General features: G+C 62.9%; 54 protein-coding genes (2 of these 54 cut by a window edge). 42 read left to right on the forward strand and 12 right to left on the reverse strand.

What is annotated here, in order from left to right:
- The 6 genes from AC07O2_RS12170 to AC07O2_RS12195 form a co-directional block, all read left to right on the forward strand.
- Positions 1–1446 carry the 3' portion of an ABC transporter permease gene (locus AC07O2_RS12170; RefSeq protein ID WP_495076004.1) on the forward strand. Its footprint begins 759 nt before the window's first position, so only the last 1446 of its 2205 coding nucleotides appear in the window; its start codon lies off the left edge, out of view; its stop codon occupies positions 1444–1446.
- A gap of 54 nt (positions 1447–1500) precedes the next feature.
- On the forward strand, positions 1501–2547 hold the full coding sequence (locus AC07O2_RS12175; protein WP_495076005.1) for an ABC transporter ATP-binding protein: 1047 nt from the start codon (positions 1501–1503) through the stop codon (positions 2545–2547).
- Between the two features lie 25 nt (positions 2548–2572).
- On the forward strand, positions 2573–3571 hold the full coding sequence (phnD, locus tag AC07O2_RS12180; protein WP_495076006.1) for a phosphate/phosphite/phosphonate ABC transporter substrate-binding protein: 999 nt from the start codon (positions 2573–2575) through the stop codon (positions 3569–3571).
- A gap of 25 nt (positions 3572–3596) precedes the next feature.
- Positions 3597–5201, forward strand: a complete 1605-nt coding sequence (locus tag AC07O2_RS12185; protein ID WP_495076007.1) for a methyl-accepting chemotaxis protein — start codon at positions 3597–3599, stop codon at positions 5199–5201.
- Between the two features lie 197 nt (positions 5202–5398).
- A complete protein-coding gene (locus AC07O2_RS12190) occupies positions 5399–6055 on the forward strand; it encodes a dihydrofolate reductase family protein (RefSeq protein WP_495076008.1) in 657 nt (218 codons plus the stop codon).
- 199 nt (positions 6056–6254) lie between these two features.
- Complete coding sequence (locus tag AC07O2_RS12195; protein WP_495076009.1) at positions 6255–6476, forward strand: hypothetical protein; 222 nt, start codon at positions 6255–6257, stop codon at positions 6474–6476.
- A gap of 67 nt (positions 6477–6543) precedes the next feature.
- On the opposite strand, the gene AC07O2_RS12200 is transcribed toward AC07O2_RS12195, so the two are convergent.
- The 3 genes from AC07O2_RS12200 to AC07O2_RS12210 form a co-directional block, all read right to left on the reverse strand.
- Positions 6544–6960: a hypothetical protein gene (locus AC07O2_RS12200; RefSeq protein ID WP_495076010.1), complete on the reverse strand. Its 417-nt coding sequence runs from the start codon at positions 6958–6960 to the stop codon at positions 6544–6546.
- Positions 6961–7327: 367 nt separating this feature from the next.
- Positions 7328–8479 (reverse strand): branched-chain amino acid ABC transporter substrate-binding protein, encoded by a 1152-nt coding sequence (locus AC07O2_RS12205; RefSeq protein WP_495076011.1) that lies wholly within the window; start codon positions 8477–8479, stop codon positions 7328–7330.
- A 291-nt stretch (positions 8480–8770) separates the two neighbouring features.
- Complete coding sequence (locus tag AC07O2_RS12210) at positions 8771–10066, reverse strand: ABC transporter substrate-binding protein (RefSeq protein ID WP_495076012.1); 1296 nt, start codon at positions 10064–10066, stop codon at positions 8771–8773.
- A 142-nt stretch (positions 10067–10208) separates the two neighbouring features.
- Between AC07O2_RS12210 and AC07O2_RS12215 the strand changes: the two genes are divergently transcribed.
- Genes AC07O2_RS12215 through AC07O2_RS12230 form a run of 4 tightly spaced genes read left to right on the forward strand, consistent with a single transcriptional unit; the run spans position 10209 to position 13744 of the window.
- Positions 10209–10832, forward strand: coding sequence for a paraquat-inducible protein A (locus AC07O2_RS12215; protein WP_495076013.1), 624 nt, complete (start codon positions 10209–10211; stop codon positions 10830–10832).
- On the forward strand, positions 10829–11524 hold the full coding sequence (locus AC07O2_RS12220) for a paraquat-inducible protein A (protein WP_495076014.1): 696 nt from the start codon (positions 10829–10831) through the stop codon (positions 11522–11524). Before AC07O2_RS12215 ends, AC07O2_RS12220 begins: the two co-directional genes overlap by 4 nt.
- Entirely contained in the window at positions 11502–13133 is a 1632-nt protein-coding gene (locus tag AC07O2_RS12225; RefSeq protein WP_495076015.1) for a PqiB family protein, read from the forward strand. The genes AC07O2_RS12220 and AC07O2_RS12225 overlap by 23 nt, the downstream gene beginning before the upstream one ends.
- Positions 13130–13744, forward strand: coding sequence for a PqiC family protein (locus AC07O2_RS12230; protein WP_495076016.1), 615 nt, complete (start codon positions 13130–13132; stop codon positions 13742–13744). The genes AC07O2_RS12225 and AC07O2_RS12230 overlap by 4 nt, the downstream gene beginning before the upstream one ends.
- A gap of 73 nt (positions 13745–13817) precedes the next feature.
- Here AC07O2_RS12230 and AC07O2_RS12235 read toward each other — a convergent pair whose 3' ends face one another.
- On the reverse strand, positions 13818–14762 hold the full coding sequence (locus AC07O2_RS12235) for a LysR family transcriptional regulator (RefSeq protein ID WP_495076017.1): 945 nt from the start codon (positions 14760–14762) through the stop codon (positions 13818–13820).
- Positions 14763–14889: 127 nt separating this feature from the next.
- Here AC07O2_RS12235 and AC07O2_RS12240 point away from each other — a divergent pair, with 127 nt between their 5' ends.
- The 7 genes from AC07O2_RS12240 to AC07O2_RS12270 all read left to right on the forward strand — a co-directional run bounded on the left by AC07O2_RS12240 (position 14890) and on the right by AC07O2_RS12270 (position 22991).
- Complete coding sequence (locus tag AC07O2_RS12240; RefSeq protein ID WP_495076018.1) at positions 14890–16422, forward strand: ABC transporter substrate-binding protein; 1533 nt, start codon at positions 14890–14892, stop codon at positions 16420–16422.
- Positions 16423–16494: 72 nt separating this feature from the next.
- Positions 16495–17412, forward strand: coding sequence for an ABC transporter permease (locus tag AC07O2_RS12245; RefSeq protein ID WP_495076019.1), 918 nt, complete (start codon positions 16495–16497; stop codon positions 17410–17412).
- A gap of 18 nt (positions 17413–17430) precedes the next feature.
- Positions 17431–18345, forward strand: coding sequence for an ABC transporter permease (locus AC07O2_RS12250; protein ID WP_495076020.1), 915 nt, complete (start codon positions 17431–17433; stop codon positions 18343–18345).
- Positions 18346–18537: 192 nt separating this feature from the next.
- Positions 18538–19533, forward strand: coding sequence for an ABC transporter ATP-binding protein (locus tag AC07O2_RS12255; protein ID WP_495076021.1), 996 nt, complete (start codon positions 18538–18540; stop codon positions 19531–19533).
- Positions 19533–20387, forward strand: a complete 855-nt coding sequence (locus tag AC07O2_RS12260; protein ID WP_495076022.1) for an ATP-binding cassette domain-containing protein — start codon at positions 19533–19535, stop codon at positions 20385–20387. Before AC07O2_RS12255 ends, AC07O2_RS12260 begins: the two co-directional genes overlap by 1 nt.
- Before the next feature lie 37 nt (positions 20388–20424).
- A complete protein-coding gene (locus AC07O2_RS12265) occupies positions 20425–21828 on the forward strand; it encodes a M20 family metallopeptidase (RefSeq protein WP_495076023.1) in 1404 nt (467 codons plus the stop codon).
- The gene (locus AC07O2_RS12270) at positions 21825–22991 is read left to right on the forward strand and encodes a M20 family metallopeptidase (RefSeq protein ID WP_495076024.1); all 1167 of its coding nucleotides are present in this window, start codon (positions 21825–21827) and stop codon (positions 22989–22991) included. Before AC07O2_RS12265 ends, AC07O2_RS12270 begins: the two co-directional genes overlap by 4 nt.
- A gap of 77 nt (positions 22992–23068) precedes the next feature.
- On the opposite strand, the gene AC07O2_RS12275 is transcribed toward AC07O2_RS12270, so the two are convergent.
- Positions 23069–24298, reverse strand: a complete 1230-nt coding sequence (locus AC07O2_RS12275) for an MFS transporter (protein WP_495076025.1) — start codon at positions 24296–24298, stop codon at positions 23069–23071.
- Positions 24299–24490: 192 nt separating this feature from the next.
- Here AC07O2_RS12275 and AC07O2_RS12280 point away from each other — a divergent pair, with 192 nt between their 5' ends.
- Positions 24491–24994 carry an outer membrane lipoprotein gene (locus AC07O2_RS12280; protein WP_495076026.1) on the forward strand — a complete coding sequence of 168 codons (504 nt, stop codon included), beginning with the start codon at positions 24491–24493 and terminating at the stop codon, positions 24992–24994.
- 43 nt (positions 24995–25037) lie between these two features.
- On the opposite strand, the gene AC07O2_RS12285 is transcribed toward AC07O2_RS12280, so the two are convergent.
- Positions 25038–26606, reverse strand: coding sequence for an aminotransferase class V-fold PLP-dependent enzyme (locus tag AC07O2_RS12285; protein WP_495076027.1), 1569 nt, complete (start codon positions 26604–26606; stop codon positions 25038–25040).
- 123 nt (positions 26607–26729) lie between these two features.
- Here AC07O2_RS12285 and AC07O2_RS12290 point away from each other — a divergent pair, with 123 nt between their 5' ends.
- Complete coding sequence (locus tag AC07O2_RS12290; protein ID WP_495076028.1) at positions 26730–27218, forward strand: Lrp/AsnC family transcriptional regulator; 489 nt, start codon at positions 26730–26732, stop codon at positions 27216–27218.
- Positions 27219–27233: 15 nt separating this feature from the next.
- Positions 27234–28160, forward strand: coding sequence for a ribosome biogenesis GTPase YlqF (gene ylqF, locus AC07O2_RS12295; RefSeq protein WP_495076029.1), 927 nt, complete (start codon positions 27234–27236; stop codon positions 28158–28160).
- A 146-nt stretch (positions 28161–28306) separates the two neighbouring features.
- Here ylqF and AC07O2_RS12300 read toward each other — a convergent pair whose 3' ends face one another.
- Positions 28307–29458 carry a porin gene (locus tag AC07O2_RS12300; protein ID WP_495076030.1) on the reverse strand — a complete coding sequence of 384 codons (1152 nt, stop codon included), beginning with the start codon at positions 29456–29458 and terminating at the stop codon, positions 28307–28309.
- Positions 29459–29867: 409 nt separating this feature from the next.
- Between AC07O2_RS12300 and AC07O2_RS12305 the strand changes: the two genes are divergently transcribed.
- On the forward strand, positions 29868–31133 hold the full coding sequence (locus AC07O2_RS12305; protein ID WP_495076031.1) for a porin: 1266 nt from the start codon (positions 29868–29870) through the stop codon (positions 31131–31133).
- A gap of 103 nt (positions 31134–31236) precedes the next feature.
- A complete protein-coding gene (gene coq7 / locus AC07O2_RS12310; RefSeq protein ID WP_495076032.1) occupies positions 31237–31881 on the forward strand; it encodes a 2-polyprenyl-3-methyl-6-methoxy-1,4-benzoquinone monooxygenase in 645 nt (214 codons plus the stop codon).
- Between the two features lie 3 nt (positions 31882–31884).
- Here the strand turns inward: coq7 and AC07O2_RS12315 are convergent, their stop codons facing one another.
- Positions 31885–32337, reverse strand: coding sequence for an OsmC family protein (locus AC07O2_RS12315; protein WP_495076033.1), 453 nt, complete (start codon positions 32335–32337; stop codon positions 31885–31887).
- A 300-nt stretch (positions 32338–32637) separates the two neighbouring features.
- Between AC07O2_RS12315 and ilvA the strand changes: the two genes are divergently transcribed.
- Genes ilvA through AC07O2_RS12330 form a run of 3 tightly spaced genes read left to right on the forward strand, consistent with a single transcriptional unit; the run spans position 32638 to position 35587 of the window.
- On the forward strand, positions 32638–34251 hold the full coding sequence (gene ilvA / locus AC07O2_RS12320; protein ID WP_495076034.1) for a threonine ammonia-lyase, biosynthetic: 1614 nt from the start codon (positions 32638–32640) through the stop codon (positions 34249–34251).
- A gap of 5 nt (positions 34252–34256) precedes the next feature.
- On the forward strand, positions 34257–35057 hold the full coding sequence (locus AC07O2_RS12325; RefSeq protein WP_495076035.1) for an adenosylcobinamide-GDP ribazoletransferase: 801 nt from the start codon (positions 34257–34259) through the stop codon (positions 35055–35057).
- Positions 35054–35587, forward strand: a complete 534-nt coding sequence (locus AC07O2_RS12330; protein ID WP_495076036.1) for a histidine phosphatase family protein — start codon at positions 35054–35056, stop codon at positions 35585–35587. Before AC07O2_RS12325 ends, AC07O2_RS12330 begins: the two co-directional genes overlap by 4 nt.
- Here AC07O2_RS12330 and AC07O2_RS12335 read toward each other — a convergent pair.
- Entirely contained in the window at positions 35577–35999 is a 423-nt protein-coding gene (locus tag AC07O2_RS12335; RefSeq protein ID WP_495076037.1) for a type II secretion system protein N, read from the reverse strand. The genes AC07O2_RS12330 and AC07O2_RS12335 overlap by 11 nt on opposite strands.
- A 49-nt stretch (positions 36000–36048) precedes the next feature.
- On the opposite strand from AC07O2_RS12335, the gene gspG reads away from it, so the two are divergent.
- The 15 genes from gspG to AC07O2_RS12410 all read left to right on the forward strand — a co-directional run bounded on the left by gspG (position 36049) and on the right by AC07O2_RS12410 (position 50179).
- Positions 36049–36516, forward strand: coding sequence for a type II secretion system major pseudopilin GspG (gene gspG, locus AC07O2_RS12340; protein ID WP_495076038.1), 468 nt, complete (start codon positions 36049–36051; stop codon positions 36514–36516).
- Positions 36491–36949 carry a prepilin-type N-terminal cleavage/methylation domain-containing protein gene (locus AC07O2_RS12345; RefSeq protein WP_495076039.1) on the forward strand — a complete coding sequence of 153 codons (459 nt, stop codon included), beginning with the start codon at positions 36491–36493 and terminating at the stop codon, positions 36947–36949. The genes gspG and AC07O2_RS12345 overlap by 26 nt, the downstream gene beginning before the upstream one ends.
- Positions 36946–37320: a type II secretion system minor pseudopilin GspI gene (gene gspI / locus AC07O2_RS12350; protein WP_495076040.1), complete on the forward strand. Its 375-nt coding sequence runs from the start codon at positions 36946–36948 to the stop codon at positions 37318–37320. The genes AC07O2_RS12345 and gspI overlap by 4 nt, the downstream gene beginning before the upstream one ends.
- The gene (locus tag AC07O2_RS12355) at positions 37320–38003 is read left to right on the forward strand and encodes a PulJ/GspJ family protein (protein ID WP_495076041.1); all 684 of its coding nucleotides are present in this window, start codon (positions 37320–37322) and stop codon (positions 38001–38003) included. The genes gspI and AC07O2_RS12355 overlap by 1 nt, the downstream gene beginning before the upstream one ends.
- Positions 38004–38119: 116 nt before the next feature.
- A complete protein-coding gene (gene gspK, locus AC07O2_RS12360; protein WP_495076042.1) occupies positions 38120–39046 on the forward strand; it encodes a type II secretion system minor pseudopilin GspK in 927 nt (308 codons plus the stop codon).
- A 118-nt stretch (positions 39047–39164) separates the two neighbouring features.
- Positions 39165–40400 carry a type II secretion system protein GspL gene (gene gspL, locus AC07O2_RS12365; protein ID WP_495076043.1) on the forward strand — a complete coding sequence of 412 codons (1236 nt, stop codon included), beginning with the start codon at positions 39165–39167 and terminating at the stop codon, positions 40398–40400.
- Positions 40397–40912, forward strand: coding sequence for a type II secretion system protein M (locus AC07O2_RS12370; RefSeq protein ID WP_495076044.1), 516 nt, complete (start codon positions 40397–40399; stop codon positions 40910–40912). The genes gspL and AC07O2_RS12370 overlap by 4 nt, the downstream gene beginning before the upstream one ends.
- A 3-nt stretch (positions 40913–40915) precedes the next feature.
- Positions 40916–41713: a type II secretion system protein N gene (gspN, locus tag AC07O2_RS12375; RefSeq protein ID WP_495076045.1), complete on the forward strand. Its 798-nt coding sequence runs from the start codon at positions 40916–40918 to the stop codon at positions 41711–41713.
- A gap of 4 nt (positions 41714–41717) precedes the next feature.
- Complete coding sequence (gspD, locus tag AC07O2_RS12380) at positions 41718–43961, forward strand: type II secretion system secretin GspD (protein ID WP_495076046.1); 2244 nt, start codon at positions 41718–41720, stop codon at positions 43959–43961.
- Positions 43962–43964: 3 nt separating this feature from the next.
- Positions 43965–45353, forward strand: coding sequence for a GspE/PulE family protein (locus AC07O2_RS12385; protein ID WP_495076047.1), 1389 nt, complete (start codon positions 43965–43967; stop codon positions 45351–45353).
- A 65-nt stretch (positions 45354–45418) separates the two neighbouring features.
- Complete coding sequence (locus AC07O2_RS12390; protein ID WP_490590630.1) at positions 45419–45643, forward strand: AbrB/MazE/SpoVT family DNA-binding domain-containing protein; 225 nt, start codon at positions 45419–45421, stop codon at positions 45641–45643.
- The gene (locus tag AC07O2_RS12395) at positions 45640–46023 is read left to right on the forward strand and encodes a type II toxin-antitoxin system death-on-curing family toxin (protein ID WP_495076048.1); all 384 of its coding nucleotides are present in this window, start codon (positions 45640–45642) and stop codon (positions 46021–46023) included. The genes AC07O2_RS12390 and AC07O2_RS12395 overlap by 4 nt, the downstream gene beginning before the upstream one ends.
- Before the next feature lie 9 nt (positions 46024–46032).
- Complete coding sequence (gene gspF, locus AC07O2_RS12400) at positions 46033–47265, forward strand: type II secretion system inner membrane protein GspF (protein WP_495076049.1); 1233 nt, start codon at positions 46033–46035, stop codon at positions 47263–47265.
- Positions 47266–47431: 166 nt separating this feature from the next.
- A complete protein-coding gene (locus AC07O2_RS12405) occupies positions 47432–48334 on the forward strand; it encodes a 5'-nucleotidase (RefSeq protein ID WP_495076050.1) in 903 nt (300 codons plus the stop codon).
- A gap of 69 nt (positions 48335–48403) precedes the next feature.
- Positions 48404–50179 carry an ABC transporter ATP-binding protein/permease gene (locus AC07O2_RS12410; protein WP_495076051.1) on the forward strand — a complete coding sequence of 592 codons (1776 nt, stop codon included), beginning with the start codon at positions 48404–48406 and terminating at the stop codon, positions 50177–50179.
- Positions 50180–50224: 45 nt separating this feature from the next.
- Here the strand turns inward: AC07O2_RS12410 and AC07O2_RS12415 are convergent, their stop codons facing one another.
- The 3 genes from AC07O2_RS12415 to AC07O2_RS12425 all read right to left on the reverse strand — a co-directional run bounded on the left by AC07O2_RS12415 (position 50225) and on the right by AC07O2_RS12425 (position 53841).
- Positions 50225–50926, reverse strand: a complete 702-nt coding sequence (locus tag AC07O2_RS12415) for a hypothetical protein (RefSeq protein WP_495076052.1) — start codon at positions 50924–50926, stop codon at positions 50225–50227.
- Positions 50927–51070: 144 nt separating this feature from the next.
- The gene (locus tag AC07O2_RS12420; protein WP_495076053.1) at positions 51071–51550 is read right to left on the reverse strand and encodes a cyanophycin metabolism-associated DUF1854 family protein; all 480 of its coding nucleotides are present in this window, start codon (positions 51548–51550) and stop codon (positions 51071–51073) included.
- On the reverse strand, positions 51547–53841 hold the full coding sequence (locus AC07O2_RS12425) for a cyanophycin metabolism-associated ABC transporter (protein WP_495076054.1): 2295 nt from the start codon (positions 53839–53841) through the stop codon (positions 51547–51549). Before AC07O2_RS12425 ends, AC07O2_RS12420 begins: the two co-directional genes overlap by 4 nt.
- 160 nt (positions 53842–54001) lie before the next feature.
- Here AC07O2_RS12425 and AC07O2_RS12430 point away from each other — a divergent pair, with 160 nt between their 5' ends.
- Positions 54002–56242 (forward strand): cyanophycin synthetase, encoded by a 2241-nt coding sequence (locus tag AC07O2_RS12430; RefSeq protein WP_495076055.1) that lies wholly within the window; start codon positions 54002–54004, stop codon positions 56240–56242.
- Positions 56242–56542 carry the beginning of a cyanophycin synthetase gene (gene cphA / locus AC07O2_RS12435; RefSeq protein ID WP_495076056.1) on the forward strand. It continues 2267 nt past the right edge of the window, so only the first 301 of its 2568 coding nucleotides appear in the window; its start codon is at positions 56242–56244; the stop codon falls past the right edge of the window. The genes AC07O2_RS12430 and cphA overlap by 1 nt, the downstream gene beginning before the upstream one ends.

The raw sequence follows: 56542 nt of genomic DNA on the forward strand, positions 1-56542 counted from the left end.
CGCGGCACCGACAAGCGCATCCAGAAACCGCTGGGCGCTCTGGCCATGCTGCCCATCATCACGCCACCCTTTGTGGTGGGGCTGGGTTTAATACTGCTGTTTGGCCGTGCGGGCATCGTCAACCAGTTGCTGGAATGGTCGATGGGCGTCGTGCCTTCGCGCTGGTTCTACGGTGTGTTTGGCGTGTGGCTGGCCCAGTTGTTCGCCTTCACCCCGATTGCCTACATGATCATGCGCGGCGTGGTGCAAGGCATCAGCCCGTCGCTGGAAGAAGCCGCGCAAACACTGCGCGCCAGCCGCATGAAGACCTTCACCACCGTGACCCTGCCGCTGCTGGCGCCGGGCCTGGCGAATGCCTTTCTGGTGGGCTTCATTGAAAGCATTGCCGACTTCGGCAACCCCATCCTGCTGGGTGGCGACTATGCGGTGCTGTCCACCGACATCTTCTTTGCCATCGTCGGCGCCTCATTGGACCAGGGCATGGCAGCCGCACTGGCACTGGTGCTGACGGTGTTTGCATTGACCGTGTTCTTCGTCCAGCGGCGCATTCTGGGCAGCACCAGCTTCACCACGGTGTCGGGCAAAGGCGATGCGGGCGTGCCCATGGAGTTGCCCACCCTGGTACGCCGCGTCTGCACCTGGGTGGCCGGCCCCTGGCTGGCCTTCACGGTGGTGGTGTATCTGTTCGCCTTTGCGGGCGGCTTCGTCAAGATCTGGGGGCGCGACTACAGCCTGACCCTGATGCATTTCAAGACCGCATTCGATGTGCAGATGGGCGAACATGGCCTGGTCTGGGCCGGCACGGCCTGGAGCTCGCTGTTCACCACCATCACGCTGGCCGCCATCGCCGCACCGATCTGCGCCAGCATCGGCTTGCTGATTGCCTGGCTGCTGGCCCGCACCGAGTTCCGGGGCAAGGGCTTGTTTGAGTTCTCTGCACTGCTGACCTTTGCGATCCCCGGCACGGTGCTGGGCGTCAGCTACATCCTGGCCTTCAACGTGCCGCCGGTCGAGCTCACCGGCACCGGCCTGGTGATCGTGCTGTGCTTTGTGTTCCGCAACCTGCCGGTGGGCGTGCGGGCTGGCACCGCGTCCTTCAAGCAGTTGGACAAGTCGCTGGACGAAGCCTCGGTGATGCTGCGCGCCAGCAGCATGACCACGCTGCGCCGGGTAGTGCTGCCGCTGCTGAAGCCGGCCCTGGTGGCCGCGCTGGTCTACAGCTTTGTGCGCTCCATGACCACCGTGTCGGCCGTCATCTTCCTGGTCACAGCCGAGTACGAACTGGCCACCACCTACATCATTGGCCGGGTCGGCAACGGCGACTACGGGGTCGCGCTGGCCTACTGCACGGTGCTGATTCTGCTGATGTCCCTGGTCACGGCCTTGATCCAGTTTTTTGTCGGTGAACGCAAGCTCGGCCGCCGCCGCGTGGGCGCCAACAAGTAGCCCATGGCTACCGCCCCCCTCCATACCCACCCAACACACCAAGGAATATTCCACATGACCCAAGCAGGCATTGAATTCAAGAACGTAGGCAAACGCTATGGCGGCGAGCGCTCGCCACTGGTCGTCAAAGGCATCAGCTTCACGGTACCCAAGGGCACGTTGACCACGATACTGGGCCCCTCCGGCTGCGGTAAAACCACCACGCTGCGCATGATCGCCGGCCTCGAAACGCCCAGCTCCGGCCAGATCTTCATCGACGGCCGCGACGTGACCCATCTCGGCCCGGCCGAGCGCAACGTCAGCATGGTGTTCCAGAGCTATGCGCTGTTCCCGCACATGAGCGTGCTGGAGAACGTGGGCTACGGCCTGAGCGTGAGCGGCATCAAACCCGCCGAAATTCTGGAGCGTGCCCACGCAGCCATGTCCGCCGTGGGGCTCAATGGCTACGACGACCGCCTGCCCAGCGAGCTGTCGGGTGGGCAACAGCAACGGGTGGCGGTAGCCCGGGCCCTGGTGCTCGAGCCCTCGGTGCTGCTGTTTGACGAACCTTTATCCAACCTGGACGCCCGGCTGCGGCGCTCCATGCGGGAAGAAATCCGCGGACTGCAGCAGCGCCTGGGCCTGACCGTGGCCTATGTGACGCACGACCAGAGCGAGGCCCTGGCGGTCAGCGACCAGATCATCGTCATGGACCAGGGCCTGGTGGCGCAGGCGGGTACGCCTTCGGACCTGTACGAACGCCCCTGCAGCGAATTCGTTGCCGGCTTCATGGGCGAAGCCATGCTGTTCCCAGGCCAGGCGTTTACAGATGGCAGCGTGCAAGTAGGCGCGTTGCGCCTGAACGCGCTCCACCCGGTGAAGCCGGGGCCCATCAAAGCCGCCATACGGCCTGAAGCCTGGACGGTTGGACTGCCCAGCGACGGCGGGCTGGCAGGCGTGATCGCCAAGAAAGCCTATCTGGGCAGCATCTACGAGCTGACGGTGGACACCGGCCTGGGCCCTATCTTTGTGGTTTCGTCGGACATCGTGTCGGACTGGAAGCTGGGTGATGCCGTGTCCCTGAGTCTGCCCGCCCGCGGCATCTCGGTCGTACCCGCCTGACGGCGCCAGCACACATCGGCTGAACATGCTTTATCCACGCCGGCGCACCATCGCGGCTTTGGCCGCCTGCCTATCTGCACTGCTGTTGCCGGTACCGGCGCAGTCCAAACCGTCTACGGGCTTGGTGTTTGGCCTGATATCGCCCAGGGCCTCGGACGAAACGCGAGCGCATTGGGAGCCGTTCGTGAAACGCCTGGGCCTGGCCGTCCAGCAAGCGATACAGCTCAAGATTTACGAAAGCCAGAGCGATATCGTCCAGGCCTTCATTGCCGGCGAAATCGACATTGCCTGGATGGGCAATTTCCCGGCGCTGGAGATCGTGGAAAGTGGTGTGGGCGAAATATTTGCCCAAATGGTCACGCAAGACGAAAGCGTTGGCTACAAGTCCATCTTGGTGGCGCAACGCGATAGCCCCGTGCAGACGCTGGAACAGGTGCTGCAGCAGGCCAAAAACCTGCGATTCGGTGACGGCGATGCCAAAAGCACCTCCGGCTATCTGGTGCCGCTGTACTTCGCGTTCCATAAAAGCGGAATCAACAACCCCAAGGCAATCTTCCGCTCCGTGGAAGTCGGCAGCCACCAGCAAAACCTGAAGAAAGTGGCCCAAGGGGAGGTCGATGTAGCCACGGCCAACAACGAGGAGCTGGCCTTTTTCCAACGCGACTTTCCAGCCTTGGCGCGCAAGCTGAAGCTTGTCTGGGAATCCCCGCTCATACCGCAGTCTCCCCTGCTCTGGAAAAGCCATCTGCCGCCGGACTTGAAGAAAGCCATCCAGAAATTCGTGATCGGCTTTGGCGCCAACCCTGCGGAGAAACAGATCCTGCTGGCCGTCAATGGTTTGTCCAGATTCAGGCTCTCCAGCAACCGGCAACTGGTACCCATCGCGGACCTGGAAATGTTCAAGACCCGCCAGGCCATTGAAAACGACAAGACACAGTCCAACGGTGAGCGCCAACAGCGCATCAACGCGGCCATTGAACGCGGCTCCCACCTGGAACTCCGCCTCAAACAGATCAACCCCTAGGCTCTGCCAACCAGGAAACACCGCGATGTCCTCTGCACACACCTCTTACTCCTCGATTGCGCGCCGCCTGGGGCTTGGCTTTGCGGCCGTTCTGGCACTTTTACTGACGGTCGCGGTGGTCAGCGGGCTGGGCATGCAGAGCATGGCCCAGCAGCTGGACCGCATCACCGAAGTGAACGCCAACAAGATCCGGCTGGCCCGGGACTTGATGGACAACATCAACGCCCTAGCCTTGCACGTGCGCAATGTCACCTTGTTCACCGACATGCAGCAGATCGACTCCGAAGTCAAACAAGTCGCCGAGGCCAAGTCGCGTTATGAGCAGACGCAGTCACACTTGGTCGCCGCCATGGCCACAGACGGGGAAAAAGCCGCCCTGCAAGAAGTTGTGCAGATCAGCCAGCAAGCACTCCCCTTGATCGACCAGGCCGTGAACCAAGGCAGCAGCGGCGACAGCACGGCGGCAGTCACCACCCTGACCAGCAAGGTGCAGCAAGAAGAAACGCTGTGGCGCCAAAAGGTGGCCCTGCTGGTGGATTTGCAGGACCAACTCTCTCTGGACGCATCCAGTCTGGCAAAAACCCATCAACGCCATACGCTGATCACCATGCTGGCCCTGGTAGTGGTGTCGCTGGCTCTGGGCGGCGTGATTTCTTGGCGCATCACGCTCAGCGTGACAGCGCCTATCCAACGTGCAGTAGTGGTAGCCGAGCGGATTGCCCAATGCGATCTGACATCCTCCATCGATGTCAGCAGCGCAGACGAAACGGGGCGCTTGCTGGAGGCCATTCGTTTGATGCAAGACCGCATGAAGTCGCTGGTGAGTGAAATTTCGCACTCCGCAGACTCCATTCAAAACGCAAGTTCGGAGGTGGCCATCGGCACCCAGGATTTAAGCATCCGGACCGAGCAGACCTCCAGCAACCTGCAGCATGCCGCCGCGTCCATGGCCGAGCTGACCGACACAGTACGCCTGAGCGTGGACGCTGCCCACAGCGCCAATCAGTTGGCAAGCTCCGCGGCTACGCTGGCTGCTCGGGGCGGGTCGGCGGTGCTGCGCGTGGTCTCCACCATGGACGACATCCAAGCCAGCTCCCGCAAGATATCCGACATCACCAGCGTGATTGACGGCATAGCGTTCCAAACGAATATCCTGGCGCTCAATGCGGCTGTGGAGGCGGCCCGCGCTGGCGAACAAGGGCGGGGGTTTGCCGTGGTCGCCAGCGAGGTACGCAATCTTGCGGGACGCGCGGCGGAAGCAGCCAAAGAGATCAAGGGGCTCATTGCCGCTTCGGTGGAGAAGGTGCAAACGGGCACCACTCTGGTGGGCGACGCGGGTCACGCCATGCAGGACATCGTTGATTCCGTGCAGCGCGTCTCTCACATGATTGGCGAAATTTCAGCCTCGTCCAGCGCACAATCCGCGGGTATTGAACTCGTCAATGGAGCGGTAGCTCAGCTGGACCAGATGACGCAGCAAAACGCCGCGCTGGTAGAACAGTCCGCAGCGGCGGCCGAGTCCCTGCAAGAGCAGGCCCGCCACCTGACACGCATGGTGGGGCAGTTTCATCTTGGCGGCGAGTCCCATGCCCACCGCCCTGTACTGGCTCGTCTGGCGGCACCGGGTTGAAGCGCGCAATCGCAAATGCTATTTAATTAATAGCTGCCAGCGCAGCTAATATCTGCGCTAGAGCCATTTTTCTCATATGTCGTGCTCTGGCAGATGTGAAAGGAGCCGACGCGTTTCTTCGGGGTAGTCTTGGCTTTTGTGGCGATTACCGTAGTATCGAACCACATGGATGCCAAGCATCCCAACGGAGACAAACGATGACACGTGTTCGCGTTGAAGGCGTCACTATCTCGCTAGACGGATACGGCGCTGGTCCGCAGCAGGACATCCACAACCCACTGGGGTTGGGCGGAACCGAACTGCACCAATGGCTGCTCCCTACCCGCACATTCCAGCGCGCCCTGTTCGGCAATGACGACGGCACGACCGGGGTGGACGAGGACTTCGCCGCCCGTGGCTTTCAAAACGTGGGGGCCTGGATTCTGGGACGGAATATGTTCGGCCCCATCCGTGGCGCCTGGCCGGACAACGACTGGAAGGGCTGGTGGGGAGACAGCCCGCCATACCACGTGCCCGTCTTCATCCTGACCCACCATGCGCGCGCGTCCATCACGATGCAAGGCGGCACGACCTTCCACTTCGTCACCGGCGGCATCCACGAAGCGCTCACCCGCGCACGCGAGGCGGCTGCCGGCAAGGACGTGCGGATCGGCGGTGGGCCAGACACCATTCGTCAGTATCTGCGTGAGGGCCTGATCGACGAACTGCACATCGCCATAACGCCGGTCCTGCTCGGCCGTGGCGAAGCGCTGTTCGCAGGTCTGGACTTGCGGAGCCTGGGGTACGTATGCGTTGAATCCGTGGCGTCGGAGAAAGCCACGCATGTCGTGCTGCGGCGCTTAAGCACTCACTGAAAGCGATGTCTCTGACAAGCCGCAGTTTTGGCTCGCACGTCGGTACCAGTTTTTCGAAATTTGCATTGCCGCTTTCGAGATTGGCGAAGGACGGGAATGGGCGTGGAAACCTGCTTCTACCAGGGAAAGGGGATGCTGGTCTTAACCACTTCGGCACATAGCCTAAAGTTACGCTTCCACCCAAAAAACATCCCGAATAATGATTCACCTCACCGATAAACAAGCATATCTCGCGATGTTCGCATTTCTGGAACAACAGTTTCGCACGACGGGCTCAGGCGATATTGGTGGACTTTTAGGAGCACTGAGCTTACTTCCCGACGGTATCCCTGTCGATACGGCCCACATATCTGAATGGAATATGGCTGTTGCTGCTGCTTTGGCTGGCGATGTGAATGCGACCTTTACCGCAAAAACATAGCTTCGCGAGTACCTAATTGAACATGGCAATGACGGCCCCTGGCCGCATTTTGCCTTTCATATCAAAACTAAAAGATCAAATCAACGTAAGTGGCTCCAAAAACGACGGAGCCAAGATTTGTTGCCTTCGCACGCAATCGAATTTGCTCCGGGAGATTCTCAGCAACAGCTGGTCGAACCGGTATCGCTTGTAGTTCATAGCGCTCAACGGCTTCGCGCTTGGTGCGATGTACATCCCGCCAATCGTATGAAAATAATCCGCGCTTAGCGAAAGCAATGAAGTCGGCAGGTCGAGGCACGTCAACCAGTAGCGTGCACTCGGAGATTTCTTCCAGCGATTGCAACATCTCCTCTGCATCTGGAGCTGACGGTAGAGCGCTAATGGGGATTGGCCCTTCACCACCCGTAGTGAAAACTGCTATTTGCCCGATTGAATCAACAGCCAACCAAGAAGCGTCCACGCCCTGAAATTCACCAGAAGTCATCCCGTCTCTTTCCAAATTCAGATACTAAATTTCCGCTATTTGCCGACTACAGCCGCCTCTCGCAAGGATTGATGCACTCATGGGCTGAGTGTATTTAACCTCAGCCATGGCGACAGTGTCATCACCTGGATGTTGAAATTCACCTGCGTCAAACGCTTGGTAAACCGCAAACCAGACATCCGAACCGACCAGCTCGAACATTGGAGACGTTGGAGTACATGCGATGCAGAAAAGTGCATTTGTTTTGAGACAGTGCGCCAAAAATGTCGTCGAAGTTACTCAGGTAAAACTCCAGGTTTTCATTTGAGTGGCCGCTTCTGGGCGGGTCCAGCCATCGTATAAGGCGGCTTGGGACTTGTACCTTAGTTCAACGAATAACCTCAAGTAACTCCCTGCCATTTAATCCATATGTGTAGATTGAAATCATGCCGTTCACCAGATCACCCTTTTCATCGAACGAAATTGGGCCGGTAACACCGGGATAGGCGACCGTTTTTGCAAGCTGCCGAATATAGACTTCAGGGTCAACTGACTGCGCACGGAGCATTGCATCAACCAGAACATTGACTGCATCAAAGGAATGTCTGGCAAATTGCAGGGGTTTGGCACTGTATTTTTTGAAAAAATCAGCATTGAACTGATCGAGCTTCGATTGCATATCTGGGAGTACGCCACCGGCTTCTGCGCAAACGGTCTTGCGCTGTGAGGCGGTGCCTTGCGAAAGCTTCATCAACTCAACGGAACACAGCGCGTCTGGGCCAGCGAAGGCGGCGGTAATTCCGGCTTGCTTCATCTCGATCAGGAGCTTTCCGGCAACGCCGTCAAACCCTCCAAAAAATATTAAATCCGGATTCGATGCAGCTAATTTGGAGATCAAGTCAGCATGATCCGTTGCTTTGGTGTCCACAGATGCACGGCTTACTATGAGTCCCCCAGCACGCAGCACTCCTGCGGAATAAGGTGTTGTAATAATTTTGCTGTAATCGTCACCTGCATCCAGAATTGTGATCCGATGCAGGCCCAAAGTTTTGACGGTGTATTGACCGAATCCCTCCATGACATGGTCGTCATCAGCGATCACACGGAACGTCGTTTTCAAACCTCGCCGGGTGAAGGTTGGATTGGTTCCGGAAGGAGTAATTTGCGGGATGCCAGCGGCTGCATAGATGTCTGATGCTTTGATGGACATACCCGAGTTCAGATGCCCGACCACTCCAGCGACCTTCGCATCAACCAAGCGTTTTGCGACTTCAACAGCAGTGCTTGGGTTGGCATGGTCGTCCTCGCGCACAAGTTCAAAGTGCACGTTTTCGTCCCCAACGCGTAGAGCTCTTGCATTCAATTCGTCGACTGCCAGTTGGGCGCCACGCTCACTGTCCAAGGCCGCAGGAGCGAGTCCTGATCTTGAAGAAATTGGAGCTGCATGGCCAATTCGCACCAAGCGTTCAGGATCGGCATTTGTGGCCTGCGCTGATATGGAGCTTAGAAGGAAGATTGAAGTGAATAGGACAATTTTCATATGCAGAAATACATGTTGGCAGTTTTGGTCGATCAATTAAGACAGATGGCTAGAGCAATAGGCCTGAAGGACAATGGAAACATCCACATACTGCACTCGCCGTGAGTTCGGCACGTTGACCGCTGCAATACTCATGTGCAACGCCTAAATCCATCGCTTGCCTCCTTCCGTGAAAGTCTGGTTCCGGCCGAGGCTGTGTGAAAACAGAAATCGTATCAGCGCATTCCGGCGGCTTGGCTGACACTGGTTCGGGTCAGTCCCCAAACTGCATGACAGCCAAACCACTGCCACTTATTTCTCCGCCTGCTTCACCGACTCCGCCATGTCGATAGAGATCTTGTTCAAGGCCTCGTCCACGCTCATTTCACCCACGATGGCCTGGGTTACCCGGGTCACGGTGGGCAGCATGATGGCGCGGTTGTACTTGTAGCCCTGGAACTGGTAGGCAGCTGGGGACAAGCGAGGCACCTCGCTGGTGAACACACCCAGCGCCGCCTTCACCGCGGGCGAGGCGGTGTAGCTCACACCTTTTTGGGCCAGGCCAGCGTGGGCCGGGATGTTCTCGCTCTTGGTGGTGAACTCAGCGTAGTTGGCCTCCTGGGCCAGAAAGTCCAAGAACTGGCCCACTTCCTTGGGCGACTTGGTGCCCTTGATGGCCACAAAAGCCGGCCCGCCGGGGATGCCGGTGCAGGCCGCCACACCACAGGGGTTGGGCACGGCCACCCAGTCAAAGCTCTTGCCGATCTGCGCCTCCATGCGGCGGATCTGCCAGGAACCCGACAGGTACACCACGATGCGGCCGTTCTTGAATTCCTCGAACGCGTCGCGGTAGGTCGAGCCGCCGGCGCCGCCCCACACCTCCTTGGGCATGGTGCCGTCCTTGTGCCAGGCAACAAACTTCTGCACCATGCTCTTGTAGCCATCGTCCAGGGCCAGCTGGCCCTTGGCATCGAAAATCTTGGCGCCGTTGCTGATGGCCGCGCCCGCAAAGCGGTGGCCAGAGCGGTCCCAGGCCATGGCGGCCGGGGTTTCTGTGGCCTTGGCCACCTTGCGCGCGGCATCGGCCCAGGCGTCCCAACTGGCCTTGGGGCCAGGCAACGGGATGTTGGCCTGCTCGAACAGCGTCTTGTTCACAAAAGGGCCAGTCACGGTGAGCTGCGTCACCATGCCGTAAATGCCTTTGTCGCTGGCGTTAGGCCGCATCCACGGCAGGGTGCGGCCAAAGTTGCGCTCCCAGTAGGCGGGGTCTTTAACGTAGGGGCGGATGTCCAGGTAGTACTTGGACAGCCCCCCCAGATCCGCCACGCGCGCAATATCCGGCCCCTGGCCGGTGGCCAGCTGTACCGGCAGCTGCTCCACCACGGTCTTGTAGGGCACTTTGTCCAGGTTCACCTTGGTGCCGGGGTTCTGCGCTTCAAAGCGTTTAATGAGTTCAGCGGTGACGTCGCACTCGTTGCCATCCTGGTAGCACTGGACCCGGATATCGGCAGCCGCCGCCACGCCGCCGGCACCGGCCAGCAATAGCGCTAGCAAGGAGGGGCGGAATGCGAACGCCATTGCAGCGCGAGAGCAACGAGGTGTATTCATGATGATGTGAAGAAAGGTGGGAGTAATACAAAAGAGAAGATCATCGCAGTTTGCAAAGTCTTGATTGCTTATATACAAAGACCTGGATTGCTCTAAGAACGTGTTCACGATGGGCCAAATCAAACCGACTAAAGTACAGGCCATGCATGAAGTTCCCCACGTAGTTCTGTGCGAAGGCTGCGATGCTGCGTACCCCCAGCCCCGGCTGCAGCCGCAGCAGATCGCCCAGTGCCCGCGCTGCGGCACCGAGCTGGACCGCCACACCGGCAGCCAGTCGCAGCGCCTGCTGCCCCTGGCGATCGCCGGGCTTCTGATGTTTGCCGTGGCCAATCTATTCCCCATCGTCGAAATGGTGCTGGCCGGCCAACACAGCGAAACCACCCTGCTGGGTGCGGTCATGGTGCTCACCGGCGAAGACATGACCAGCGTGGCCCTGCTGGTGCTGGCCACCACCATGGTGTTTCCGCTGCTGCAATTGCTGATCCTGATTTATGTGCTGGTGCCGCTGGCGGGCCAGCGCAAGCCGCTGGGCTTTGCCTGGCTGGTACGCGTGCTGCAGTCGCTGCAGCCCTGGGGCATGGTCGAAGTGTTCATGCTCGGGGTGCTGGTGGCCATCGTCAAGCTCAGCAGCTCTGCCGAGGTGATCGTCGGCCCGGCCCTGGGTGCATTTGTGGCGCTGACCGTGCTGCTCACCGCCCTGCTGTCGTTCCAGCCGCGCAATCTCTGGCATATGGCCTTTGCCGCAGCGGCGGAGCCGGACGCATGAGCGCACCCAGCACGCCCCCCACCGGCAGCAGCCTGGGCCTGACCGCCTGCCACCATTGCGGTACCGTGTGGAAGGATGCGAGCAACGGCAGCCGCTGCAGCCACTGCGGCACCGCCCTGCACCAGCGCAAAGCCCATAGCCTGCAGCGCACCTGGGCCCTGCTGCTGGCAGCGCTGGTGATGTACATCCCGGCGAATATGCTGCCGGTGATGGTCAGCAGCAGCCTGATCAAAACCCAGACCGACACCATCCTCAGCGGCGTGATCTACTTTTGGGTCACCGGCGCCTGGGGCCTGGCGGTGGTGGTCTTCGTGGCCAGTTTCATCGTGCCGCTGTTCAAGCTGGCGGCCTTGCTGCTGCTGGTCATAACCGCGCAACGCGGCAGCAATTGGCGGCGCAACGAGCGCACCAAGCTGTACCGCATCGTCGAGCTGATAGGCCGCTGGTCCATGCTGGACGTGTTCGTGGTGACGCTGATGGCCGGTGTGGTGCGCATCGAGGGCTTTGCCGAAATCACCGCTGGCATCGGCATTGCTGCCTTCGCCGCCGTGGTGGTGCTGACCATGCTGGCGGCACTCAGTTTCGACCCCCGCCTGATCTGGGACGGCGCGGATGCTCCAGCCCCAGCGGTACACATTTCAGAACCAATCCCCGCAGACAATCCACCGCATGGCCAACACTCCCAGTCCTGACACCCCGCCCGACCTGCCCACGCCCGTGGTGCGCCGCAGCCGCGAATGGCTACCCTCGCTGATCTGGCTGATCCCCATCGTGGCCGCGCTGGTCGGCCTGACCCTGGTGGTCAAGACCGTGCTGAGCCGCGGGCCGCAAATCCAGATCAGCTTCGCCACCGCCGAAGGTCTGGTGGCCGGCAAAACCAAGGTCAAGTACAAAGAGGTAGACATAGGCGCCGTCACCGCCATCACCTTGGCCGAAGACCGCTCGCGCGTGCTCGTCACCGTGCAGCTGCAAAAGGAAGCCAAGAGCTTCACCGCCACCGACACCCGGTTCTGGGTGATACGCCCGCGCCTGGACGCGGCCGGCGTCAGCGGCCTGGGCACGCTGCTGTCGGGTGCCTATATCCGCGCAGATGCGGGTGCCTCGGACGACACCAGCAGCAAGTTCACCGGGCTGGAAGCGGCACCCATCGTGACCCGCGACTCGGCGGGCCGGCAGTTCGAGCTGCATGCCAGCAATATCGGTTCACTGGACGTCGGCTCGCCGCTGTACTTTCGGCGCATCAAGGTCGGCCAGGTGGCGGCTTACGCGCTGGACCCCGACGGCAAGGGAGTGACGCTGCGGGTGTTTGTGAACACGCCATATGAAAAGTTTGTGGGTGCCAACACCCGCTTCTGGCATGCCAGCGGCGTGGACGTGGAAGTCAACTCCAGCGGCTTCAAGGTGCGCACCCAGTCGCTGGCCACGGTGGTGACAGGCGGCATTGCCATGCAGGCGCCGGACGACCAGCCCGGCCCACAGGCCACAGAGAACACCAGCTTCGCCCTGGCCGAGGACGAAACCCACGCCATGAAGGCGCCAGACGGCCCGGCGCGCACCGTGCTGCTGCATTTCAACCAGTCCTTGCGCGGCCTGGCGCCCGGCGCGACGGTGGACTTCCGCGGCGTGGTGCTGGGTGAGGTCAAATCCATAGGCGTGGAGTTCAACAAGGCCCAGCGTGAATTCAGCATGCCGGTATTGGTCGAGGTCTACCCTGACCGGCTGCGCAGCGACGTCCAGGTCGACTCCGAGAAGCGCCTGCAAGAGCTGGTGGACAAGGGCCTGCGCGCCCAGCTGCGTACCGGCAACCTGCTGACCGGCCAGGTCTATGTGGCGCTGGACTTCTTCCCCAAGGCAGCGCCCGCCAGACTGCGGGTGGTGGATGGCACGGTGGAACTGCCGACCCAAGCCAACAGCCTGGACGAACTGCAGACCCAGATCGCGGAAATCGTCGCCAAGATCAACAAAGTGCCTTTCGAGCAGCTGAGCAATGACCTGCACAAAACCCTGACCAGCCTGGACGGCACGCTAAGCAATGCCGAGCAACTGGTGAAAAACCTGAACCAGGACGTGGCCCCCGAAATCACCGCCGCCATGAAGGACGTGCGCAGCACCCTGGCCACCGCCAACAAGGCGCTGGGCTCGGCCGACCGCGCGCTGTCCGACGACGCGCCGCTGCAACAAGACCTGCGCCAGACCCTGCGCGAGGTGAACCGCGCCGCCGCATCCGTGAAGGTGCTGACCGACTACCTGGAGCGCCACCCCGAGTCGCTGCTGCGTGGCAAATCCGAGGAAAAGAAATGAAGACGACCACCCTGCTGGCCCCGATGGCCATGGCAGCCGCGCTATCCGCCACCCTGGCAGGCTGCGCCAGCGCCCCGCCGGTGCACTACTACAGCCTGAGCGGCACACTGCCCGCCCCTACCTCGGCAAGCGGCAAGCCGCTGCTGGTCGAGCTGCAACCACTGGCCCTGCCTGAACGCCTGGCGCGACCGCAGATGGTGGTGCGCACCGCCAGCGGGCAGCTGGAGATACTGGACCAACACCGCTGGTCGGCACCGTTCAACACCGAGCTGCGCGACGCGCTGGCCGCCGGCATCACGCAGCCGCTGGGCGCCATCGACGTATCCAACGGCGGGCGCCTGGCCGGCCAGCCGGTGTACCGCGTGGCCGTGCAGCTACGCCAATGGGAGGCGGTGGAAAACAGCCGTATTGAGGCCAGCTTCAGCTGGACCATCCGCCGATCCGACGATGCCCGCAACCTGGCCTGCCAGTGGAGCCAGTCCGAACCCGTGGGCCTGGGCACCGAGGCCCTGGCACAAGGTGCACAACGCCTGACCGCGCGTGCCGCGCAAAGCATGGCAGCCGCCCTGGCGGCACTGGATGCAGACGCCAGTGCCAAATGCCCAACATAGCGCTTGCTATGCTTTAAATAGCTGCCTGCGCAGACAATATCTGCGCCAGCGGCCATTTTCATCACCAATACTATTACACCGACTCTGGCGGAAGCGAGCCCGCCAGGGCCAGCGTCAGGTGCTTTAAAAATGCCTGGGCCGCCTGTGACAAGCTGTGGCCCACGGCGGTTTGCACCTCCACATTGCGCAGGTCCAGGCTGCGGTCCCGGATGCGCACGCTGGCCAGCTCCTGGCGGGCCGCCTGGTACCGAACCGATATCTCCCCCGAGATCGTGACGCTGTCCGGATGGTGCCGCAAAATGCCCTCCAGGCTGCTGAAGTAGCTGCTGGTCACCACCGGCTCCACCCGCAAACCTTGCAGGCTGCAGGCCAGGTCGAACAGCTGGCGCACCGTGGTGTTGGACTCTGGCAGCACCAAAGGGTAGGCCAGTACCTGCGACAGACTGACGCTTTTGAACTGCGCCAGCGGATGGCCGAAACGCACGGCCGCCATCACGGGCGAGGGTTGCCTATGCTCCACCCGGATGCCACTTTCGGCCTGGCGGCTCATGGTGATGCCAATGTCGGCGTCGCCCAGCAGGATGCGGCGCGTGCATTCACTTGGAGGGTGCACCCCCAGGTGGAACTGGATGCCCGGGTGTTGCAGCAGAAATTCGCTGATCACCTTGGGTATGAATTCCGCTGCAAAGCCCTCGTTGCTCACCAGCCTGACGCGCCCACGCTGCATGCCCTGCAAGGCCTGTATGTCGTGCACCACGCGCTCCGAGTCATGGGCCAGCTTGAGGGCATGCACGGCCAGCACCTCGCCCGCAGCGCTGGGCACCATGCCGCGCGGATGGCGGTCAAACAAGGGGATGCCGAACAAGTCTTCCAGATGGGTGATCTGGCGGCTGATGGCAGAGCCGGCCACGTTCAGGCGCAGCGAGGCCTCGGCAATCGAGCCGGTGCGCACCACCTCCAGGAAATAGCGCAGCGCCGTGTCTTGCAACTGCTTGGCGATCAAAGGAGGGTGGTTCATGCGCATTGGTCCATTGCCATTTAGGCAACGGAATCATACGTAATCTATAAGGATTCGAATGCACCTGCGGTCTGCTTCTTGCACAAGAATGGGAAAACCAACCCACGCCACCAAGAAAGACTTTGAAATGAAGCAGTTAATCTCCACCATGGTGCATCACACAAGCCTGGCCCTCGCCATCGGCATCGCCAGCACGGCCGCGCATGCGGGCAAGGCCAACGATACCTTGGTCTACGCGTCAGACAACGAGGTTGAAAACGTGAGCCCGTACCACAACAATATGCGCGAGGGCGTGGTGCTGGCCAATATGGCGTGGGACACACTGATTTATCGCGACCCAACCACGGGCGAGTTCAAGCCCCAGCTGGCCACCGCGTGGAAGTGGGAATCACCCACGGCGATTTTGCTCACCCTGCGCCAGGGCGTGACCTTTCACAACGGCGATAAATTCAGCGCCGACGACGTGGCCTACACCTTCAATGTGGTGACCGCCCCGGAAGCCAAAATCGCCACCCGCCAAAACACCGGCTGGATCAAGAACGTAGACAAGCTGGGCGACTACCAGGTGCGCATCAATCTGAAGGCGCCCTTCCCCGCTGCACTGGACTACCTGGCCGGCCCCACGCCCATCTACCCCGGTGCCTACATGAAAAAGGTGGGCCTGGAGGGCTATAGCAAAGCACCCATCGGTACCGGCCCGTACAAGATTACTGCCGTGATCCCCGGCCAGGGCGTCACCATGGTCAAGAACCCCAGCTACTTCAAGGACAGCCCGCTCGGCCAGCCCAAGATAGGCACCATCAAATTTGTGGTGATACGCGACCCCGAAGCGCGTGCCGCGCAGCTGATGACAGGCGCCGTGGACTGGATCTGGCGGGTGCCGTCGGACCAGGCTGAGTCGCTCAAGTCCATGCCCAACACCTCGGTGCTGAGCGGCGAAACCATGCGCATCGGATTTTTGTCGATGAATGCCAACGGCACCACGCCCGAGGCCCTGCCATTCAAGGACGTGCGTGTGCGCCAGGCTGTCAACCTGGCCATCAACCGCAAGGGTCTGGCCGACAGCCTGGTGCGCGGCGGCAGCCAACCGGTGTTTGCGCCCTGCTTCCGCACCCAGTTTGGCTGCGATACCGAGAAAGTGGTGAAGTACAGCTACGACCCCGCCAAGGCCAAGGCCCTGCTGGCCGCGGCCGGCTACCCCAACGGCTTTGATACCGATCTGTGGGCCTACCGCGAGCGCGAATATGCCGAGTCGATGGTGGGTGACCTGCGCAAGATTGGCATTCGCGCCCGCCTGCACTTTGTGCAGTACCCGGTGCTGCGCACCGAGGTGTATTCGGGCCGCGCACCACTGACCTTCCAGGCCTGGGGCTCCTTCTCCATCAACGATGCGTCGGCCTTTGTCGGCAACTTCTTTGAAGGCGGCCCGGACGACACCAGCAAAGACCCGCAAGTGATTGCCCTGCTGCAAACCGCCGATGCCTCCATGGACAAAGTCGAGCGCAAGAAAAAGTATGCGCAGGCCCTGCAACGCATCAGCGAGCAGGCCTATATGGCGCCGCTGTTCTCCTACTCGACCAACTATGTGTTCACACAAGACCTGAAGTTCACCGCCCAAGCGGATGAGCTGCCCCGTTTCGTCCAGGCCAGCTGGAAATAAGCCGTACCCAGGCATGCCGCCGCCGAGGCGGGCCTGGTCTTGTGCCTCTATTCACACTTATCGGGCATACCCATGCTGCAATACATCTTTCGCCGCCTGCTGGTGGCCATGAGCGTCATGCTGACGGTCGCCGTCGTCAGCTTCATGCTGCTCCATTTGTCGGGTGACCTGGCAGCCGCCATCGCCGGGCCGGAAGCGAACGCGGCCGCGATTGAAGAAGTCCGCATCCAGTATGGACTCAACCGTCCCATCACCCTGCAATTTGTGGACTGGCTGTGGTCGGCGGCGCACCTGGATTTCGGGCGCTCGTTTTTCTTTCAGAACACCGTGATGGAACTCGTAGGCGAGCGCCTGCCCATCACCCTGAAACTGGGCGGCATTGCCTTGCTGCTGGCGGTGTCCGTCGCCATACCGCTGGGCGTGCTGGCCGCCGTCTACCGCGACACATGGATTGACCGGCTGGCGCTGATGGTGGCCGTGGTGGGCCAGGCCATGCCGAACTTCTGGTTCGCGCTGACGCTGATCCTGGTGTTCGCCGTGGGTCTGCACTGGCTGCCGGTCGCGGGCAACACCACCTGGCAACACTTCGTGCTGCCTGCAGTCGCGCTGGGCTACTACGCCATGCCGTCGCTGATGCGCCTGACCCGCGCCGGCATGCTAGACGTGCTGGGTGCGGACTACATCCGCACCGCACGCGCCAAGGGCCTGAGCCCGGCACGCGTGATCTTCAAGCACGCGCTGCGCAACGCCATCATCCCCGTGGTGGCCCTGGCGGCGGTGGAGCTCGGCTTCATGCTGGGTGGCTCGGTGGTCATCGAGTCGGTGTACTCCATGCAAGGCCTGGGGCAGCTGGCCTGGGACTCCATCTCGCGCAACGACTACCCGGTGGTCCAAGCCGTGGTGCTGATCATTGCCGTGTTCTACATCGGCCTAACGTTTCTGGCCGACGTGTTCAACGCCGCGCTCGATCCCCGTATGCGTACCCGTTAGCCCCCAGAGGAACACAGCATGACATCCTCCACCCTTTCCGCACCCGCCAAGGGACTGGCGCTGCCCTTGCCGCCCACACCCGCTTGGCGGCGCAGCCTGCAGCGCGTGCTGGGCCACCGGGGCCTGACACTGGGCAGCATCCTGCTGGGCCTGGCGGTGATTGCCGCCCTGTTTGCCCCCTGGCTCAGCCCGCACGACCCCTATGCCCAAGACGTCAGCCAGCGCCTGATACCGCCGTTCTGGCATGCCAAAGGCAGCTGGGAACATGTGCTCGGCACCGACAAGCTGGGCCGTGACTACCTCAGCCGCCTGTTGTTCGGCGCGCGGGTGTCGCTCACCATCGGAGTGGTCACCGCCCTGGTGGCGGGGCTGATAGGCACCACCATGGGCGTGCTAGCCGGCTACTTCGGTGGCCGTGTGGATGCGGTGGTGAGCTACATCATCACCACGCGCCTGGCCATGCCGGTGGTGCTGGTGGCACTGGCCACCGCCTCGCTGGTGGGCGGCTCGCTACAGGTGGTCATCGTGTTGCTTGGGCTCTTGCTGTGGGACCGCTTTGCCATCGTCACGCGCTCGGCCACACAGCAGCTGCGCGACGCCGAATTCATCGCCGCCGCCAAGTCATTGGGCGCCTCCACGCCCTACATCCTGCTGCGCGAGCTGCTGCCGAATCTGATGGGGCCGCTCACCGTGGTAGCCACCCTGGAGATGGCGCACGCGATTCTGCTGGAGTCCACCCTGTCGTTCCTGGGCCTGGGCGTGCAGCCACCCACACCCTCCTGGGGCCTGATGGTGGCGGAAGGCAAGGCCTATATGTTCTTCCAGCCCTGGGTGATTCTGGTGCCGGGCGTGGTGCTGGCACTGCTGGTGCTGGCCATCAACCTGGTGGGCGACGGCCTGCGTGACCTCACCGCGCCCGACGGTCGCAACTGATATGGCACACCCCCAGTCTTCGCGCACTTCGTGTCGCTGCGCCACCCCCCTTGCAGGGGGCACATCCTGCGGCCCGGCGGAGCCGGTTCCGCGGATGTCCCCGCATGGCCTGCTCCGCGGCCACCAGTGCCTTGGCCGGTGTCATGGCGCGCTGATGGCTCGCATTGCCATGGATCACTGAAAGAGATGACGATGACCTCTCCATTGTTAGACGTTAAAAACCTGCGCGTGGACCTGCCCACCCCCAACGGCATGCTGCATGCCGTGCGTGGCATAGACCTGCAGGTGCAGCGCGGTGAAATGCTGTGCCTGGTCGGCGAATCGGGCTGCGGCAAATCCATGACCTCACTGGCGCTGATGGGCTTGCTGCCCCGCAAAGCCCAGCGCAGCGCCGACCACATCCGCTTCGATGGCATCGACCTGCAAACCCTGCCCGAGCGACAGGTGGCCGCCTTGCGCGGGGCGCGCATGTCCATGATCTTCCAGGAGCCGATGACCGCGCTCAACCCCTCCTACACGCTGGGCGACCAGCTGTGCGAGGCCTTGCGGGCACACCGCAAGGTCAGCATGGCGCAAGCCCGCGAGCGCGCAGTCTACCTGCTGGAGCGGGCAGGCGTGCCGCAGGCAGCCGACCGCTTGCGGCAGTACCCGCACCAACTATCCGGCGGGCTGCGCCAGCGCGTGGTGATCGCCATGGCCCTGATGTGCGAGCCCGACCTGATCATTGCGGACGAACCCACCACCGCGCTGGACGTGACCATCCAGGCGCAAATCCTGCGCCTGATACGCGAGCTGCAAAAAGAGTTTGGCACCGCCGTGGTCTTTATCACCCACGACCTGGGTGTGGTGGCGCGCATTGCCGACCGCGTCGCCGTGATGTACGCCGGTGAAGTGGTGGAGACCGCGCCCGTCACCGAACTATTTGCCCACCCCAGCCACCCCTACACACGCGGCCTATTGAACTGCATACCCGTGCGTGGCAAAACCCTGCCGGGCAGCCACCTGCAAGCCATTCCTGGCGTGGTGCCCAGCCTGGTGGGCGAGGTGCAAGGCTGTGCCTTTGCCAACCGTTGCCCCCAGGTCCAAGCCGCCTGCAGCCACAGCGTGCCCTACGCCCTGCTGCCGGGCCAACACGCCGTGCGCTGCGTTGCAGCCACGCCCTACCCCACACTGGCGGAGGCTGCATGATGCGCAAGACACCAACACCGCCCGTGACCGGCAGCGAAGACATTGCGCTGGAGCTGTGCGCGCTGAACCGCGTGTTCAAGCTCAAGCGCGGGTTGTTCAGCGCCCCGGGTGAAATCAAGGCCGTCAACAACGTCTCGCTGCGCATACGCAAGGGCGAAACGCTGGGCCTGGTGGGCGAATCCGGCTGCGGCAAAAGCACCTTGGCCAAGATGCTGTTGGGGCTGATGGAGCCCAGCTCGGGCAACGTGCTGGTCAACGGCCGCGAAATCGACCCCAGCCAGCGCCGCGCCCTGGCCCGCCATATCCAGCCCATCTTCCAGGACCCGTATTCGTCGCTCAACCCGCGCCGCACCGTGGCCGACATCGTGCGCGTGCCACTGGCGTTGCACCAGGTAGGCAGCACGCAGGAGCAGGAGCGCAAGGTGCGAGACATGCTGGACCTGGTGGGCATGCCCGAGCGCACCCACAAGCAGTACCCCAACCAGCTCTCTGGTGGCCAGCGCCAGCGGGTGGCCATTGCGCGGGCACTGGTGTTGCGCCCGGATATTCTGGTGTGCGACGAACCCACGTCGGCGCTGGACGTATCGGTGCAAGCGCAGATTTTGAATCTGCTGCTGGACCTGAAAGCCGAGTTTGGCCTGACCTACTTCTTCATCAGCCACGACCTGGGCGTGGTGGAGCACCTGGTAGACCGCGTGGCCGTGATGCACAAGGGCTCCATCGTGGAGCTGGGCAGCCGCGAGCAAATTTTCAGCCGGCCCGAGCACCCCTACACCCGCATGCTGCTGGCATCTGCGCTGACGCCAGAGCCCGGCCTGGGCATACCCGACATCGCCCGCGAAGCCATCGCCTAACACCGCATTTGACCTACCCCCTACAGAAAGATTTCCCATGAGTCGCAACCAAGCCCTGGCACAAACGCTCGCCTATTTTGACGATGGACATTTCCAGAAAACGCTGGACCGCCGCGTCGCCTACAAGACCGAAAGCCAGGACGCAGCCAGCGGCCCCATCCTGCACGCCTATCTGCAAGAAGAGATCACCCCCACGCTGGAAAGCATGGGCTTCAGCTGCCGCATCGTGGCCAACCCCTTGCCCGGCAAAAGCCCTTTTCTGTTCGCCGAACGCATCGAGCCGGGCGCCAGCTGCACCGTGCTGACCTACGGCCACGGCGACGTGGTGCGCGGCTACGACGTACAGTGGCGTGCGGGCCTGAGCCCCTGGAAGATCGTGGTGGACGGCAACCGCTGGTACGGCCGTGGCACGGCGGACAACAAAGGGCAGCACACCATCAACCTCACCGCGCTGGAACAGGTGCTGGCCGTGCGCGGCGGGCGCCTGGGCTACAACGTCAAGATCATTCTGGAAATGGGCGAAGAAGACGGCTCGCCCGGCCTGAAAGAAGTCTGCGAACTGCACCGCGACGCCCTGGCCGCCGACCTGTTTCTCGCCTCCGACGGGCCCCGCGTGTCGGCCTCGCGCGCCACCCTGTTCCTGGGCTCACGTGGTGTCTTCAACTTCAACCTGTCGCTGAATCTGCGCGACGGTGGCCACCACTCGGGTAACTGGGGCGGCCTGCTGCGCAACCCCGGCATTCGGCTGGCCCATGCCATTTCCAGCCTGATAGACGCACACGGACGCATCCTGGTCCCCGGCCTGCTGCCCAAAGAAATCCCCGAGAGCGTCAAAAAAGCGCTGCAAGACATCGAGGTCGGCGGCGGCCCGAACGACCCCGAGATCGACCCCCATTGGGGCGAGCCCGGCCTGAGCAGCGCCGAGCGCGTGATCGGCTGGAACAGCCTGGAAGTGCTGGCCTTCACCACCGGCAACCCCGCCATGCCCGTGCACGCCATCCCCCACACAGCCCGCGCCCACTGCCACATCCGTTTTGTGGTGGGCAGCGATGTGGCCCACTTCCTGACGCATATCCAGGAACATCTGCTGGCCCATGGCTTTGACGATGTGGAAGCCACCCTGGGCGACGCCTTCATGGCAGCAACGCGACTGGACCCCGACAACCCCTGGGTGCGCTGGAGCATGGCCTCCATCCAGCGCAGCACCGGCAACCGCCCGGCACTGCTGCCCAACCTGGGCGGCTCGCTGCCCAATGACGTGTTCGCCGAGACACTGGGCCTGCCCACGCTGTGGGTGCCTCACTCCTACCCCGCCTGCTCGCAGCACGCCCCGAATGAACACATCCTGGTGGACACCACCCGCGAATCGCTACAGGTCATGGCCGGCCTGTTCTGGGACCTGGCAGAACAAGGTGCCGACGTGATGCAGGAATGCGCATGAGCGCGCAGTTCACCAACGCAGCAGTCGCCTGGCTCGCCGACCAGCGCCCCGCCATGCAGCAAGCCCTGGGCACGCTGGTGAATATCGACTCCGGCAGCTATGACAAGGCCGGCACCGATGCCGTAGCCCAAACCATGGCGGGCTGGCTGAACGCTGCGGGCATGGCCACCGAGCACCGCAGTGCCGTGGCCGACGGCGACGTGTTGCTGGCCCATCTGCCCGGCGCCAACCCCACGGCCGCACCGGTCGTGCTCATGGGCCACCGCGACACCGTGTTCCCCACCGGCACCGTGGCCCAGCGGCCCTGGCGGGTCGAGGGCGATCTGGGCTACGGCCCGGGCGTGGCCGATATGAAGTCCGGCCTGGTGCTGCAATGCTTTGTGATGATGGCGCTGCAAAAGCTGCCGCCGCTGCCCTTCCCGTTGAGAGGCCTGTTCACGGCGGATGAAGAAATCGGCTCGCAAAACGGGCGCATCGCCATCGAGGCCCATGCGCGCGGCGCGCGTGCCGTGTTCAACTCCGAGCCCGGCCGCGTCAGCGGCAACCTGGTCACCGAACGCAAAGGCGGCGCCACCTTTGTCATCGACGTCACCGGCCGTGCCGCGCATGCCGGGGTCAACCACGCCGACGGTGCTAGCGCCATCGCTGCGCTGGCCCATCTGGTCATCGCGCTGCACGCACTCACCGACTACAGCACCGGCATCACCACCAATGTGGGCCTGGTCAGCGGCGGCATGTCCACCAACACCGTGGCACCCAGCGCCCAGGCCAAGCTGGATGTGCGCTTTCGCACCCTGGCCGAACGTGAAGCGGTGTTTGCCAAAATCCAGGCCCTGGTTGCCCAGCCGCCCCAGGTGCCCGGCACCCAGGTGCGCATCACGCAAACCTCGGAGTCCATGCCGTTTGAGCTGCACTCCAGCCAGGAGCTGATGCACCGCTACCAGCACAGCGCCGCCCTCATCGGCTTCACGGTGGCCGGCGAGGCCACCGGCGGCTGCTCGGACGCGGGCCTGACCGGCTCGCTGGGCGTACCCACCCTGTGCGGTGTGGGCCCGGTAGGCGGCAAGGCGCATACCGACGCGGAATACTGCCACCTGGACACGCTGGTGCCACGCGCCCAGGCCCTGGTCCACACCATCCTGGCTTTGGCAGAGTCCGCGTAACGCTACGCTTTTAATAGCTGCTTGCGCAGATACCACCTGCGCCAGAGCACTATTTGATACATGGTTTGCTGGGAGACTCAGCCTTGCGGCGCCAGGCTGCGCGCCTTGCCAAACTCCACGATGCGCCAGACCACGGCGGTAAAGGCCAGCACCACCAGCAGCATGCTGGAATAGGCCCAGCGCACGCCAACCACGTCCGACAAGCTACCCACCAGCAAGCCCGCCAGCTGCGAGCCCACGCTGTAGCCAATCATCAGCAGGGCCGATAGCTTGGAGGCCTGCGCCGGTATGCCGTCGATCATGATGGCCAGCAGCACCGGAAACACCACGCCCACACCCACGCCAAACAGGAAGTTGCCCAGCCCGGCCGCCAGCCAGCCGCCCTGACCGGCCAGCACCACATTCATGGCCATGCCAGCCAGGGCCAGCAGGTTCAGCCGCCACAGCTTCTGGCGCAGCGGCCAGTTGCTGTGCCAGAAGGCCTGCCATAGCCGCGCCCCCACCATGCCGGCCACAAAAAACTGCAGGCCTACCCGCGCCGCGTTCGCACTGAGCTGCTGGGCGTTGATGCCGTAGCTCACGTACCAGAAGTTCTGCCCCCATTCCAGAAAGCCGCTGAGCACGCCGCCCACCACGGCCCAGAACACCACCGGGCGACGCAGCAGTTCCAGATAGGACATGGGAGAGGACATGGAGGCACCTTGCTCCTCGGTATGGTGGGCGGGTGCCAGATGTTCAAAGTGGCGGCGCGGCCAGAAGGCGAACAGCACCGTCAACAGCGGCAGCAGGTACAGCGCATAGGGCATGCGCCAGGCGCTGCTGAACTGCTGGATGCCGATCACCGCCATGGGCGACACCAGGTTGCCCAGGCTGAACGCCACATCCACCATGCTCAGCATGCGCGCACGCACCTCAGCCTGGGGGTGGATGTTCGCCAGAATGCTGTGGGCCAAGGTAAACAGCGCTGTCTCGCACAGTGCCACGCAAAAGAAGCCGGCCATCAACACCGTGAAGTTGGGTGACAGCACGATCAACGAAATTGAGACCAGGGCCAAGCCGGTGTACGACAAAAACAGCGGCCGCGGCGCATAGCGCTGGGCCATGCGCCCGCCCTGCAAGGCGCCCAGCACACCACCAGCCGACCAGACCATCATCAACACGCCCAGCTGTTGGTAGTTGTCCAGCTCCTCACGCAACTCAGGCGTCACCGCGCCAAGAATGGCAGCAAAAATGCCAGCGCAGAAAGCGGTGTAGATCACCACCCAGGCCAGATAAGGAATGCTGGAGAGGAAGTCTTTGAGTTTCACGATGGGGCGCACAAAAAAGTACAGCCTGCAGGGCAAAAAGCAGGCTGGGCGGACAGGATCGGGGGAAGACCCTATTGTCCAAGTTTTGTGTGACAAATGGTGAAGCCAGGCCCAATGGCACTGACGCGCTGTCAACCATGCAGGGGCCGAGCGCGTCTTAAGATGACCATGTTTCATTTTCACAAGGTTCCCATGCGCTCCATTGCCTCTGCCGCTTATGTTCTTTCCGCTGTCGTGCTGGCCAGCAGCCTCACGGCCTGCATGGTGGCGCCCTACCACCAGGCGCAACCCGTGGCCTACCCCGTGCAGCAGCAGCCCGCTCCCTACCCGGTCGCCCAGCCGGTGCCGCGCTCCGAAGTGGGTCGGGTGACGAATATTGAACAAATGCAAACCGAGCAACGCCAGGGCCCCAGTGGCGCCGGTGCCGTGATCGGCGGCGTAGCGGGTGCGGTCCTGGGCCACCAGATCGGCGGCGGCTCAGGTAAAGACCTAGCCACCGTGCTGGGTGCCGTGGGCGGCGCCGTTGCCGGCAACCAGATCGAGAGCAATAACCAGGCAGCCCAGGTGCGCATCAGCTACCGGGTCACCGTGCAGGGCGATAACGGCGCCATTCGCCAGTTCGACGTGCCCAACCCCGGCCAGTTGCGCATCGGCGAACGGGTGCGCATGGCAAACGGACAGCTCTATCCGTTCTAAAGCCCTCTAGCGCAGGTAATACCTGCGCTAGCAGCTACAAATATTAGAGCAAATCGCCAGCTGCAGCCACCACGCCGCCAGCGACCTGCCAAGCCTGGGCATAGCCCAGCTGGCGCAGGCGCTGCAAAGCCTGGCTGCTGCGCCGGCCGGTACGGCAAAACAGCAGCACCGGTCGCGGCTGGCGCAGCCAGACTGCCAAGGACGAGGTCAGCTCAGCCAAGGGAATATTGCTGGCCGCTCGGCCAAAGCGTTGCAACTGCGTGTCCGCCGCATGTTCATGGGCCTCGCGCACATCGACCAGCAAGGCATCCGGATGCTGCCGCCAGAATTCCGCCAGCGCTGCAGGCGGCAAACTGCACGCCGGGTCTTCCGCAAGCGCGGGGCCCAAACGCAGCGGCTCCAAGGTTTCATCCGGCAACATTTCCACCGGCGGGCGTTGTAGCCGCAGCGCTTCGCCGCAGCGAACAATGCGCGCGCAAGCAGCGTCAATAAATGCTGCGTCTGCCAGCGCGCCAAAAGACAACCGCACCGCAGATGCAGCCTGCCATTCCGGCAAGCCCATGGCTTGCAACACATAGCTGGGCGCCGCCTTTTTCGCCGAACAGGCACTGCCCGCACTGACGCGCACACCGGCAGCATCCAGCACATCCACCAGCACGCTGCTGGGCACACCAGGGACGGAGAAGTTCAAGGTGGTCGGCAGTGCGTATTCCACGGCGTTGAAGACAATATCGGGCCACGCCACCCGCAGGCTCTGCGCCAACAGCTCTCGAAACTGTAGCATCTGCATGGGGCTGCAAAAACTGCCGCCCTCTTCCAGCGCCTGCAATACCGCGCCCAGCGCAGCAATGCCCGCCATGTTCTCGGTGCCAGAGCGCAAGCCTTGCTCCTGTCCACCGCCTGCCATCAGCGGAGTGAACGGCACACCTTCACGCACGTATAGCAGGCCTATACCCTTGGGGGCATACAGCTTGTGGCCAGAAAAAGGTGCGTAGTCGATACGCGTCTGCGCCAGCTGCAAAGGCAGTTTGCCCAGAGCCTGTACGCAATCCACCAGCCAGTAGGCCTGTAGCGCAACCTCGTTCAGCACGGACTCTATGCCCGCCAGGTCGGACACCACGCCGGTTTCGTTGTTGGCGGCCATGGTGCAAACCAGCGCAGCCCGGGGAGCCCAGGCACGCAGGGCTGCCAGATCGTGCCGGCCATGGCTGTCCACCGGCAATGCGCGCAACTCCATTTGCAAACCCAGGACCTGGTTCCAGTGCGCCAGACTTTCCGGCACGGCCTTGTGCTCGGTGGCGCCATACAGCAGCAGCGGCCCCACATCCGCCCCCCGGGCTCGCCGCGCGCGCACGGCACACAGGGCCGACAACACCGCCGTCTGTATACCTTCGGTCGCGCCGCTGACAAACACCACGTCACCAGCGCCAGCGCCCAGCACCCGCGTGGCGCGGGCTCGCACCGCATCCACCACTTGGCGCGCCTGCAATCCGCTGACATGGGTGCTGCTGGGGTTGCCGTACAGCGCGCCCATGGCATGTTGCGCGGCGGCCAAGGCGGCGGGAAGCACGGGAGTGGTGGCGTTGCAGTCCAGGTAAATATCAGTCGGCATGGTGGGCAGTAAGCTAGCTGAAAGAGCGCCATGCTACCCACGAGATTCCAAACATACATTTCAAATTCAAGCGATAAATCGCAAAATCAAGAATAAAACACGCATATAACTTAAAATAACAGCATGAATTCACTAGATCGCTTGGACTACGCTATCCTGGGTGCCCTGCAACTGGATGGCGATCTGTCTGTGGCCGCGCTGGCCGAACGCGTGGGCCTGTCCAGCACGCCCTGCTGGAAACGCCTCAAGCGCCTGGAAGACGAGGGTTACATCACCGACCGCGTAGCACTGGTGCACGGAAAAAAAGTAGGCCTGCCCGTCACGGCATTCGTCAGCGTGCGCATCCAGCAACACGATGAAAAATGGGTCAAACAGTTCACGACCGCCGCCTCCGCGTTACCCGAAGTACTGGAACTGCACCGCATGAGCGGTGACGTGGACTATCTGCTCAAAGTCGTAACGACCGATATCGACGGTTACGATCGCTTCTACAAAAAACTCATCCAGACCATGCCGCTCAGCGGCGTGTCCAGCGCCTTTTCCATGGAACAGATCAAGTCCACCACGGCCCTGCCGCTGGATCTGGTGTCCTTTGGCGCATCCAAAACCTAGAAAGAAGAAAACAACATGCCCATCCAATGGTTCCCCGGCCATATGCACCTGACCAAGAAGGCCATCACCGAGCGCCTGAAGGAAACCGATGTGGTGATCGAGCTGCTGGACGCACGCCTGCCCGGCTCCAGCGCCAACCCCATGCTGGCCGAACTGATCGGTAGCACACCCACGCTAAAGGTGCTGAACAAGCAGGACATCGCCGACCCGGCACGCACCGCGCTCTGGCTGGACCATTACAACGCCCTGCCGGGCACCCGCGCCATCGCCCTGGATGCCAGCGAAACCGCGCCGGCCCAGCGCCTGATACCCGCCTGCCGGCTGCTGGCGCCCTTACGCGGCGGCATGGTCAAGCCCATGCGGGTGCTGATATGCGGCGTACCCAACGTGGGCAAGTCCACCCTGGTCAACACTTTGAAAGGCAAGCGCGCCGCCAAAACCGGCGACGAGGCCGGCATCACCAAGCTGGAGCAGCGTATCGTACTGGCCGACGACTTCTACGCCTACGACACACCCGGCATGCTGTGGCCGCGCATCATCGTCGAGCAAAGCGGCTACCACCTGGCCGCCGCCGGCTCAATTGGCCGCAATGCCTTTGACGAAGAAGAGGTAGCACTGGAGTTGCTGCTGATCCTGCAAAAACACTATGCCGGCCAGGTCGAAGAGCGCTACAAGCTCGACCCCATCCTGGGCCTGACCGACGTGGCCCTGCTGACCGAAATCGCCCGCAAGCGCGGCGGCCTGCTGGGCAAGGGCAAAGTCAATCTGCAAAAAGCCGCCGAAATCGTGCTCACCGAATTCCGCGCCGCCACGCTAGGCCGCATCACCCTTGAAACACCGGAAGAGTTCGCCCAATGGCTGACCGCCGGCCAAGCCCTGGATGCCGCCCGCCAGGCAAAGAAGGACGCGCGCAAGAACAAGAAGGGGCCGGCCGCCGAGTAATCGCAATCGTCCGCTCTAGTTTTGATAGCTACCATCGCAGAAGTCATCTGCGCCAGCAGTCTGAAAAAGTCAAAAAGCCGCTGGGTTTGCACCCAGCGGCTTTTTATCAGCTTGATCTAAGCCAGCCCATAAAGGCTGGCGTTACATCAGAACTTGTGGCGAACGCCAACGGCAAACAAAGTCGTCTTGCTATCGTCAACATCTTGCAGATGCTTGGTAGCAGCGTACGAGGTGTACAGGGTGGTACGCTTGCTCAGGTCATACAAAACTTCCAGGTCAAAACCCTTGCTCTTGTTGTCCGTCGTCAGAATGTCACCCTTGGACTGTGCGTATTCAGCGCGCAGCGTGAAGGCACCCACAGGTGCGGACACACCCAGAGCAAGTTCCTTGTTCTTAGCGCTAACGGTACCGACATCCAGCTTAACGACGTTGTAGTCACCATAGATCTTGGCAACGCCAAAATCATAGTAAGCACCAACCATGGTGTTCTTCAGGTTGGTGTCGCCAGCCGTAGCAGACTTGGCCAGACCTTCGTTTTGGTAAGCCAACAACACGCCGATGGGGCCGTTATCGTAGCGACCTGCAATAGAGAAGGTGCTAGTTGCGCCGGTGGTAGCGGTCTTGTTTTCGCCCAGGCCGTATACAGCAGAAGCACGGAAACCAGCGTAGTTGTTGGTTTGGAACTTGATGCTGTTGTCGACACGGGAGTTATAGCCAATCCAGGCGCTTTGGCTTGCCAGGAAAGAGTTTGCTACGGTTGCAAATGCGGTAGCTTGAGCAGCAGTTGGAGAAGCTGCGTTCAAGTATGCAACACCAGCGGCAGCGTTGGCTGCAGAGATGCCTGGGCCAGCAGTCACGTCAGCACTGTTGTGAGCGGAAGGCAGGAAGTCACCGATGGCATCATCCAAGGAAGTGTCGTGGCGACCGAAGGTCAGCGTACCGAAACCACCGCTGAAACCGACGAAAGCGTGACGACCGAACAGCAGACCACCTTGTGCGCTGCTACCGGTGTCAACGTTGAAACCGCTTTGCAGATCGAACACGGCATTCAAACCGCCGCCCAGATCTTCAGAACCCTTCAGGCCCCAACGGCTGCCGTTTTGCAGGCCGGACTGCATGCGGTTTTGCGCCAAAGTGGAGACGGTGAACGAGGTTGGGTCGCCGGTCACTGGGGTCAGCGTGGCCGTCTTGAAGTTTTGCAGGCTGACATCGATCAAACCGTACAGGGTCACGGTGGACTGAGCCATGGCGGCGCCGGAAGCGGCGAGTACGGCCAGGGCGATCAGGGATTTTTTCATGGAAAGGTTCTCCAAAGATTAAAAGATGTCGGGTTCACAGTCAGGCTGTAACCTCAACCCCACTCCTTGTTTCAGAAGCTGATGGGATTAAAGCAGACCACCTCGGACAAAGCAGTGACGTTTTCAGAATAAACATATGATTTGTTGACTAAAAACAACGTTTTGGGCATGCAAGAATACCTCGGGCTCCAGCACCCCACACTTGGCAATCCGTATATTCCACATGAATCAGGCTGTTTCGCAAACCCCAATTACAAAGAGTCACGAAACTACATAAAAAATTTACACCAGCCTGCACCTTACGGAATGTGTAACTTTGCTCGGCTTTTTCGAGCCCCGTCCAGGAACTGGCAGCGCCGGCTCTGCCGCTAAGCCCAGGCCACTTTAACAATAGCAACCGAGGAACAATGTGAAAAAAAGCACTTTGCTGGCTACGACGATCTTGCTCTCGGGCATGGCGACCGTCGCTGCGGCACAAGAAGCGCCAACCAGCAGCGTCGTACTTTACGGCATCGCCGACGTGGGCCTCAACCACGTCACCGGATTGAAGCAAGGCACGGTCACACAGCTGGCCAGCGGCATCATGGAAGGATCACGTTGGGGTCTGAAAGGCAACGAAGACTTGGGTGGTGGCATGCGCGCCCTGTTTACGCTGGAAAGCCGGTTTGAAATCGATACCGGTGCGGTTTCCAATATTCCTGCATCTGGGGCCCAGGTTCCAGATCGTTTGAACACAGCCACGCTGATGGGGCTTCCCGCCACGGCGCAGCCCTTGGTGAGTGCGGTTGCGGGCGCACTGGGATCGCGGCTCGGCGTCAATACTGCGGACAAAAACCTGTTTGACCGCCAGGCCTTCATGGGACTGGTCACGCCTGTGGGCGCGATCATGGCGGGCCGCCAGTACACCCCTGGCTATGTAGTGTCGGCGACTTTTGATTCCATGCACGGTGAATCCAGCCTGGCCCTGGGTCAATTGGTGTCGGTCCCCGCTTCGTTCACCATCCGCACCAGCAATGCCTTGCAATACGCCGTCCAGGCCGGCGGATTTAGCGGCAGCCTTATGGCTGCAGCAGGTGAGGCAGCCGGCAACAACTCGGCGAACCGACTCCTGGGTGCCATGGCCACCTACAAGGGCGCAGGCTTCTCCCTGGGCGCGGGCTACAACACGCAGAACAACGAACTGGGCGAAAAAGCACTGACGAACGCAATCCTGGGCGCTTCGGTAGATATCGGTCCCGGCAGCTTAAGCATCATGTACGCCACCATCAAGGACGACCATCCCGCCGATCTGTCCAGCGTGGCGGCCTTGCTGGTCTCCAAAGGCGCCAGCGCAAGCAGCGCCGCAGACGTACAAAACGCCTTTATCCGGGCGGTGCAACAAGACGCGCGCCTGCTGCATATTGGCTACCGCATCCGCAGCGGCCCGCACACCTTCACCGTGGCCTATAACACCATGAACGACAGGACAGCCAACAACGCCGACCGCGACTCCTATGGGGCCGCCTACACCTATGCGCTGTCCAAGCGCACCGATCTGAACGCCGTTTTGACGCGCTTCAATAACAGCGGTGCATCCCAGCTGGCACCTGGCGGCAATGGCTTTCTGGGGGGTGTCACCGCCAGTGCGGGCACCGATTCGAACGGCTTGGCGCTGGCCCTGCGCCACCGCTTCTGACACAAGAACAAGCCCTCTGTCCACGGGGGCGTGCGCCCCAGGCCGCATAGGGTAGCCGCACTGATTTACAGTGAAGCCCTGTTTGCCCAATTACACGCACCGCATGTCGCTACCCAACCCGCCTTCACTTGACCAGATCTGCCGCGTCGCAGACTCTGCGCTGCGCACCATCTTCACCCGCCCGCATGGCAACCGTGCCTGCCCCACGGTGCCGGAACATACGCATGAACTAAGCGCCGAGGAGAAAACCCACGCCGCCGCACTGATGCGCGTCAACCACGTGGGCGAGGTGTGCGCGCAAGCCTTGTACACGGCCCAGTCTCTGGTCACGCCCACTCCCGCACTACGCGCGCATTTTGAACATGCCGCCGCCGAGGAAACCGACCACCTGGCCTGGACGCACCAACGGCTGGACGAGTTAGGAGGCCGGCCCAGCATGTTGAATCCACTGTGGTACGCCGGTGCCTTCGGCCTGGGGCTGGCGGCTGGCAAGCTGGGCGGTGACCGCTGGAGCCTGGGCTTTGTTGTGGAAACCGAAAACCAGGTGTCGGCCCACCTGCAAAGCCACTTGCAACGCCTACCGAGCAACGACCATGCATCCAAGGCCATCGTGGTGCAAATGAAGGATGACGAAGAGCGCCATGCCCACGAAGCCAAGATCCAGGGAGCGATCGATTTGCCGGCTCCCATCAAAACCATGATGCGCATGGCAGCCAAGGTCATGACGACCGTGGCCCACAGGATTTAAATCTTAGGCAGCTTCGACCAAGTCAAAGCTGGTGGTGATCTCGGCCGTCTTGCCCAGCATGATGGTGGCGGAGCAGTATTTGTCATGGCTCATGGCAATTGCACGCTCAACGGCAGCCGCGGGAATGCTTTTACCAGTCACGGTGAAATGCATATTGATCTTGGTGAACACCTTGGGGTCGACCTCGGCGCGGTCGGCAGACAGCTTGACCGAGCAGCCGCGCACATCATGGCGGCCACGCTTCAGAATTAGTACCACATCGTAGGCCGTGCAGCCGCCGGTACCGGCCAGCAAAGTTTCCATGGGGCGGGGCGCCAGGTTCTGGCCGCCATTCTCGGGTTTGGCGCTGTCAGGCGCTCCATCCATGGTCAAAGTGTGGCCACTGCCGGTCTCGGCCACAAAACCCATGCCGGAGCGGGTACCCGCTGCGCCGGTCCAACTGACTGTGCATTCCATGCTGCGTATCTTTCTGAGGCAAAGCCTAATTATGAGAACAAGACCGATTTTGCCTAGCAGCGCGCATTAATTCACGATTTAAGCAACACATGGATGCTGCAACGCAGCAAGACCTAGGGAAAACGACTACAATAAATCCATCGCACACATTTAACCCGTGTGCACCGTTTGTCTCCTCCACCCTCTGAAAAGGTGGATTTAAGCCCCGAGTCGCAAGACTTGGGGCTTTTTTTATGCCCTTAGCAGGCCGCGCAAGCGCATACAGGCCGGCCCCTTATGATCTCCCTCCCAGGAGAACCCATGACGACCGCACCCGCCAAAGCCCCCAAGGCCCAGAAACCAACCAAAGCGGCCAAGCCGCTGACCCCCGCCGACTATCTGAAAAAGATTCTGACCGCCCGCGTCTACGACGTCGCTATCGAATCCGCCCTGGAGCCCGCGCGCAACCTCAGCCGCCGCCTCGGCAACACGGTTCTGCTCAAGCGAGAAGACACACAGCCCGTGTTCAGCTTCAAGCTGCGCGGCGCCTACAACAAGATGGCGCACCTGACGCCACAGCAGCTCAAAAAGGGCGTAATTTGTGCCTCCGCGGGCAACCACGCCCAGGGCGTGGCCATTAGCGCCCGAAAACTTGGCGTGCGCGCCATCATCGTCATGCCCACGACGACGCCACGAATCAAGGTGGATGCAGTACAGACATTGGGTGGCGAAGTGGTGCTGCATGGCGAAAGCTATTTCGACTCGTACAACCATGCACTCCAACTGCAAAAAAAGCAGGGGCTAACCTTTGTGCACCCATTTGACGACCCGGACGTCATCGCCGGCCAGGGCACGATCGCCATGGAAATTCTGCGCCAGCTACAAGGCCTGGGCTCGCAAAAGCTGGACGCCATCTTCGTCGCCATTGGCGGCGGAGGCCTGATCTCTGGCGTAGCCAACTACATCAAGGCCGTGCGACCTGAGATCAAGGTGATTGGCGTGCAGATGAACGACTCAGATGCCATGCTGCAGTCAGTTACGGCCAAAAAGCGCATCACACTTCCCGATGTGGGCCTATTCGCAGATGGCACAGCCGTCAAACTAGTAGGAGAAGAGGGTTTTCGAATCGCCAGCGAGCTGGTCGATGGGTACATCACCGTAGACACCGACGCCGTCTGCGCCGCCATCAAGGACGTGTTCGTGGACACGCGCAGCATTGTCGAGCCCTCGGGCGCCATGGCCGTGGCCGCCATAAAGCAGTACGTGGCCAAGCACAAGAAAAAAGACGAAACCTATGCCGCCATCCTGTGCGGCGCGAACATGAACTTCGACCGCCTGCGCTTCGTCGCCGAGCGCGCCGAAGTGGGCGAGGAGCGTGAAGCCCTGTTCGCCGTCACCATCCCCGAAGAACGCGGCAGCTTCAAGCGCTTCTGCGAAGCCATAGGCCAGCTGCCCGGCGGGCCGCGCAATGTGACCGAGTTCAACTACCGCATCAGCGACGCGGCCAAGAGCAACGCCGCCCATGTGTTTGTCGGCCTGACCACCACGGCCAAGGGCGAATCGCAGAAGATCGCCAGCAACTTCAGCAAGCACGGCTTCAAGGCGCTGGACCTGACCCACAACGAGTTGGCCAAGGAGCACATCCGCCACATGGTGGGTGGCCAGTCGGCGCTGGCGCAAGATGAACGCTTACTCAGCTTTGTGTTCCCCGAACGGCCCGGCGCGCTGATGAAGTTCCTGAGCCTGGTGCGTCCGGGCTGGAACATCAGCCTGTTCCACTACCGCAACCAGGGCGCGGACTACGGCCGCATCCTGGTCGGCCTGCAAGTGCCCAAGACCGATGCCAAGGCCTTCGACAAATTCCTGGCCACACTGGACTACCCCTACGTTGAGGAAACCAATAACCCGGTCTACCGCCTGTTCTTGCAGAGCTGACGCGCTTGGCCTTCGTCCGCCACTACCTGCTGGCCATCCAGTTCTTCACCCGCATCCCCATCACGGGGCGGCTGGCGGCCTGGGTGGGTTATAGCCCGGCCATGCTGCGGGCCAGCGCGGCGCACCTGCCCGGTGTGGGCTGGCTGGTGGCCGCCCTGGCCTGCGGCGTGGCGGCGGCCGGCATGGCGCTGCTGCAGCAACGCCCGGGCAGCGCGCTGGTGGCTGCAGTGCTGAGCACCGTGGCCACGGTGCTGCTCACCGGCGGCTTCCATGAAGACGGCCTGGCCGACGTGGCAGATGGCCTGGGCGGCAGCGCCGACCGGGCCCGCGCGCTGGAGATCATGAAGGATTCGCGCGTCGGTGCTTTCGGCGCCATCGCCCTGGTGCTGGCCTTGATGTCCAAGGTCGCTCTGCTGGCCCTGCTCGGCAGCTACAGCACCCACGCCTTGCTGGCAGCCCTGCTCGGCGGCCATGTCTGGTCGCGCTTTTGCCCACTGCTGCTGGTGCGCCTGCTGCCCCATGTGGGCGATGCGGCCACCTCCAAAAGCAAACCACTGGCGGGCCAGATCAGCGGGGCGGCGCTGGTCGTTGCGTTGCTATGGTGTTTTATGCCGTTAGCGCAGGTATTATTTGCGCAAGGTGCTACATTTTTAATAGCAAGCCTGGCCGCCAGCAGTCTGGCGTTTTTATGGATGAAACGCCTGTTCGCCCGGCGGCTACAAGGTTTTACCGGCGACTGCCTGGGCGCCACGCAGCAAGTCTGCGAGATTGCCTTCTATCTGGGCGCCGCCGTGGCCCTGCCATGAAGCTTTGGCTGGCCCGCCATGCCCGTCCGCTGGTGGCGCCTGGCGTTTGCTACGGCGTGCTGGATGTGGCAGCTGACACCTTGGCGACACAGGCCGCTGCCGCCCGTCTGGCCGCTACCCTGCCCGCAGACATGGTTGTTTGCAGTTCCACGCTACAAAGATGCGAGCAGCTTGCGCAGGCACTGTCTGCGCTGCGGCCCGATTTGACGTTGAAATTTGATGCGCGGCTGCGCGAGATGGATTTTGGCCAATGGGAAGGCCAGACGTGGGAAGCCATCGGTCAATCCGCGCTGGACACCTGGACCGCCGACTTCGCCCACTACCGCCCGGGCGGTGGCGAATCGGTGCATGGCTTCATGCAGCGGGTGGGCGCAGCCTGGGACGCTGTGGGGCCGCAGCCCATGCTGTGGATCAGCCATGCGGGCGTAGCGCGGGCCTGCAACTTGCTGTCCGCCGGTATACGCACGCTACACCGCGCCGACCAATGGCCGCAGGCAGCACCCGGCTACGGCGAATGGACTACTTTCTGACGGGCAATTCCAGTGCAAAAGCGGCCGGCCCGTCCATGCTGGGTGCCAGCTCGGCACGGCGCGGGCCCACAGACTGCAGCAGCAAAGCCCCATCGACCAGGCTACCCACCCGGTAGGGCTTGGGCGCCTTGCCGTCCACGGCGATCAGGGCTGCCCCCTGGCGACCTGGCTCGGCAATCACGCCCGACAGCACAAAGCGCGTGGACGGGTTGACCGCCGCCACCGGCATGGGCCCTACACTGCCCAGCACATGCGCCACCGCCGCCGCGTCTACGGGCACAGCCCCCGGCCCGGCCACGGCGGCCTGCGGACCACTGGGTGCGGCCGTGGCCTTCAAGCCCCAGTACGCCACGCTGGCCAGGGCCAGAGCCCAGACCACAAAGGCCACCAAGCGCGGAGCCCAGCGTTCCATTACAGAATCGGATGCATTGATTAACATGCATTGATTATCATCGCAGCCCATGACACTCCACAGCCCTATTCGTTCCTCCAGTCCCCTTTACCGCCGCGTGCGCAATATGCGTAATGCCGGCTTCACCCTGATCGAATTGATGGTGGTGCTCGTCATCATCGGCGTGCTGGCCGCGCTGATCGTGCCCAACGTGCTGGACCGCGCAGACGACGCCCGCGCCACCGCCGCCAAGACCGATGTCCACAACCTGATGCAGGCACTGAAGCTCTACAAGCTGGACAACCAACGCTACCCCACCGCCGAGCAAGGCCTGCAAGCCCTGGTCGCCAAGCCCAGCACCAACCCGGTGCCGCCCAACTGGAAGCCGTATGTGGAAAAGCTGCCCAACGACCCCTGGGGCCGCCCCTACCAGTACCTGAACCCCGGCGTGCAGGGCGAGATCGATGTGATGTCCTTCGGCGCCGACGGTCAACCAGGTGGCGAAGGCAAAAATGCCGATATCGGCAGCTGGCAGTAGGCAGCTTGCCTCTTCTCCAAGGGGCTTCACGCTGCTTGAACTGCTGGTCGTCGTCGCCATCATCGCCATAGCCAGCGCGGGCGTTGCCTTTGCCCTGCGCGACAACAGCCAGACATTGCTGGAGCGCGATGCGGCGCGGCTGGCCGCCCTGTTTGAATCGGCACGGGCCCAGTCGCGGGCGACCGGTGTGCCGGTGCGCTGGAGCAGCACGCCGGACGGCTTCCAGTTCGACGGCCTGCCGCCCCATACCCTGCCCGAACGCTGGCTGGGCAACGACACCGTGGCGCGCAACACCAGCCCGGTTGTGCTGGGCCCGGAACCGGTGATTGGCCGCCAGGAAGTTGTGCTGCAGTCCATCAGCCAGCCCAACGAACTGCTGCGCATCGCCACCGATGGCGCGCGCCCCTTCACTGTGCAGCCGGCCACACCGTGACGGCACGCACCCGTCTATCCATCGTCCGTGGCTTCACCCTGATCGAGGTGCTGGTCGCGTTGGGCATCGTGTCGATTGCGCTGATCGCCGGGCTGCAAGCCACCCAGGCGCTGACCACCAACGCCACACGCCAGACCGATGTGCTGCTGGCCCATATATGCGCCGAAAACGAGCTCATCAAGATGCGCCTGTCCACCCAAATGCCCGGCGTGGGCGACTCCGACATCAGCTGCGAACAGGCCGGCCACAGCTACCAGGTACGGCTCAGCGTGCTGCCCACGCCCAACCCCAGCTTTCGCCGGGTGGATGCGCAGGTGTTTGCCGCCAACGCGCCCATCCTGCGCCTATCCACCATCGTGGGACGGTTCTGATGCAGCGCCAACGTGGCTTCACCCTGGTCGAACTGCTGGTGGCCCTGATGGTCATGGCGCTGCTGGCCGTGCTGAGCTGGCGCGGGCTGGACGGCATGCACCGGGCGCAAACCCGTACCCAGCAACGCGCCGACGAGGTGCTGACACTGCAGGCCGGCCTGAGCCAATGGAGCGCCGACCTCAACGCCCTGCTGCAACTGCCCAACATCAGCACCATCGACTGGAATGGCCGCAGCCTGCGCCTGGTGCGGCGCAGCACCGAACCCAACGCCGCCGGCCCACTGGTCGTGGCCTGGTCGCTGCGCAATGTGGACGGCACCGACCAGTGGCTGCGCTGGCAGTCGCCCGTGGTACACAACAACGCGGCACTGACCCAGGCCTGGAACAATGCCGCACTCTGGGCGCAGAACCCGGGTGACGAGGCGCGCCGCGCCGAGGTGGCACTCACCCCGCTGAGCGACTGGCAGGTGTTCTATTACCGCGACGGCGCCTGGAGCAACCCGCAATCCAGCAGCGCCACCACGGCGACGGCCCCCAGCAGCACGGCATCCAGCGCAGCATCCACCGACTCCAGCATCCCCGATGGCGTGCGCCTGGTGCTGACCCTGCCGCCCGGCCAGGCACTGAGCGGTGTGCTAACGCGCGACTGGATACGGCCCACCGTAGGCGGGGGCAAATCATGAGAACGCCCCAGTCTTGTATTTATAAGAAATCGGCTTCCAGCGCAGGTAATACCTGCGCAAGTAGCTCTCAAAAAAATAGCAAACACCAGCAACGCGGCGCGGCCTTGCTGCTCGCCATGCTGACCGTCACCCTGGTCGCCACACTGGCCGCCGCCTCGCTATGGCAGCAGTGGCGCAGCGTAGAGGTGGAAGCGGCGGAACGCCAGCGCGTGCAGTCGGCCTGGATACTCACCGGCGCACTGGACTGGGCGCGGTTGATACTGCGCGAAGACGCCCGCTCTGGCGGAGCCGACCACCTGGCCGAACCCTGGGCCGTGCCACTGCAGGAGTCGCGCCTGTCCACCTTTCTGGCGGCCGACCGCAACAACACCGGCGGCATGACCAGCGACGAGGAGGTAGACGCGTTTCTGTCCGGGCAAATCACCGACATGCAGTCACGCATGAACATCATGAATCTGGTGGAGAACAACAAGATCTCCGAAGTCAGCCTGGCCGCCTTCGGCCGTTTGTTCGAAGAGCTCAAGCTGTCGCCCCAGGAGCTGACGCAGATGAGCAGCCAGCTGCAGTTGGCGCTGGACAGCACGCAGACCAACAGCGACAACCCAAGCATCCCACTGGTGCCACGGCGCGCCGAAGACCTGGGCTGGCTGGGCCTGAGCCCCAGCAGCGTGGCCGCGCTGCGACCTTATGTGTCGATACTGCCCGTGCATACCGCCGTCAACCTGAACACCGCCAGTGCCGAGGTGTTGGTAGCCAGCGTGCCCAATCTGTCCATGGCCGATGCGCAGAAGCTGGTCAGCGCCCGCGCCAGCAAATACTTTCGCAGCACGGCCGATGCCAGCACCCTGCTGAACCAGCCGGGCATCAGCTTCAGCGAATCCGAGCACGGCGTGGCCACCCGCTATTTCGAAGTGCTGGGCCGGCTGCGCATGGGCGCCACTACGGTGCTGGAGCGCTCACTGGTGCAGCGTGACGGCATCAATGTCAGCACCCTGTGGCGCGAGCGTGCGGTGGCCGATCCGTCCGGCAAGGCACCGCTGTGAAGCAGGGTCTTTGCCAACGGGGACCGTCACAGTCTCTACATACAATGGCCGGCCTGAGTTTCGTCTGCCGTACGCAGGGCGCCCCAGCGCATGCAAGTTGTTCCACGTTGTCACGCCCATGAGTACCCTGATCGTTCTACTCCCTCTTGAATCTACCGGCAGCGCAGGCCTGCTGGACTACGTGCTGACGCCGGACGGCCACAGCGTGGGATCGCACGACCGAGCCCCCGCCGCCCTGCTGCCCGTGGCCACCGCCACCGAACTGGTGGCCGTGGTGCCCGCTCAAGCCCTGTCCTGGCACCGCGTCGAGCTGCCCAAGGGCAGCCTGCAGCGCAGCGCCCTGGGCCGTGCAGCCGACACGCCCCGCCTGCGCGCCCTGCTGGAAGGCCTGCTGGAAGAACGCCTGCTGGAAGAGCCATCCGAGCTGCACTTCGCCGTCCAACCCGATGCGCCCAGCGAAGGCCCGGTCTGGGTTGCCGCCTGCAATCGCGCCTGGCTGCGCAGCGCCCTGGCGGTGCTGGAGGCCAGCCAGCGCACAGTGGCGCGCATCGTGCCCGAATTCAGCCCCCTACCCGAGGGTAGCGACAGGGTGCACATCCTGGGCACGCCCGAGGCGGCGCAGATCGTCCACGCCGGCCCCCAGGGCATCCACCTGCTGCCGCTGAACCACGCCACGCTGACCATGGCCCTGGGTGGCGCAGCCGATACGCTGGAGATCGTCGCCGAGCCCGCCGTCGCCAGCATGGCCGAAGAGCTGGCGCAGCGCCCCGTCACCCTGCAGCACAGCGCCGAACGCTGGCTGGCCTCGGCCCATGGCCGCTGGGACCTGGCGCAATTTGACCTCACCAACTCCGGCAGCAGCCGCGCCTGGAAGACCCTGGCCGGCCACGCCGAACGCATGCTGCAAGCCCCCGCCTGGCGCCCCGCGCGCTGGGGTGTGGGCTTGCTGCTGCTGGCCCAGCTGATCGGCCTGAACGCCTGGGCGTGGAAGGAAAGCAATAGCCTGGAAGCCAAGCGCAAAGCCATCCGCGACAGCCTGACGCAAACCTTCCCCCAGGTAAAGCTGGTCGTGAATGCACCAGTGCAAATGGCGCGCGAGCTGGACCTGCTGCGCCAAAGCGTAGGGGCTACCTCGGCACGTGACCTGGAGCCCATGCTCAGCGCGCTCGGTGCGGTGTTGCCGCCGCAAACTTCTGCCATCCAGCTGGACTTCAGCCCCGGCGAAATCCGGCTCAAGGGCCTGGACCCGGCACCCGGCCCCGACGCCATCGCCAGCCTGCGCAGCAGCGGCTACAGCCTGCGCAGCGAAGGCAACTTGCTGGTACTGCAAACCGCCAACGGAGCCACACCATGAAGACTCCGTCCTTCCTGCTGCAGTTGCAACCCCACTGGGCTGCCCTGGCGCCGCGCGAGCGCCGCAGCGTGCTGGCAGCTGTGGCCCTGGTCGGCCTGGCCCTGCTGTGGTGGCTGGCCCTAAGCCCCGCCCTGCAAACCCTGCGCGCCGCCGATGTGCAGCGCCGAGAACTTGATGCCCAGCTGCAGAACATGCACCGTATGCAGGCCGAAGTACAAGCCCTGAAAAACCAAAGCGCACTCGGCTTTGACGAGGCCCTGCGCAGCGTACAGGCCTCGGCCAAGACCGATTTATCCGGCACCGCGCAGATCAATGTGCTGGGCGAACGCGTCAGCGTCACCCTGAAGAACACCCCGGCCGATGCGCTGGCCCGCTGGCTAGCGCAGGTGCGCATCAATGCCCGCGCCCTGCCCACCGAGGCCAAGCTGGTACGCAGCCCCGCCAGCACCGCAGCCTATGCGTCCCAGCCCGCTTGGGACGGCAGCCTGGTCCTGGCACTGCCCAAGCGCTAAAACGTGGCTCTAAAACCTGCAACTTCCCCCGCTCGCACCGCGCCTTGGCGCTGGGCTTGGGCGGGCGCCTGCCTGGGCCTGGCCTGGGCCCTGCTGGTATTTGCACCTGCACGCTGGCTGGCCGCCGCACTGGACCAGGCCAGCCAAGGCCAGGTGCAGCTGGCAGACCCGCTGGGCACGGTATGGGACGGCTCGGCCCAGCTGGTGCTGTCGGGTGGCAAGGACAGCCGCGACCAGGCCGCCCTGCCCGAGCGCCTGCGCTGGCGCCTGCGCCCCTCTTTCAGCGGTGTGTCTGCCGACATCCTGGCCGAATGCTGCATGGCCCAGCCGCTGCAGCTGCGCGCCGCGCCGCACTGGGGCGGTGGCGAATTGACGCTGGCCGACAGCCAGTCGCACTGGCCGGCCGCCTGGCTGGCCGGCCTGGGCGCACCCTGGAATACCTTGCAGCCCGAGGGCACGCTGACGCTGGCCACCCAGGGCCTGGTCGTAGACCTGAACAGCGGGCGCATGCAGCTCAGCGGCCGGGCCCAGCTGGAAGCCATCGACATCGCCTCGCGCCTGTCCACCCTCAAGCCCATGGGCAGCTACCGGGTCACACTGGCCGGCGGTAACCCAAACACCTTGCAGCTGGAAACCCTGAAGGGCAGCCTGCAACTAACCGGCAGCGGTCAGTGGGTCGGCGCCCGCCTGCATTTCGACGGGGTGGCCACCGCTGCCCCGGATCGTATCGACGCCTTGTCCAATCTTCTCAACATCATCGGTCGGCGCGACGGCGCGCGTGCCATCATCAAAGTAGGTTAATGGAATGACCCCAGCCCGCACACCCACGCTGTCTTCGCGCTTTCCTAAAGCTATTATTTCAATAGCTATCACCGCAGGATTCACCTGTGCTACCGGCCTTTTTTCTATAAACGCACTGGCCCAAGGGCCAGCAAGCGACAAGGCCAGCACGGCCAAGCGCGGCGAGCCCATCACGCTGAACTTTGCCAACGCGGAGATTGAATCTGTGGCCCGCACCATGGCTGTGATCACCGGCCGCAACGTGGTGGTGGACCCGCGCGTCAAGGGCACCATGACGCTGAGCACCGACCACCCGGTCAACCCCACCGTGGCCTACAGCCAGTTCCTGGCGGCGCTACGCCTTCAGGGCTTTACCGTGGTCGAGTCCAGCGGGCTGGACAAGATCGTGCCCGAGGCCGATGCCAAGCTGCAGCCCGGCCCGGTGACCATTGGCGAAAACAATGCCGCCGTGGGCAGCCAGATCGTGACGCAGATCTTCAAGCTGAACTACGAGAACGCCGCCAACCTGGTGCCGGTGCTGCGCCCGCTGATCAGCCCGAACAACACCATCAACCTGAACCCCGGCAACAACTCGCTGGTGATCACCGACTACGCGGACAACCTGCGCCGCATCGGCCGCATCGTGGCGGCCATGGATGTGTCCAACGCGTCGGACGTGGAAATCATCCCGCTGAAATACGCCATCGCCAGCGACCTGGTGCCGCTGGTAACCAAGCTGGTCGAGTCCGGCAGCACCACCGGCGCAGCCCCCGCCGCCGGGCAGACCGACACATCCTTCAAAACCACACTGCTGGCCGAGCCGCGCAGCAATGCGATCATCCTGCGCGCAGCGAACCCGGCACGGGTGTCCCTGGTCCGCTCGCTGATCGCCAAGCTGGACCAGCCCGCGGTCAACACCGGCAACGGCGAGGCCGGCAACATCTATGTGGTCTATCTGAAGAATGCCGACGCCACCAAGCTGGCCACCACGCTGCGCGCCGCCATGAGCGGCGAGGCGCGGGGCAACTCCAGCAGCGGCAGTTCCGGCAGCGGCAACAGCTCCAGCAGTTCCAGTGGGCTCAGCCAAACCAGCTCCGGGAGCAACAGCGGCTCCAGCAGCAATAGCATGAACAGCTCCAGCAGTTCCAGCAGCACGGGCAGCAGCGGCGCCTTGAGCGGCACCACCAGCAACCAGCCATCCACCGGTGGCCAGATACAGGCCGACCCGTCGACCAACTCGCTGATCATCACCGCGCCCGAGCCACAGTACCGCCAGCTGCGTGCCGTCATCGACAAGCTCGACGGCCGGCGCGCCCAGGTGCTGGTGGAGAGTCTGATCGTCGAGGTCAGCAGCAACAAAGCTGCCGAATTCGGCATCCAGTGGCAGGGCGTGCTGGGTAACGTGGGCCTAGGCACCAACTTCGGCACCGGTAGCAGCAACCTGGCCACGCTGGCCACCAACATCGCCACTGGCAGCACCAGTACTACCCTCAGCTCAGGCCTGAACCTGGGCGTGGCCACCAGGATCAACGGCACCTATGTGCTGGGTGCACTGGCCCGGCTGATGGACCAGACCGGCACCGGCAACGTGCTGTCCACCCCCAACCTGCTGACGCTGGACAACGAAGAAGCCAAGATCGTCATCGGCCAGAACGTGCCCTTCGTCACCGGCACCTACACCACCAACAGTGCCACCGGCACGTCCAACCCCTTCCAGACCGTTGAACGCAAAGACGTGGGTCTGACCCTGCGCGTACGCCCACAGATCAATGAGAACGGCACGGTGAAGATGGCCATCTACCAGGAGGTCTCCAGCGTGGACGCCTCCACCAAAAGCAACACCAATGGGCCGACCACCAACAAACGCTCCATCGAGTCGAATGTGCTGGTGGACGACGGCTCCATCGTCGTGCTGGGCGGCCTGCTGCAAGACGACTATTCGGGCAACGTAGAGAAGGTGCCCGGCCTGGGCGACCTGCCCTTCCTAGGCAACTTCTTCAAGAGCGAAACCCGTACCCGCAACAAGACCAATCTGATGGTGTTCCTACGGCCCATCGTGGTACGTGACGCCGGCACCAGTGATGCGTTGGCGGTAGACCGCTACGACATGATGCGCGGCCAGCAGCAGGACGTGAACCCGGTGCCACGCGTCGGCCTGTCCGCCGTGCCGGATGCCTCGGTGATCCCGGTCCTGCCGGCCACTGACAACAAAGCCGTCGTGCCCAAGCCCCTGACCACGCTGCCCTTGTCCAACCCGACTACCCCGTAAGCGATGCGCCACCCCCTGCCCTACGCTTTTGCCCGCGCCCAGCAACTGCTGCTGGAAGAGAACCTGGGTGAGTACACGCTCTGGCTGCACCCTGCGTCCACGCCATCGGCCCTGAGCGAGGTGATGCGCAAATACCCGGTGCGCCAGATAGAAACCCTGAGCGCCGAGGCCCTGGCCCAGCGCATCAGCGCGGCCTACGCCCAGGGCGAGTCCAGCGCGGCGTCGGTGGTCAGCGAAGTCGAGAGCGATGCCGACCTATCACGCATGATGCAAGAGCTACCGGCCGTGGAAGACTTGCTGGAGATGAGCGACGACGCGCCCATCATCCGCATGCTCAACGCGCTGCTGACCCAGGCCGCACGCGACGGTGCCAGTGACATCCATATCGAGCCGTATGAGCGCCATTCCAGCGTGCGCTTCCGCGTGGACGGTACGCTGCGCGAGGTGGTGCAGCCCAATCGCGCCCTGCACGCGGCGCTGATCTCGCGCCTGAAGATCATGGCGGATCTGGACATTTCCGAAAAACGCCTACCGCAGGACGGCCGCATTTCCTTGCGCATCGGCACCCGGGCGGTGGACGTGCGGGTCAGCACCCTGCCCAGTGCCCATGGCGAACGTGCCGTGCTGCGTCTGCTGGACAAGAGCGGCGCCAAGCTGACGCTGGAATCGGTGGGCATGCAGGGCGACGTGCTGGACAAGCTGCAAAACCTGATCAACCAGCCGCACGGCATCATTCTGGTGACCGGCCCCACCGGCTCGGGCAAGACCACTACGCTGTACGCCGCCCTGAGCCGCCTGGACGCCGGCAGCAGCAACATCATGACGGTGGAAGACCCGATCGAATACGAGCTACCCGGCGTCGGCCAGACCCAGGTCAACGCCAAGATCGACCTGACTTTTGCCAAGGCGCTGCGCGCCATCCTGCGGCAAGACCCGGACGTGATCATGATCGGTGAAATCCGCGACTTCGAGACCGCGCAGATCGCCATCCAGGCGTCCCTGACCGGCCACCTCGTGCTGGCCACGCTGCACACCAACGACGCCGCCAGCGCGGTCAACCGGCTGATCGACATGGGCGTGGAGCCGTTCCTGCTGAGCAGTTCGTTGCTGGGCGTATTGGCCCAGCGCCTGGTGCGTAAGATGTGCCCCGTGTGCCACGGCAAGAACTGCGAAGCCTGCAGCCACACCGGCTACCACGGCCGCACCGGCATCTTCGAGCTGCTGGTCACCGACGACGCCATCCGCGCCCAAATCCACAACCGCGCCGCCGAAGCCGACATCCGCACCGCCGCGCGCGCCGCCGGCATGCTGCTGATGCGCGAAGACGGCGAACGCCTGGTGCTGGCCGGTGTGACCTCGCGCGAAGAGCTGCTGCGCGTGACGCGGGATTAACGCCCGTCTTTGACACAAACCAGAAACCACAGCTAATATAACAACTGTTATAACGGAGATACGACGTGCACGCGCTCAAACTCACCCAGATTGGCAATTCGATCGGCGTCATCCTTCCCAAGGAAGCATTGGCTCGGCTCAAGCTGGGAAAAGGTGCCTCCATCTTCCTGACAGAAACCCCCGAGGGCTACACCCTCACCCCCTACGACCCTGCTCTGGAAGAACAAATCCAAGCGGGCCGCGCGTTTATGAGCGACTTCCGCGACACCTTTCACCAACTCGCCAAATGAGCTGGCGCTGGGTCAGCAAACAGGCACTGCTGCTGCTGCACGACGAAAGCCTGGCCGAGCATGGCGGCGGCACTGGTTTGCGTGACGAGGGTTTGCTCGATTCCGCTCTCGCCCGCCCCTTGAATCTGGCGGCTTATGGCGAGCCTGACTTTGCCGCCCTGGCGGCCAGCTACGGTCTGGGCCTGGTGCAAAACCATGCCTTTGTCGATGGCAACAAACGCGCAGCCTTTCTGGCCGTCGGTCTATTTTTGTACCTCAATGGCTATCGGCTGACGGCGTCACAGGCCGACGCAACACTGATGATCATGGGTGCGGCCGCAGGCGATATCCATGAAGCCGACTTTGCTGCCTGGCTGCGCCAGAACGCCCATATACGTTGAACACATAGCATGCCCGCCTATTCCTTCGAAGCCGTAGACGCCCAGGGCCAGTCCCGCAAAGGGGTGATGGAGGCCGACACGGCCAAAGCCGCGCGAGCCTTGCTGCGCGCCCAGGCGCTGGTGCCGCTGGCGGTAACCCCCGTCAACGCCAGTAGCGGCAATGCATCGGCCGGCACCGGCCTGCGCACCACGCTGTTCGAGACAAAAGTCTTCAATGCCTCCGGCCTGGCCATCTGGACCCGGCAGGTCGCCGGCCTGGTGTCCAGCGGCCTGCCGCTGGAGCGGGCACTGACCGCACTGACCGACGAGGCCGAGGACGAGCGCCAGCGCAATCTGCTGGCCTCCTTGCGTGCCGAGGTGAATGCCGGCGCCAGCTTTGCCAAGGCGCTGGGCCAGCATCCGCGCGAATTCTCCGCCATCTACACCGCCGTGATCGGCGCAGGCGAGCAAAGCGGTGCGCTGGGCGGGGTGCTGGAAAGCCTGGCCACCGACCTGGAAGAACGCCAGGCCCTGCAGTCCAAGCTGATCGGCGCAGCACTCTATCCGGCCATCGTGACCCTGGTGGCGATTGCCATCGTGCTGTTCCTGGTCGGCTATGTGGTGCCGCAGGTGGCCAACGTGTTTGCCGGCAGCAAGCGTGCGCTGCCGTTTTTGACGGTGGCCATGCTGGCCATCAGCGACGTGGTGCGCAACTACGGTTGGGCCATGTTGATTGCTATTATTTTTGCAGCTATCGGCGCACGTATCGCCTACGCCAATGCCCTGATTCGTCAAAAATTCGACGCCGCCTTTTTGAAGTTGCCGCTGGTGGGCACACTGGCACGTGGCTACAACGCGGCGCGCTTTGCCAGCACTTTGGCGATGTTGGCCGCAGCCGGCGTACCCATTCTGAAAGCCCTGCAAGCCGCCGCCGAAACACTGAACAACACCGCCATGCGCGCCGATGCATTGGACGCGCTGGTGCTGGTGCGCGAAGGTGCGCCGCTGGCCTCGGCCCTGGCGCAGAAGAAACGCTTCCCCGGCCTGCTGGCCATGTTCGCCCGCCTGGGCGAGCAGACCGGCCAGCTGCCGCTGATGCTGCAGCGCGCCGCCCGCCAGCTGGGCACCGAGGTACAGCGCCGCGCCATGGCCCTGGCCACCATCCTGGAGCCGCTGCTGATCGTGGCCATGGGCCTGGTGGTGATGCTGATCGTGCTGGCTGTACTCATGCCCATCATCCAACTTAACCAGTTCGCGAAATAGTGAACACCCCCAGGCTTGCCCACTGCGTGTGGCCTCCTCCCCCCTTGCAGGGGGCAATACCAGCGGCCCGGCGAAGCCTGCTCCGCGGTATTTCTGGAGTGAGACAGGCTCGTTTGGATGTCCGGGGGAACCTGGCAACATACGCACTGGCTTAACGAGAACGCTTATGGCTCTGACCCTTGACGACAAATTGGTGGTGGCGATTTCATCGCGCGCCCTCTTCAACCTGGAAGAAGAAAACCGCCTGTTCGACGCGGGCGACGACAAAGCCTATATGCAGCTGCAGTACGAGCGGCTGGACATCACCGCCAAGCCGGGTGTGGCGTTTTCGCTGGTAAAAAAGCTGCTGGCCTTCAACGCCGATGGCGTGAAGCGGGTCGAGGTGGTGATACTGTCGCGCAACGACCCGGTCAGCGGCATGCGTATCTTCCGCTCCAGCCAGGCCAGCAATTTGCAGCTGGAGCGCGGTGTGTTCACCCAGGGCCGCGCGCCCTTCGGCTACCTGCGGGCGCTAGGCGCGCACCTGTTCCTGTCGGCCAATGAAAAAGACGTGCGCGAAGCGCTGAACCTGGGCTTTCCCGCAGCACGGGTGTTGACCGAATCGGCCCAGGCCGGCGACAGCAACCCGCATGAAGTGCGCATCGCCTTCGACGGTGACGCCGTGCTGTTCAGCGATGAGGCCGAGCGCATCTACCAGTCCGATGGCCTGCCCGCCTTCCAGCAGCACGAGGTCGAACATGCCTCCATACCGCTGCCCGACGGCCCGTTCAAGCCACTTCTGGCCGCGCTGCACCGCCTGCAAAAGGCCAGCACCCCGAATATGCGCATACGCACGGCCCTGGTCACGGCCCGCAGCGCACCGGCGCATGAGCGCGCCATTCTGACCCTGATGCGCTGGAATATTGCGGTGGACGAGGTGATGTTCCTGGGCGGGCTGGAGAAAGGCCCGTTCCTGCGCGAATTCGAGCCCGACTTCTTCTTCGACGACCAGACCGGCCACGTCACTTCCGCCGCGCAGCACGTTCCGGCCGGCCATGTGAGCAGCGGCGTATCTAACCCATCGCATTAAGCCCGCGAACTAATCCGCGCCGCAGCAGTCCATCTGCGGGCTTGTCCACTCTACCTACGTCACACACCCATGAGTCTTGCTTCGCGCTTTTCCAATCTGAAAGCCCAGACCGCCAAAGTCTGGGCTTTGTCGATTCCGTACTTCAAATCCGAGGAAAAATGGAAAGCCCGCGCCCTGCTGGCCGCCATCGTGGCGCTGAACCTGCTGGGCGTTTACCTGCTGGTGCTGCTGAATGAATGGAACCAGGTGTTCTACGACGCGCTGCAAAACAAGAACGCTGCCGTGTTCTGGCAGCAGCTGGGGCGCTTCACCTACATCGCCTTCGCGCTGATCATCCTGGCGGTCTACAAGTTCTACCTGACCCAACTGCTGGAAATGCGCTGGCGCGCCTGGATGACCGAGCACTACCTAGCCCGTTGGCTCAGCAACCAGTCGTTCTACAAGATGGAACTGGCCCGCTTTGCCAAGACCGATGCACTCGCCACCCCGGACAACCCCGACCAGCGTATCCAGCAGGACCTGAACCAGTTCACCAGCCTGACCATCGACCTGTGCATGGGCGTGCTGAACGCGCTGGTCACCCTGGTCAGCTTTGTCGGCATTCTGTGGGGCCTGTCGGGCAACTTCTCGTTCCGCCTGGGCGGTAGCGAATACTTTATCCCCGGCTTCATGGTCTGGATGGCCGTGCTGTACTGCCTGGCCGGCAGCGTGATCACCTACTGGATTGGCCGCCCGCAGATCAAGCTGAACTTCCAGCAACAAAAAGTCGAAGCCGACTTCCGCCACCACATGGTGCGGGTGCGGGAATACAGCGAATCGATCGCGCTGGACCGTGGCGAGGCCGCCGAAAAAGCCCATTTGGACCTGCGCTTCAAGGCCGTGCTGGCCAACTACCTGAAGCTGCTGAAGGCGCAGAAAAGCCTGATCTGGTTCAACAGCTTTTTCGGCCAGGCGGCGGTGGTCTTTCCCTTCATCGTTGCGGCACCGCGCTTTTTCAGCGGCGCCATCCAGCTGGGCCAGCTGATGCAGATTTCATCCGCCTTTGGCCGGGTGCAGGATTCGCTGAGCTGGTTTGTAGACAACTACAGCAGCCTGGCCGCCTGGCGCGCCACCACCGACCGCTTGACTTCGTTTGAAGAACAAATTCAGGCGCTGGCGCAGGTAGAGTCTGCGCAAGCAGCTATCAATTCTGCAGCGCCCGATACGCTGAATGTCCATGGGCTGACCCTGCGCCTGCCGAATGGCCAAGTCTTGTTGCAAGGGCAAAACCTGCATGCAGCGCCTGGCGACAGCATTCTGCTTAACGGCCCCTCGGGCAGCGGCAAGTCCACGCTGTTCCGTGCGCTGGCGGGCATTTGGCCGTTTTCCAGCGGGCAGGTGGCACAGCCGCAGGATGCGATGTTCATCCCCCAGCGGCCCTATTTCCCGGACGGCAAGCTGCGCGATGCCCTGGCCTACCCCTTGGCAGCCGACCAATACGACGACGCACAGCTGCGCCAAGCGTTGGCAGATGCCTTGCTGCCTGACCTGGGTGAACAGCTGGACGTGGAAGCCGCCTGGAGCCAAAAACTCTCGGGTGGCGAGCAGCAGCGGCTGGCGATTGCACGCGTTCTGCTGAAGAAACCCCGTTGGATTTATGCCGATGAAGCCACCAGCGCACTCGACGCCCCCACCGAAGAAGCCATCTACAAACGGCTGCTAGCGCAGGTACAACAGGCGCAAGGCGCTATTATTTCAATAGCTCACAGACCCGCCATCGGCGCATTCCACAGCACGCGCTGGACGCTGGAGCCACAGGCCGAAGGCGCTGCGGCTCGCTACCACTTGGTGCAAAGCCAGGGCTGAAACAACAAGGGCCCCGTCGGGGCCCTTTAAAAATACCTTGGCGGTTTAAACGCTGCTGCTGGTCTTTTTCACGACGGTGGGGTCGGAATAGGTCAACGGCCCTTCGGATTGCTTTTCGGAGTTCAAAACCTGGTTGGTCGCCTGGTTGGTCACGTCCACCGCATTGCCGCCGGCGCGCCACAGGGCCTGTAAAAAGTCCAGCAACTTCTTTGACAGGGGTTCGGGCGGCGGGTTTTCCACCTTTTTATCAGAGGCCTCGGGCGTGGTGGTCCAGTCTTTGGACGGCTCGTTTTCAGTCGTCGTGGGCTGGTTCGGACCTGGCTCCTTGCCGGCATCGACAAGTTTGGCCGTCTTGGCGGTATCTTCGGGTGCTGCGCTTTGAACCGGGTCTTGTGTCTTCTTGGTCTCGACAGCGGCTACCGAAGCAGCAGCATTTGCCGCGCCAACCGCAGTGTTGGCCACACCAGCCACTGCTTTGATGCCACCGGCTTCGTCGGCTTTTTCCTTGGCAGCAGGCTGGATGGACGCTCGCAAGCGTGCCGCAGCCTCTAGCGCGGCAATCTCTTGCTGGGTGGTGGAGATATCCACTTTCGTGGAAGGTTCGGGCTTGGACGCCGCCTCTACCTTGGCGGTCGCTTCCTGAATCAATGCGGACTCGGCCTTGGGGGCCGCCGCACCGATGCCCGAATGCGTACCGGCGGCAGTCGACGGCCAGCTAGCGGTTCGTTCAACAGAGGGCAGTTGCATAGCGTTCACCAGGTTAGAGGGCGATGGAATACTTTTTCCACGCCACGTATCTTGGTTAACGGCAGAAATGGAGGCTTATTTAGGGCTATTTCTTAAAAAAGATAAAAATCTTTACAAAGAAACATTTTCCCGGCCCTCAAGTTTTCAAAGGAAGCGCTCCAGCAGGCGGCGCGAGGCCCGGTCCAGGGACAGCATGTCGCGCACGCGGAACTGCACGCCCGCCCCGCCAGCGATCAGCAGGCCGGTCCGGCCCAGACGGCGGATGTCTTCCTCGGTCTTGAGCACGAACTCGGTGTCGCCCCGATCGGTCTCCACCGTCCACACGCTGGGGGTGGAAAAGGTGGACACGGTCTTTAGCCGCCGGATCTCGGGCACAAACTCGCGGTTGGCCAATTCTTCGGACAACAGCGCCCACACCGCTGGCGGCAGGCTGCTGGTTTGCGCTACCCACACCAGCTCGCGGCCTTCGGTGCCTACCAGGGACAAGCCCTCTTCAGGCGACGTAATGGGAAATGCCCGTACCGGCAGCACGCCCTCGTGGCGCTCACCGCTGGCAAGCACCAGCACCAGACGCCCAAAAGCGTCACGTTCCAGTTGGAAATCAGGGGTTAACACAGCCATCATGGATTACCTGCAGGGTGGGCCGAATGGGCTATCGGCATGGAGGCGGACAAACTTAAACCCTCGTCTTCGGCTTCAGTGCGGCGCAACTGGGCCTGGTAGAGGCGCCAGTACGCCCCCTGGCGCTCCATCAATTCCTCATGCGGGCCGACCTCGACCACCCGACCGCGGTCCATCACCACCAGGCGGTCTGCCTTGCGCAAGGTGGACAAGCGGTGGGCGATAGCGATGGTGGTGCGGCCCTGTACCAGGTTGTCCAGCGCCTTCTGGATCTCGTTCTCGGTCTCGGTATCCACCGATGAGGTGGCCTCGTCCAGGATCAAGATACGCGGGTCGATCAGCAAGGCCCGCGCGATGGAAATGCGCTGGCGCTCCCCGCCCGACAGACCCTGGCCACGCTCGCCCACCAGCGAGTCATAGCCCTGGGGCAGGCGCAGTATGAACTCGTGCGCATGCGCGGCACGCGCGGCCGCCACGATCTCGGTGCGGCTGGCGTCTGGCCGGCCGTAGGCGATGTTCTCGGCAATCGTGCCGAAGAACAGAAAGGGCTCTTGCAGCACCAGGCCGATGTGGCGGCGGTAGTCGGCCACGGCAAAACGGCGGATATCGGTACCGTCCACCTGGATGGAGCCGTCTGTGACATCGTAAAAACGGCAGATCAGGTTCACCAGGGTACTCTTACCCGATCCGCTGTGGCCGACCAGGCCGATCATTTCACCCGGGCGTATCACCAGATCCATGTCACGAATGACCGAGCGGTTGCCGTAGCGGAAGCCAATGCCTTTCATCTCGATCTGGCCGCGCACCTGCACCGCGCCGGGCATGCCCGAGCCGACCACCACGGGTTGGGTGGGTTCCGGCACATTAGATACATGGTCCAGGATGTCAAAAATGCGCTTGGCGCCAGCCGCCGCCTTCTGCGTGACCGACACAATGCGGCTCATCGAGTCCAGCCGGGTGTAGAAGCGGCCGATATAGGCCACGAACGCGGTCAACACCCCCACGGTGATCTGCTGCTTGGAAACCAGCCAGATACCGAAGGCCCAGACCACCAGCAGGCCGACCTCGGTCAACAGCGACACCGTGGGCGAAAACAGCGACCAGACCTTGTTCAACCTGTCATTGGCTTCCAGGTTGTGCTTGTTGGCCGAGCGGAAACGCTGGGCTTCGCGCTTTTCCTGGGCGAATGCCTTGACCACGCGGATGCCGGGGATGGTGTCAGCCAGGACATTGGTCACTTCAGACCAGACCCGGTCGATCTTCTCGAAACCGGTGCGCAGCCTGTCACGCACGATATGGATCATCCATGCGATGAAGGGCAAGGGGATCAGCGTCACCAGCGCCAGCAGCGGGTTTTGGTAGAACAGGATCACCGCCGTCATGGAGATCATCAGCACGTCGGTGGCGAAATCCAGCGCATGTAACGACAAAAAGACGCAGATGCGGTCGGTTTCCGAGCCGATGCGCGACATCAGGTCGCCAGTGCGTTTGCCACCAAAGTAGTCCAGCGACAGCTGCAGCAGGTGGTCGAAGGTGGCGGTACGCAGGTCGGCGCCAATGCGCTCCGACACCAGCGACAAGATATAGGTACGCGCCCAGTTCAGCCCCCAGCCCAGCAAGGCGGCGCCCAGCAGCCCGCCCAAGTACACCACCACCTTATGCGGTTCGATGGTCTGGCCGTTCTGGAACGGAATCAGTATCTCGTCCATCAAGGGTATCGCCAGGTAGGGCGGGATCATGGACGCTGCGGTGGACGCCAGCGTCAGGCCAAAGCCCGCCGCCAGCTGCTTGCGGTAAGGCTTGGCAAAGCGCCACAGGCGCAGCAGCACCCAAGTCGATGGCGGCGTATGCAGCTCGCGCTGGCAGACGCTGCACTCGTCGCTCTCGGGCGGCAACGGGGAATGGCAGGTGGGGCACAGGCCAGGGTCGTCGGCCACCGCCAGCGGGTCGATTGGTACCAAGCGTTGCTCGAACAGCTTGAGCAGGCGCAGCGCCTGCGGATCGGCAGCCAGGGTGTAGCGCCAGCTGGCCAAACGGGTGTGGCTGTTGTGCAACTCCAGCGTACCCACGCCTGCATGGTCGAAATGGCGCAGGGCCAGATCTGAAGCCAGCGGCCAGCTGGTCCACACGCCATCCTGGCAGGCCAGCAGGCGCTGGTTGGTCAAGGCCAGCAGGCCGGGCACAAAGCGCAGCTGGGTATCCAGGTCAACGGACAGGCTGGCTACGACGTTCTCGTGGGCAAGGAGCTGCTTTTGCAGCCCAAGGGAAATATCGACTGTATGGTGTTCTTGCATTTTTTTGACCCCGCGATCTCTTACCTGGTGCCAGATGGGCCAGCGCCTCAGCGGGGCCTCAGATTCTCGCCGATGGCGCCTTCATTTCTCACTACCATATAGCAAAGTGCACAATAGCCACCCGCAGCCGGGGTGCCCGGCCACAACACCCCCGAAGAACATGAGCCCCAAGGACGATATCCAACTTCTGCGCATCAACTACCTGCGCGGCCCCAACATCTGGACCTACCGACCGGCTCTCGAAGTCTGGCTAGACCTGGGGGAACTCGAAGACTACCCCTCCAATCTGTTGCCAGGTTTTACCGACCGCCTGGTCGCCATGCTGCCCGCCCTGGTAGAACACCACTGCGGCGTTGGCGAACGCGGTGGCTTTCTGCAGCGTTTGGTGGAAGGCACCTGGGCCGGCCATATCCTGGAGCACGCAGTGATTGAGCTGCTGAACCTGGCCGGCATGCCCACCGGCTTTGGCCAAACCCGCAGCACCTCCCAGCGCGGCGTCTACCGCATGGTGTTCCGGGCCCGTGACGAGCAGGTTGCCCGCACCGCCCTGGCCCAGGGCCACCGACTGCTGATGTCGGCCATCAACGATATTCCATTTGACGTAGCCGCCGCCGTGGCCGCCGTGCGCGCCGAGGTGGATGACTGCTACCTAGGCCCCAGCACGGCCTGCATCGTGGCCGCCGCCACCGACCGTGGCATTCCGCACATCCGCCTGAATGACGGCAACCTGGTGCAACTCGGCCATGGTGCCCGCCAACGCCGCATCTGGACGGCAGAGACCGAATTCACCAGCGCCATCGCCGAAGGCATCGCGCATGACAAAGACCTGACCAAGACCCTGCTGCAGTCCTGCGGTGTGCCCGTGCCCGAAGGTGTTGCCGTGGACAGCCCGGCCGCCGCCTGGGAAGCCGCGCAAGACATCGGACTGCCCGTGGTGGTGAAGCCATCCGACGGCAACCATGGCCGCGGCGTCACCCTGGACCTGAGCAACCAGGCCGACATCGAAGCCGCCTACCTGGTGGCCGAAAAGCACGGCAGCGAGGTGCTGGTGGAGCGCTTTGTGCGCGGCAACGAGCACCGCCTGCTGGTGGTTGGTGGCCGCGTGGTCGCCGCCGCACGCGGCTCGGTGGCCTGGGTTACCGGCAACGGCCACTCCACCGTGGTGGAGCTGGTTGATACCCATATCAACACCGACCCGCGCCGGGGCACCCACGAAGACGCACCATTGGGCCTGATCGACACCCGTGGCGACGAAGCCGTGCTGCTGGACCTGCAGCGCCAGGGCCTGACGCCCGACTCGGTACCCGCCGCTGGCCGCCAGGTGCTGATCCAGCGCAACGGCAACGTGGCGATCGACTGCACCGACCAGATGCACCCCGAGGTGGACCACATCGTTTCGCTGGCGGCTCGTATCGTGGGCCTGGACATTGCTGGTGTGGACGTGGTGGCCGAGGACATTTCCAAGCCGCTGAGCGCCCAAGGCGGCGCCATCGTCGAAGTGAATGCCGGCCCCGGCCTGCTGATGCACCTGAAACCGGCCGAGGGCGCCCCCCGCCCCGTGGGCCGAGCCATCGTGGACCACCTGTTCTCCGAGCACGAAACCGGCCGCATCCCGGTGGTTGGCGTAGCCGGCACCCAGGCCACACACACCATTTCGCGCCTGGTCGCCTGGCTGCTGCATCTGAGCGGCCTGCGCGTGGGCCTGGCCTGCCGCGACGGCCTGTTCCTGGACACCCGCCGCATCGAATCCACCGACTGCGCCCACTGGGCACCGTCGCACCGCCTGCTGATCAACCGCTCCATGGAAGCCGCGGTGATTGAAAACGGCGCGGCCAGCATCCTGCGCGACGGCCTGGCCTACGACCGATGTGCCGTGGGCATCGTCACCGACATGGGCGGTGCAGACAAGCTGGCTGAATTCGACATCACCGAGGAAGACCAGCTCTACAAAGTGCTGCGTACCCAGGTAGACGTCGTCTTGCCCGAAGGCGTGGCGGTGCTGAATGCGGCCAACGCGCGCGTGGCCCAGATGGCCGAACTCTGTGACGGCAGCTCCATCCTGTATGGACTGGACCCGCAATTGGAAGCCACCGTGGCCCACCGCGCCACCGAAGGCCGTGCCGTGGTGGTCAACAAGGGCTACATCATGCTTGCCACCGGCAGCTCCGAAGCACCATTGGTGAGCCTGGACATCCTGTCTGCCGTCTGGCAGCGCGAGGTGCCGCTGGAACCCATCCTGGCCGCGATTGCCGCCGCCTGGGCCATGGACATCTCGCCCGACCTGATCGTCGCCGGCCTGAAAACATTTGAGCTGGACCTGCCTACCGCGCGCACCGTACTCCCCGCCGTGCCCACAGCAGCGCCCTACCGTACCGAACAAGAAGATAGAAAGACCGACTGATGGAAGTCTCACGCATTCGGGCCCTGCGTGGCCCCAATCTCTGGAGCCGCCACACCGCCGTCGAAGCCGTGGTTTCGTGCGTGGAAAACGAACGTGCCATCGGCCAGTTGCCCGGCTTCGAGGCCACCGTACGCGCACTGTTCCCCGCCATAGGCCCGCTGCGCCCCAACCGCGAACACGCCTCGGTATCCCTGGCCCATGTGCTGGAAGCCGCCACCCTGGCCCTGCAAGCCCAGGCCGGCTGCCCTGTGACCTTCAGCCGCACGGCCTCCACACCGCAAGCGGGCACCTACCAGGTCA

It is taken from the genome of Rhodoferax sp. GW821-FHT10B06, from assembly GCF_059415605.1.

Bases quoted from the DNA above. Each gene is read 5' to 3' on its own strand.
- AC07O2_RS12175 (WP_495076005.1), top strand. From the start codon at position 1,501: ATGACCCAAGCAGGCATTGAATTCAAGAACGTAGGCAAACGCTATGGC.
- phnD (WP_495076006.1), top strand. From the start codon at position 2,573: ATGCTTTATCCACGCCGGCGCACCATCGCGGCTTTGGCCGCCTGCCTA.
- AC07O2_RS12185 (WP_495076007.1), top strand. From the start codon at position 3,597: ATGTCCTCTGCACACACCTCTTACTCCTCGATTGCGCGCCGCCTGGGG.
- AC07O2_RS12190 (WP_495076008.1), top strand. From the start codon at position 5,399: ATGACACGTGTTCGCGTTGAAGGCGTCACTATCTCGCTAGACGGATAC.
- AC07O2_RS12195 (WP_495076009.1), top strand. From the start codon at position 6,255: ATGATTCACCTCACCGATAAACAAGCATATCTCGCGATGTTCGCATTT.
- AC07O2_RS12200 (WP_495076010.1), bottom strand. From the start codon at position 6,960: ATGACTTCTGGTGAATTTCAGGGCGTGGACGCTTCTTGGTTGGCTGTT.
- AC07O2_RS12205 (WP_495076011.1), bottom strand. From the start codon at position 8,479: ATGAAAATTGTCCTATTCACTTCAATCTTCCTTCTAAGCTCCATATCA.
- AC07O2_RS12210 (WP_495076012.1), bottom strand. From the start codon at position 10,066: ATGAATACACCTCGTTGCTCTCGCGCTGCAATGGCGTTCGCATTCCGC.
- AC07O2_RS12215 (WP_495076013.1), top strand. From the start codon at position 10,209: ATGCATGAAGTTCCCCACGTAGTTCTGTGCGAAGGCTGCGATGCTGCG.
- AC07O2_RS12220 (WP_495076014.1), top strand. From the start codon at position 10,829: ATGAGCGCACCCAGCACGCCCCCCACCGGCAGCAGCCTGGGCCTGACC.
- AC07O2_RS12225 (WP_495076015.1), top strand. From the start codon at position 11,502: ATGGCCAACACTCCCAGTCCTGACACCCCGCCCGACCTGCCCACGCCC.
- AC07O2_RS12230 (WP_495076016.1), top strand. From the start codon at position 13,130: ATGAAGACGACCACCCTGCTGGCCCCGATGGCCATGGCAGCCGCGCTA.
- AC07O2_RS12235 (WP_495076017.1), bottom strand. From the start codon at position 14,762: ATGAACCACCCTCCTTTGATCGCCAAGCAGTTGCAAGACACGGCGCTG.
- AC07O2_RS12240 (WP_495076018.1), top strand. From the start codon at position 14,890: ATGAAGCAGTTAATCTCCACCATGGTGCATCACACAAGCCTGGCCCTC.
- AC07O2_RS12245 (WP_495076019.1), top strand. From the start codon at position 16,495: ATGCTGCAATACATCTTTCGCCGCCTGCTGGTGGCCATGAGCGTCATG.
- AC07O2_RS12250 (WP_495076020.1), top strand. From the start codon at position 17,431: ATGACATCCTCCACCCTTTCCGCACCCGCCAAGGGACTGGCGCTGCCC.
- AC07O2_RS12255 (WP_495076021.1), top strand. From the start codon at position 18,538: ATGACCTCTCCATTGTTAGACGTTAAAAACCTGCGCGTGGACCTGCCC.
- AC07O2_RS12260 (WP_495076022.1), top strand. From the start codon at position 19,533: ATGCGCAAGACACCAACACCGCCCGTGACCGGCAGCGAAGACATTGCG.
- AC07O2_RS12265 (WP_495076023.1), top strand. From the start codon at position 20,425: ATGAGTCGCAACCAAGCCCTGGCACAAACGCTCGCCTATTTTGACGAT.
- AC07O2_RS12270 (WP_495076024.1), top strand. From the start codon at position 21,825: ATGAGCGCGCAGTTCACCAACGCAGCAGTCGCCTGGCTCGCCGACCAG.
- AC07O2_RS12280 (WP_495076026.1), top strand. From the start codon at position 24,491: ATGCGCTCCATTGCCTCTGCCGCTTATGTTCTTTCCGCTGTCGTGCTG.
- AC07O2_RS12285 (WP_495076027.1), bottom strand. From the start codon at position 26,606: ATGCCGACTGATATTTACCTGGACTGCAACGCCACCACTCCCGTGCTT.
- AC07O2_RS12290 (WP_495076028.1), top strand. From the start codon at position 26,730: ATGAATTCACTAGATCGCTTGGACTACGCTATCCTGGGTGCCCTGCAA.
- ylqF (WP_495076029.1), top strand. From the start codon at position 27,234: ATGCCCATCCAATGGTTCCCCGGCCATATGCACCTGACCAAGAAGGCC.
- AC07O2_RS12300 (WP_495076030.1), bottom strand. From the start codon at position 29,458: ATGAAAAAATCCCTGATCGCCCTGGCCGTACTCGCCGCTTCCGGCGCC.
- coq7 (WP_495076032.1), top strand. From the start codon at position 31,237: ATGTCGCTACCCAACCCGCCTTCACTTGACCAGATCTGCCGCGTCGCA.
- AC07O2_RS12315 (WP_495076033.1), bottom strand. From the start codon at position 32,337: ATGGAATGCACAGTCAGTTGGACCGGCGCAGCGGGTACCCGCTCCGGC.
- ilvA (WP_495076034.1), top strand. From the start codon at position 32,638: ATGACGACCGCACCCGCCAAAGCCCCCAAGGCCCAGAAACCAACCAAA.
- AC07O2_RS12330 (WP_495076036.1), top strand. From the start codon at position 35,054: ATGAAGCTTTGGCTGGCCCGCCATGCCCGTCCGCTGGTGGCGCCTGGC.
- AC07O2_RS12335 (WP_495076037.1), bottom strand. From the start codon at position 35,999: ATGGAACGCTGGGCTCCGCGCTTGGTGGCCTTTGTGGTCTGGGCTCTG.
- gspG (WP_495076038.1), top strand. From the start codon at position 36,049: ATGACACTCCACAGCCCTATTCGTTCCTCCAGTCCCCTTTACCGCCGC.
- AC07O2_RS12345 (WP_495076039.1), top strand. From the start codon at position 36,491: ATGCCGATATCGGCAGCTGGCAGTAGGCAGCTTGCCTCTTCTCCAAGG.
- AC07O2_RS12355 (WP_495076041.1), top strand. From the start codon at position 37,320: ATGCAGCGCCAACGTGGCTTCACCCTGGTCGAACTGCTGGTGGCCCTG.
- gspK (WP_495076042.1), top strand. From the start codon at position 38,120: ATGCTGACCGTCACCCTGGTCGCCACACTGGCCGCCGCCTCGCTATGG.
- gspL (WP_495076043.1), top strand. From the start codon at position 39,165: ATGAGTACCCTGATCGTTCTACTCCCTCTTGAATCTACCGGCAGCGCA.
- AC07O2_RS12370 (WP_495076044.1), top strand. From the start codon at position 40,397: ATGAAGACTCCGTCCTTCCTGCTGCAGTTGCAACCCCACTGGGCTGCC.
- gspD (WP_495076046.1), top strand. From the start codon at position 41,718: ATGACCCCAGCCCGCACACCCACGCTGTCTTCGCGCTTTCCTAAAGCT.
- AC07O2_RS12385 (WP_495076047.1), top strand. From the start codon at position 43,965: ATGCGCCACCCCCTGCCCTACGCTTTTGCCCGCGCCCAGCAACTGCTG.
- AC07O2_RS12395 (WP_495076048.1), top strand. From the start codon at position 45,640: ATGAGCTGGCGCTGGGTCAGCAAACAGGCACTGCTGCTGCTGCACGAC.
- gspF (WP_495076049.1), top strand. From the start codon at position 46,033: ATGCCCGCCTATTCCTTCGAAGCCGTAGACGCCCAGGGCCAGTCCCGC.
- AC07O2_RS12405 (WP_495076050.1), top strand. From the start codon at position 47,432: ATGGCTCTGACCCTTGACGACAAATTGGTGGTGGCGATTTCATCGCGC.
- AC07O2_RS12410 (WP_495076051.1), top strand. From the start codon at position 48,404: ATGAGTCTTGCTTCGCGCTTTTCCAATCTGAAAGCCCAGACCGCCAAA.
- AC07O2_RS12415 (WP_495076052.1), bottom strand. From the start codon at position 50,926: ATGCAACTGCCCTCTGTTGAACGAACCGCTAGCTGGCCGTCGACTGCC.
- AC07O2_RS12420 (WP_495076053.1), bottom strand. From the start codon at position 51,550: ATGATGGCTGTGTTAACCCCTGATTTCCAACTGGAACGTGACGCTTTT.
- AC07O2_RS12425 (WP_495076054.1), bottom strand. From the start codon at position 53,841: ATGCAAGAACACCATACAGTCGATATTTCCCTTGGGCTGCAAAAGCAG.
- AC07O2_RS12430 (WP_495076055.1), top strand. From the start codon at position 54,002: ATGAGCCCCAAGGACGATATCCAACTTCTGCGCATCAACTACCTGCGC.